At 69.8% G+C, this 57,393-nt stretch carries 47 protein-coding genes and 2 tRNA genes (1 of these 49 cut by a window edge); 32 read left to right on the top strand and 17 right to left on the bottom strand.

The window, feature by feature from the left end; translation table 11 throughout:
- Together ACIBKX_RS05090 and ACIBKX_RS05085 are read left to right on the top strand one after the other, a co-directional pair.
- Positions 1-159 carry the 3' portion of a TIGR03767 family metallophosphoesterase gene (locus ACIBKX_RS05090; RefSeq protein WP_363273284.1) on the top strand. The gene continues 1,632 nt to the left of window position 1, outside the view, so 159 of the gene's 1,791 nt are visible here — the last part of the coding sequence; its start codon lies off the left edge, out of view; it ends in the stop codon at positions 157-159.
- Positions 160-284: 125 nt separating this feature from the next.
- On the top strand, positions 285-1,433 hold the full coding sequence (locus ACIBKX_RS05085) for a serine hydrolase domain-containing protein (RefSeq protein WP_363273285.1): 1,149 nt from the start codon (positions 285-287) through the stop codon (positions 1,431-1,433).
- A gap of 125 nt (positions 1,434-1,558) precedes the next feature.
- Here ACIBKX_RS05085 and ACIBKX_RS05080 read toward each other — a convergent pair whose 3' ends face one another.
- Together ACIBKX_RS05080 and pepN are read right to left on the bottom strand one after the other, a co-directional pair.
- A complete protein-coding gene (locus ACIBKX_RS05080) occupies positions 1,559-2,614 on the bottom strand; it encodes a hypothetical protein (protein ID WP_363273286.1) in 1,056 nt (351 codons plus the stop codon).
- Positions 2,615-2,764: 150 nt separating this feature from the next.
- A complete protein-coding gene (gene pepN, locus ACIBKX_RS05075; protein WP_363273287.1) occupies positions 2,765-5,365 on the bottom strand; it encodes an aminopeptidase N in 2,601 nt (866 codons plus the stop codon).
- 176 nt (positions 5,366-5,541) lie between these two features.
- On the opposite strand from pepN, the gene ACIBKX_RS05070 reads away from it, so the two are divergent.
- The gene (locus ACIBKX_RS05070) at positions 5,542-6,189 is read left to right on the top strand and encodes a DsbA family protein (RefSeq protein WP_363273288.1); all 648 of its coding nucleotides are present in this window, start codon (positions 5,542-5,544) and stop codon (positions 6,187-6,189) included.
- Positions 6,190-6,199: 10 nt separating this feature from the next.
- On the opposite strand, the gene ACIBKX_RS05065 is transcribed toward ACIBKX_RS05070, so the two are convergent.
- The 4 genes from ACIBKX_RS05065 to ACIBKX_RS05050 form a co-directional block, all read right to left on the bottom strand.
- On the bottom strand, positions 6,200-6,391 hold the full coding sequence (locus ACIBKX_RS05065; RefSeq protein ID WP_363273289.1) for a hypothetical protein: 192 nt from the start codon (positions 6,389-6,391) through the stop codon (positions 6,200-6,202).
- A 132-nt stretch (positions 6,392-6,523) separates the two neighbouring features.
- Positions 6,524-7,174, bottom strand: coding sequence for a superoxide dismutase (locus ACIBKX_RS05060; protein WP_363273290.1), 651 nt, complete (start codon positions 7,172-7,174; stop codon positions 6,524-6,526).
- Between the two features lie 187 nt (positions 7,175-7,361).
- Positions 7,362-8,840 carry an amino acid permease gene (locus ACIBKX_RS05055; protein ID WP_363273292.1) on the bottom strand — a complete coding sequence of 493 codons (1,479 nt, stop codon included), beginning with the start codon at positions 8,838-8,840 and terminating at the stop codon, positions 7,362-7,364.
- A 135-nt stretch (positions 8,841-8,975) separates the two neighbouring features.
- Positions 8,976-10,373: an amino acid permease gene (locus ACIBKX_RS05050; protein ID WP_363273293.1), complete on the bottom strand. Its 1,398-nt coding sequence runs from the start codon at positions 10,371-10,373 to the stop codon at positions 8,976-8,978.
- 267 nt (positions 10,374-10,640) lie between these two features.
- On the opposite strand from ACIBKX_RS05050, the gene ACIBKX_RS05045 reads away from it, so the two are divergent.
- A complete protein-coding gene (locus ACIBKX_RS05045) occupies positions 10,641-11,219 on the top strand; it encodes a biotin transporter BioY (RefSeq protein WP_363273295.1) in 579 nt (192 codons plus the stop codon).
- Between the two features lie 65 nt (positions 11,220-11,284).
- Here ACIBKX_RS05045 and ACIBKX_RS05040 read toward each other — a convergent pair whose 3' ends face one another.
- Positions 11,285-12,646 (bottom strand): FAD-binding oxidoreductase, encoded by a 1,362-nt coding sequence (locus tag ACIBKX_RS05040; RefSeq protein WP_399375641.1) that lies wholly within the window; start codon positions 12,644-12,646, stop codon positions 11,285-11,287.
- A 150-nt stretch (positions 12,647-12,796) separates the two neighbouring features.
- Here ACIBKX_RS05040 and ACIBKX_RS05035 point away from each other — a divergent pair, with 150 nt between their 5' ends.
- Positions 12,797-13,861: a serine/threonine-protein kinase gene (locus tag ACIBKX_RS05035; protein WP_399375640.1), complete on the top strand. Its 1,065-nt coding sequence runs from the start codon at positions 12,797-12,799 to the stop codon at positions 13,859-13,861.
- Here the strand turns inward: ACIBKX_RS05035 and ACIBKX_RS05030 are convergent.
- A complete protein-coding gene (locus tag ACIBKX_RS05030) occupies positions 13,858-15,360 on the bottom strand; it encodes an amino acid permease (protein ID WP_363273297.1) in 1,503 nt (500 codons plus the stop codon). The genes ACIBKX_RS05035 and ACIBKX_RS05030 overlap by 4 nt on opposite strands.
- 184 nt (positions 15,361-15,544) lie before the next feature.
- On the opposite strand from ACIBKX_RS05030, the gene ACIBKX_RS05025 reads away from it, so the two are divergent.
- Positions 15,545-16,030 (top strand): ribose-5-phosphate isomerase, encoded by a 486-nt coding sequence (locus tag ACIBKX_RS05025; protein WP_363273298.1) that lies wholly within the window; start codon positions 15,545-15,547, stop codon positions 16,028-16,030.
- 286 nt (positions 16,031-16,316) lie between these two features.
- On the top strand, positions 16,317-17,129 hold the full coding sequence (locus ACIBKX_RS05020; RefSeq protein ID WP_363273299.1) for a DNA-formamidopyrimidine glycosylase family protein: 813 nt from the start codon (positions 16,317-16,319) through the stop codon (positions 17,127-17,129).
- Between the two features lie 10 nt (positions 17,130-17,139).
- Here the strand turns inward: ACIBKX_RS05020 and ACIBKX_RS05015 are convergent, their stop codons facing one another.
- The gene (locus ACIBKX_RS05015; RefSeq protein WP_363273300.1) at positions 17,140-18,369 is read right to left on the bottom strand and encodes a GNAT family N-acetyltransferase; all 1,230 of its coding nucleotides are present in this window, start codon (positions 18,367-18,369) and stop codon (positions 17,140-17,142) included.
- A 129-nt stretch (positions 18,370-18,498) separates the two neighbouring features.
- On the opposite strand from ACIBKX_RS05015, the gene ACIBKX_RS05010 reads away from it, so the two are divergent.
- Complete coding sequence (locus ACIBKX_RS05010; protein ID WP_363273301.1) at positions 18,499-19,659, top strand: PP2C family protein-serine/threonine phosphatase; 1,161 nt, start codon at positions 18,499-18,501, stop codon at positions 19,657-19,659.
- A 14-nt stretch (positions 19,660-19,673) separates the two neighbouring features.
- Here ACIBKX_RS05010 and ACIBKX_RS05005 read toward each other — a convergent pair whose 3' ends face one another.
- Entirely contained in the window at positions 19,674-20,861 is a 1,188-nt protein-coding gene (locus tag ACIBKX_RS05005; protein ID WP_363273302.1) for a cation:proton antiporter, read from the bottom strand.
- Positions 20,862-21,158: 297 nt separating this feature from the next.
- Between ACIBKX_RS05005 and ACIBKX_RS05000 the strand changes: the two genes are divergently transcribed.
- The 3 genes from ACIBKX_RS05000 to ACIBKX_RS04990 are packed head-to-tail and all read left to right on the top strand — an operon-like array spanning position 21,159 to position 24,989.
- Positions 21,159-21,986, top strand: coding sequence for an ABC transporter ATP-binding protein (locus tag ACIBKX_RS05000; RefSeq protein WP_363273443.1), 828 nt, complete (start codon positions 21,159-21,161; stop codon positions 21,984-21,986).
- Between the two features lie 39 nt (positions 21,987-22,025).
- Positions 22,026-24,470, top strand: a complete 2,445-nt coding sequence (locus ACIBKX_RS04995) for an FtsX-like permease family protein (protein ID WP_363273303.1) — start codon at positions 22,026-22,028, stop codon at positions 24,468-24,470.
- 33 nt (positions 24,471-24,503) lie between these two features.
- Complete coding sequence (locus ACIBKX_RS04990) at positions 24,504-24,989, top strand: HD domain-containing protein (protein ID WP_363273444.1); 486 nt, start codon at positions 24,504-24,506, stop codon at positions 24,987-24,989.
- A gap of 38 nt (positions 24,990-25,027) precedes the next feature.
- On the opposite strand, the gene ACIBKX_RS04985 is transcribed toward ACIBKX_RS04990, so the two are convergent.
- The gene (locus ACIBKX_RS04985) at positions 25,028-26,248 is read right to left on the bottom strand and encodes an acyltransferase family protein (RefSeq protein WP_363273304.1); all 1,221 of its coding nucleotides are present in this window, start codon (positions 26,246-26,248) and stop codon (positions 25,028-25,030) included.
- Positions 26,249-26,901: 653 nt separating this feature from the next.
- Here ACIBKX_RS04985 and ACIBKX_RS04980 point away from each other — a divergent pair.
- Complete coding sequence (locus ACIBKX_RS04980; protein WP_055570088.1) at positions 26,902-27,096, top strand: hypothetical protein; 195 nt, start codon at positions 26,902-26,904, stop codon at positions 27,094-27,096.
- A gap of 51 nt (positions 27,097-27,147) precedes the next feature.
- Here ACIBKX_RS04980 and ACIBKX_RS04975 read toward each other — a convergent pair.
- Positions 27,148-27,221 (bottom strand) — tRNA-Gly (locus ACIBKX_RS04975).
- 159 nt (positions 27,222-27,380) lie between these two features.
- Between ACIBKX_RS04975 and ACIBKX_RS04970 the strand changes: the two genes are divergently transcribed.
- From ACIBKX_RS04970 to clpX, 5 genes are all read left to right on the top strand, one after another.
- Positions 27,381-27,457 (top strand) — tRNA-Pro (locus tag ACIBKX_RS04970).
- Between the two features lie 205 nt (positions 27,458-27,662).
- Complete coding sequence (tig, locus tag ACIBKX_RS04965) at positions 27,663-29,054, top strand: trigger factor (RefSeq protein ID WP_363273305.1); 1,392 nt, start codon at positions 27,663-27,665, stop codon at positions 29,052-29,054.
- Between the two features lie 288 nt (positions 29,055-29,342).
- The gene (locus ACIBKX_RS04960; RefSeq protein WP_363273445.1) at positions 29,343-29,948 is read left to right on the top strand and encodes an ATP-dependent Clp protease proteolytic subunit; all 606 of its coding nucleotides are present in this window, start codon (positions 29,343-29,345) and stop codon (positions 29,946-29,948) included.
- 63 nt (positions 29,949-30,011) lie between these two features.
- Positions 30,012-30,692 carry an ATP-dependent Clp protease proteolytic subunit gene (locus ACIBKX_RS04955; RefSeq protein WP_363273306.1) on the top strand — a complete coding sequence of 227 codons (681 nt, stop codon included), beginning with the start codon at positions 30,012-30,014 and terminating at the stop codon, positions 30,690-30,692.
- 178 nt (positions 30,693-30,870) lie between these two features.
- Positions 30,871-32,157, top strand: a complete 1,287-nt coding sequence (clpX, locus tag ACIBKX_RS04950; protein WP_160505024.1) for an ATP-dependent Clp protease ATP-binding subunit ClpX — start codon at positions 30,871-30,873, stop codon at positions 32,155-32,157.
- Between the two features lie 120 nt (positions 32,158-32,277).
- Here the strand turns inward: clpX and ACIBKX_RS04945 are convergent, their stop codons facing one another.
- The 3 genes from ACIBKX_RS04945 to ACIBKX_RS04935 all read right to left on the bottom strand — a co-directional run bounded on the left by ACIBKX_RS04945 (position 32,278) and on the right by ACIBKX_RS04935 (position 35,283).
- Positions 32,278-33,198, bottom strand: coding sequence for a hypothetical protein (locus ACIBKX_RS04945; protein ID WP_363273307.1), 921 nt, complete (start codon positions 33,196-33,198; stop codon positions 32,278-32,280).
- Positions 33,199-33,245: 47 nt separating this feature from the next.
- Positions 33,246-34,247, bottom strand: coding sequence for a hypothetical protein (locus ACIBKX_RS04940; protein WP_363273308.1), 1,002 nt, complete (start codon positions 34,245-34,247; stop codon positions 33,246-33,248).
- 100 nt (positions 34,248-34,347) lie between these two features.
- Positions 34,348-35,283 (bottom strand): hypothetical protein, encoded by a 936-nt coding sequence (locus tag ACIBKX_RS04935; protein ID WP_363273309.1) that lies wholly within the window; start codon positions 35,281-35,283, stop codon positions 34,348-34,350.
- A gap of 136 nt (positions 35,284-35,419) precedes the next feature.
- Between ACIBKX_RS04935 and ACIBKX_RS04930 the strand changes: the two genes are divergently transcribed.
- On the top strand, positions 35,420-38,044 hold the full coding sequence (locus tag ACIBKX_RS04930) for a valine--tRNA ligase (RefSeq protein WP_363273310.1): 2,625 nt from the start codon (positions 35,420-35,422) through the stop codon (positions 38,042-38,044).
- Between the two features lie 64 nt (positions 38,045-38,108).
- Here the strand turns inward: ACIBKX_RS04930 and ACIBKX_RS04925 are convergent, their stop codons facing one another.
- Entirely contained in the window at positions 38,109-38,681 is a 573-nt protein-coding gene (locus ACIBKX_RS04925; RefSeq protein WP_363273311.1) for a hypothetical protein, read from the bottom strand.
- Between the two features lie 133 nt (positions 38,682-38,814).
- Here ACIBKX_RS04925 and ACIBKX_RS04920 point away from each other — a divergent pair, with 133 nt between their 5' ends.
- Positions 38,815-39,990, top strand: a complete 1,176-nt coding sequence (locus ACIBKX_RS04920; RefSeq protein ID WP_363273312.1) for a histidine kinase — start codon at positions 38,815-38,817, stop codon at positions 39,988-39,990.
- 111 nt (positions 39,991-40,101) lie between these two features.
- Here the strand turns inward: ACIBKX_RS04920 and ACIBKX_RS04915 are convergent, their stop codons facing one another.
- Positions 40,102-41,109 carry a rod shape-determining protein gene (locus ACIBKX_RS04915; RefSeq protein ID WP_363273313.1) on the bottom strand — a complete coding sequence of 336 codons (1,008 nt, stop codon included), beginning with the start codon at positions 41,107-41,109 and terminating at the stop codon, positions 40,102-40,104.
- Between the two features lie 121 nt (positions 41,110-41,230).
- On the opposite strand from ACIBKX_RS04915, the gene ACIBKX_RS04910 reads away from it, so the two are divergent.
- From ACIBKX_RS04910 to ACIBKX_RS04850, 13 genes are all read left to right on the top strand, one after another.
- On the top strand, positions 41,231-42,763 hold the full coding sequence (locus ACIBKX_RS04910) for a folylpolyglutamate synthase/dihydrofolate synthase family protein (RefSeq protein WP_363273314.1): 1,533 nt from the start codon (positions 41,231-41,233) through the stop codon (positions 42,761-42,763).
- A gap of 4 nt (positions 42,764-42,767) precedes the next feature.
- Entirely contained in the window at positions 42,768-43,130 is a 363-nt protein-coding gene (locus ACIBKX_RS04905) for a DUF4233 domain-containing protein (RefSeq protein WP_363273315.1), read from the top strand.
- 247 nt (positions 43,131-43,377) lie between these two features.
- Complete coding sequence (ndk, locus tag ACIBKX_RS04900; protein WP_363273316.1) at positions 43,378-43,791, top strand: nucleoside-diphosphate kinase; 414 nt, start codon at positions 43,378-43,380, stop codon at positions 43,789-43,791.
- Between the two features lie 330 nt (positions 43,792-44,121).
- Complete coding sequence (locus ACIBKX_RS04895) at positions 44,122-45,141, top strand: rod shape-determining protein (protein ID WP_030362602.1); 1,020 nt, start codon at positions 44,122-44,124, stop codon at positions 45,139-45,141.
- Positions 45,142-45,379: 238 nt separating this feature from the next.
- Positions 45,380-46,333 (top strand): rod shape-determining protein MreC, encoded by a 954-nt coding sequence (mreC, locus tag ACIBKX_RS04890; protein WP_363273317.1) that lies wholly within the window; start codon positions 45,380-45,382, stop codon positions 46,331-46,333.
- A 13-nt stretch (positions 46,334-46,346) separates the two neighbouring features.
- Positions 46,347-47,021 (top strand): rod shape-determining protein MreD, encoded by a 675-nt coding sequence (gene mreD, locus ACIBKX_RS04885; RefSeq protein WP_363273318.1) that lies wholly within the window; start codon positions 46,347-46,349, stop codon positions 47,019-47,021.
- Positions 47,022-47,082: 61 nt separating this feature from the next.
- Positions 47,083-49,260 (top strand): penicillin-binding protein 2, encoded by a 2,178-nt coding sequence (gene mrdA, locus ACIBKX_RS04880; protein WP_363273319.1) that lies wholly within the window; start codon positions 47,083-47,085, stop codon positions 49,258-49,260.
- A 53-nt stretch (positions 49,261-49,313) separates the two neighbouring features.
- Positions 49,314-50,465, top strand: coding sequence for a rod shape-determining protein RodA (rodA, locus tag ACIBKX_RS04875; RefSeq protein WP_399375670.1), 1,152 nt, complete (start codon positions 49,314-49,316; stop codon positions 50,463-50,465).
- Positions 50,466-50,514: 49 nt separating this feature from the next.
- On the top strand, positions 50,515-52,092 hold the full coding sequence (locus ACIBKX_RS04870; RefSeq protein WP_363273321.1) for a CYTH and CHAD domain-containing protein: 1,578 nt from the start codon (positions 50,515-50,517) through the stop codon (positions 52,090-52,092).
- 52 nt (positions 52,093-52,144) lie between these two features.
- Entirely contained in the window at positions 52,145-54,070 is a 1,926-nt protein-coding gene (locus tag ACIBKX_RS04865; RefSeq protein ID WP_363273322.1) for a TIGR03960 family B12-binding radical SAM protein, read from the top strand.
- Positions 54,071-54,097: 27 nt separating this feature from the next.
- Positions 54,098-54,694 carry a GNAT family N-acetyltransferase gene (locus ACIBKX_RS04860; protein WP_363273324.1) on the top strand — a complete coding sequence of 199 codons (597 nt, stop codon included), beginning with the start codon at positions 54,098-54,100 and terminating at the stop codon, positions 54,692-54,694.
- 15 nt (positions 54,695-54,709) lie between these two features.
- On the top strand, positions 54,710-56,122 hold the full coding sequence (locus ACIBKX_RS04855) for a hypothetical protein (protein WP_363273325.1): 1,413 nt from the start codon (positions 54,710-54,712) through the stop codon (positions 56,120-56,122).
- Positions 56,123-56,170: 48 nt separating this feature from the next.
- The gene (locus tag ACIBKX_RS04850) at positions 56,171-56,974 is read left to right on the top strand and encodes a TIGR03936 family radical SAM-associated protein (protein ID WP_363273327.1); all 804 of its coding nucleotides are present in this window, start codon (positions 56,171-56,173) and stop codon (positions 56,972-56,974) included.
- The last annotated feature ends 419 nt before the right edge of the window (positions 56,975-57,393 follow it).

Here is a 57,393-nt window from a genome sequence, read left to right as displayed (position 1 = left end):
GAGTCCTCGGCCCCGCACCGCACGGATTACGCCGACCTCTCGCAGACCGGCCTCGCGGCGCTCTACCGCGAGCTGTCCTTCAACGCACCGGGCGCGAAGCCCGCGCTGGGCGGGGAGGCGGGGGACCGGAACACGGAGTTGATCCTCAAGAAGGGCTGATTCCCCGGAAGGTCTGATTCTTCAGAAAGGGCTGAAACCCGCTCAACCCGGGGGAGTTGTTCAACCTCCGCCTCCGGCCCGCGAGTCCCCCGAGTCGACAACGTTCGATGACGAAGGGGCAGCGGATGTCGACACGTACGGGGATGGCGGCAGTGGCGGCGGCGATGGCCGTGGCGGTGACGGCGGGCGCGTTCGCGGCGCCCGCGTTCGCCTCTGGGTCCGGGCACGGGGACCGGCACCGGGCGACGCAGAAGGCGATGGAGGCCGCCCTGAACAAGGACGCCCCCGGCGTGACCGTCCAGGCGGTGGACCGGCACGGCCCGTGGAACTCCGCCGCGGGCATCGGCGACCTGGAGAAGAACACCCCGCGCGGCAGCCACGACCACTACCGCGTCGCCAGCGTCACCAAGACGTTCACCGCCACGGTGCTGCTCCAGCTGGCGGCCGAGGGGGAGATCGACCTGGACGACACGGTGGGGCGGTGGCTGCCGGGCGTGGTCGAGGGGCACGGCCACGACGGCGACCGGATCACGGTGCGGCAGCTGCTCAACCACACGAGCGGCGTCTTCGACGTGCTGGCCGATCCGGGCATGCAGGAGAAGTACTTCACCGAGAAGCTCCTGGAGCACCGCTACGACACCTGGACCCCCGAAGAGGAGGTCGCCATCGCCATGCGCCACAAGCCGGACTTCAAGCCCGGCAAGGGCTGGAACTACTCCAACACCAACTACATCCTGGCCGGCATGATCATCAAGAAGGTGACGGGCCATTCGTACGCGGACGAGATCCGCGCCCGCGTCATCGAACCGCTCGGCCTGGAGCACACGTCCCTGCCCGGCACGGACGCCTCGATGCCGCAGCCCAGTTCGCGCGCGTACCTGAAACTGTCCGACGCGCCGGACGCCAAGCTGTACGACCTCACGGAGTTCAACCCGTCCATCGCGAACTCCGCGGGCTCGATGATCTCCGACTCGGCGGACCTCAACCGCTTCTACTCGGCGCTGCTGCGCGGCGAACTCCTGCCGAAGAAGCAGCTCGCCGAGATGAAGACGACCGTCCCTGCGGGCGACGACGGCCGTCGTCGCTACGGCCTCGGCCTCGAACGGGTCAAGACGTCCTGCGGCACGGTCGTCTGGGCGCACGGCGGCGACATCCACGGCTCGCACTCCCTGGCCGGGGCGACGGCCGACGGCAAGCACGCGCTCGCGGTGAACTTCAACGGGCCCGAGGGGGACGGGCGTTCGGTCCTGGACGCGGAGTTCTGCGGGAAGTAGCGGCAGGGCTGTACGGCTGTAGGGCCGTACGCCTGTAGGGCTGTCATGCGTACGCGAGAGGGGGCGGGGTCCGCCGTCCGGACCCCGCCCCCTCTCGCTCCCCTCCTGGCAGCGCCTGCCACGAGCTATCTGGGCAGCACCACCACATACGCCGCCGGGTCGCGGTCGGTCGCCGCCATCAGCGCGGTCCGCACGACCGTCGCCTGCTGTTCGAGGGACTCCCGCAGCTTCTTCGGCGTCAGATGTACGACGGTGATGCCGAGCCGCTCCAGGTGCTCGCGCTTACGGGCGTACTCGGACCACAGGGCGTCGTCGTCCTGCCGGAAGCCGTCGCGCGGCGCCCGCGTGTCCAGTTCGACCGCGACGGACAGATCGGGCCAGTAGGCGTCGACGCCCCCGAGATGCGGCCCGCCGGGCAATCGGAGGTCGACGTTCCAGAGCGGATCGGGCAGCCCGTGCTCGGCGACCATCTGGTAGAGCCGGTCCTCGGCGATGGCCCGCCCCTCGGCGAGCAGCGAGTCCACGGCGTTCACCACATGGGGGCGGCTGAGCAGCCGCGCCTGGTTCAACTCCCGCACGATGGCCGCCGGTTCGCAGTGTCCGCCGCGCACCGCCTCGGTGAGCAGCCGGCGCACCGCACTCGCCTCGGCGAGCCCCGCCACGGCATCGGCGAGCGCCCGCGGCACCGGAGCCACCGGAACTCCCGTGATCTGTACGGCGGTCGGCAGCGCGGATGTCCGCACCAGCCGGGTGAAGGAGGTGGAGCGCAGCCGCCGGGTGCGGGGCACCAGGACATCGATGCGGTCCAGGGAGAGCAGCGGGGGAGCCGAGGAGAAGCGGTGCAGGGCGAGCGCGGCGAGGCCCGTGATCAGCGCGTCGGCGTACGGGGCGTGCGGCTCGCCCGCGCCGGGCTGCGCGGGCACGGTCTTCGCGGCCTTGGCCGGCGGCCGCCCCGCGTACAACAGGGCGCCGTGCAGCCGCTCTTCACTGGTCGGCGGCCCCGGATGCAGCAGATACACCCCCGGGAGCAGCTGCTGCCAGGGACCTTCCGGCCGGCAGTGGGCGGCGACGTCGGCGGCCGAGACGCCGTGCGTGCGCAGCTGAGCGGTGCTCATCACGCGCCGCCTGACGTCGGCGAGCTGGTGCGGGGGGCGGGGGGAAAGCGGGGTGTTGTGGTTCATGACCGGGCCATTCCCGCCCCCACTCGCCCCCCTAACCGCTGTTACACGTCCGTCGACATAACCGGACAACCCCGCACTAAAGTGCAGGCGTTCGACTGCCGAAAAGGTCCGTTTCCAGAGGGTACGTTCGCGTGGCGCGCACGCGTCCCGCTAGACGGCGGCCGAATCGCAGCCCTGCGCCCGCAGCGCCCGCGCCAGGTCGTCGCGGGCCTCGATCACGAGCCGCCGCAGCGCAGGCGCCGCAGCCGCGTGCGAGGAGAGCCACGCGTCGGCCGCGTCCACCGTCTCCTGCCGGTCCTGCGCCATCGGGAACAGTCCCTTCACCACGTCCATCCCGATCTGAATGGACCGCTCCGCCCACACCCGCTCGATCGCGGCGAAGTACTTCTCCGCGTACGGCGCGGTCAGCTCCCGCTGGGAGGCCTGGGAGAACCCGGCGATCGTCGCCCCCACCAACGCGTTGGACAACGCGTCGGACTCCACCACCGCGGCCCACGCCTGCGCCTTCACCGCGGCCGACGGACGCGAGGCCAGGCACCGCACCTGATGCCGCTTCCCCGAAGCCGTGTCGTCCCGCGCCAGCTCCGCACCGATCACCTGCTCGTCGGCGACGCCATGCGCGGCCAGCGGCCCGAGGAAGGCCCACCGCAGCTCCTGGTCGACGTCAAGCCCGTCGATCTTCGCCGTGCCCTCCAGCAGACCCCGCAGCAACTGCAGATCCGCGTCCGACGAGGCCACCGCCGCGAAGAACCGCGCCCACGTCAGCTGATGCTGGCTGCCCGGCTCGGCGACCCGCAGCTCCCGCAGTGCCCCCTCGGCGAGCGCCCGCCCGCCCTCCTCGCGCCAGGCCGGCGCCGCGTAGTGCGTGAGCGCGGAGTCCGCCCAGGCGTGCAGCATCTGCAGCACCCCGATGTCGCTTTCGCGCCCCGCGAACCGCAGCACGAGCCCGATGAAGTCCCGCGCCGGCATCAGCGCGTCCCGCGTCAGGCTCCACAGCGCCGACCAGCACAGCGCGCGGGCCAGCGGATCGGTGATGTCACCGAGGTGCTCCCGCAGCGTCGCGAGGGAGTTCTCGTCGAAGCGGATCTTGCAGTACGTCAGGTCGTCGTCGTTGACCAGGACCAGCTCCGGAGCCTCCGCGCCCGCGAGTTCGCCCACGACCGTGCGCGGCCCGTCGACGTCCACCTCCGCACGCGCGTACCGCTCCAGCGCCCCGTCCGGCGTCCGGCGGTAGAGCCCCACCGCGATGCGGTGCGGCCGCAGTTCCGGGGTGCCCGTCGGCGGAGCCGACTGATGAGCAGAGCCGGCGGCTTCCTGGACGACGGACAGCTCGGTGATCCGGCCCTCCGCGTTCAGGATGACCTGCGGGGTGAGGGAGTTGACGCCCGCCGTCTGCAGCCAGGACCGCGACCAGGACGCCATGTCGCGCCCGGACGTCTCCTCAAGGACCGAGAGCAGATCGCCGAGGCGCGTGTTCCCGTACGCGTGCCGCTTGAAGTAGCGCCGCGCGCCCTCCAGGAACGCGTCCCGCCCGGCGTAGGCGACGAGCTGCTTCAGGACCGAGGCGCCCTTCGCGTACGTGATCCCGTCGAAGTTCAGCTTCGCGTCCTGGAGGTCGCGGATGTCGGCCGTGACAGGGTGCGTGGAGGGGAGCTGGTCGGCGCGGTACGCCCACGCCTTGCGGTTGTTGGCGAAGGTGATCCAGCCGTCGGTGAAGCGCGTCGCCTCGACCATCGAGAAGGTGCCCATGAAGTCGGCGAAGGACTCCTTGAGCCACAGGTCGTCCCACCAGCGCATGGTGACGAGGTCGCCGAACCACATGTGCGCCATCTCGTGCAGGATCACATTGGCCCGGCGCTCGTACGACGCCTGGGTCACCTTGCCGCGGAAGATGAACTCCTCGCGGAAGGTCACACAGCCCGGGTTCTCCATCGCGCCCAGGTTGTACTCCGGCACGAAGGCCTGGTCGTACTTCCCGAAGGGGTACGGGTAGTCGAAGTTGTCGTGGAAGAAGTCGAGGCCCTGCTTCGTCACCAGGAAGACGTCGTCGGCGTCGAAGTGCTTGGCGAGGCCCTTGCGGCAGAGCGCGCCGAGCGGGATGTCGAGCGTCGTGCCGTCCTCGAAGGTGCGGCTGTAGGAGTCCGTCACATAGTGGTAGGGACCGGCGACCACGGCCGTGATGTACGTCGAGATCGGCTTCGTCTCGGCGAACTTCCAGATGCCGTCGGTCAGTTCACCGGTGCCGTTCGACCAAGCGGTCCAGCCCTCCGGAGCCTGCACCTCGAACCGGAAGGGCGCCTTCAGGTCCGGCTGCTCGAAGTTGGCGAAGACCCGGCGGGAGTCGGCGGGCTCGTACTGCGTATAGAGATAGACCTCGCCGTCCTCCGGGTCGACGAAGCGGTGCATGCCCTCGCCGGTCCGGCTGTAGGCGCACTGGGCGTCCACCACCAGTTCGTTCTCCCCGGCCAGGTCCTCCAGGGTGATCCGGGTGCCGTCGAACACCTCGGAGGGGTCGAGGTCCTTGCCGTTGAGGGAGACGGCCGTGACGCTCGGGGCGATCAGATCGGCGAAGCTCGTGGCGCCGGGCTCGGCGGAGCGGAAGCGGATGGTGGTGACGGAGCGGAACGTGCGCGGCTCCTGGTCGCTCTCCCCGATCGCCGAACGCAGGTCGAGAAAGACCTCGTACCCGTCGACGGACAACAGCGCGGCCCGCTCCTGGGCCTCGTCGCGGGACAGATTCTCACCGGGCACGGGCGGCACTCCCTTGTGACTCGCATGCATGAAGCCGTGGATCGCACGACTCGTACGCAGTCTCGTACGAATGTCACGATCCTCGCATGTGCCGTCGGCGCCCGGTATCCGGGAATGCCCTGGTGCGCCACTGACGTTCTCCCCGCCAGATGCGAACGGATTCCCTAGGGAGAGACATGTCCGAGAACGGCAGCAAGACCCCTGTCGACTTCTGGTTCGACCCGCTGTGCCCCTGGGCCTGGATGACCTCCCGCTGGGTCCTGGAGGTCGAGAAGGTCCGCGACATCGAGGTCCGCTGGCATGTGATGAGCCTGGGCGTCCTGAACGAGGACAAGCTGGACGAGCTGCCCGAGCAGTACCGCGAGAACATGAAGCCCGGCGGCAAGTCCTGGGGCCCGGTCCGGGTCGCGATAGCGGCGCGCGAGCTGCACGGCGAGGAGGTTCTCGGCAAGCTGTACACCGCGCTCGGCACGCGCATCCACAACCAGGGCCAGGGCGTGAGCGACGAGAGCATCGCCGGGGCCCTCGCGGACGTCGGCCTGCCGGCCGACCTCATCGAGTACGCCACGAAGGACACGTACGACACGGAGCTGCGCGCCTCCCACAAGGAGGGCATCGATCTGGTCGGCCAGGACGTCGGCACGCCCGTCATCGCCGTCCCCGGCGCCGACGGCGAGCAGATCGCCTTCTTCGGCCCGGTCGTCACCCCCGCCCCCAAGGGCGAGGCCGCGGCGAAGCTGTGGGACGGCACGCTGCTCGTGGCGTCGACGCCGGGCTTCTACGAGATCAAGCGGACGCGGACGCAGGGGCCGATCTTCGACTAGAGGTGTTCGGCTAGAGGTATCCGCCGTCCCCCTTGTCGTTCCACCGCTGGAACCGCAGGCACCCCGGACGGGCGCAACGCCAGTAGTCGTCCACGTACTGCTTGCCCTTGAGGGTGCGTACGAGTTCCTTCTCCAGCTCCGTCAAGGGCCGGAACTCCTGCATCCCGCCACAGCTCGGGCAGTCCTTCGTCTTCGAGGCCATGCGCGCAGGATGAGCCGGAACCCGGCATACCGAAAGGCCCCCGTGAGTCACGTCCTCACGGGGGCCTTTCCTCTATCCGCCTGCCTCAGCGAAGGTTGAGAAGACGATCACGAGGCAGGACGTTTCAGGAGCTCAGGGCGCCAGCAGCAGGCTGTTCACACGCTGCTTCGCGGCCTCGTAACGCTTGGCCACGTCCTGCCAGTTGACGACCTGCCACATGGCCTCGATGAAGTCGACCTTCTGGTTCTTGTACTGGAGATAGAAGGCGTGCTCCCAGGCGTCGAAGACCAGGATCGGCGTCGATCCCTGGCCGACATTGCCCTGGTGGTCGTAGACCTGCTCGACGATGAGGCGGTTGCTGAGCGGCTCGTAGGCGAGCACGCCCCAGCCCGAACCCTGCGTCGTCGCGGAGGCCTTGGTCAGCTGGGCCTTGAACTTGGCGAAGGAGCCGAAGGACTCGGCAATCGCGTCCGCGAGCTCGCCGACGCCGTCCACGGCCAGCGGCTCACCGCCGCCACCGTCCTTCGGGCTGTTCATGTTGTGCCAGTAGATGCTGTGCAGGATGTGGCCGGAGAGGTGGAAGGCCAGGTTCTTCTCCAGGCCGTTGATGGCGCCCCACGTCTCCTTGTCGCGCGCCTCCTCCAGCTGCTCGAGGGTGTCGTTCGCGCCCTTCACGTACGCCGCGTGGTGCTTGTCGTGGTGCAGCTCGATGATCTGCGGGTTGATGACCGGTTCGAGCGCCGCGTAGTCGTACGGAAGTTCTGGAAGCGTGTAAATGGCCATGTCCGAGCCCTCCGACTGCTGCTCTTGCTCTGCTGTAGTTCAACTCTTATTGCAACTCATGTGCAAGTGCAGGCTAGCAGCAGGAGGCTCGGGAAGTTGATCAGCCCTTCGTCCTAGGACCACGCACAGAGCACGACAGCCCGCCCACAAGAAGTGGGCGGGCTGTCGTGCTCTGTAGTGCGTGTGGTCAGACGGAGCCGCCGCCGGAGCCGGGACCCATGGCCCCCGTGCCCGTTCCTCCCGTACCCATACCCGTCGTGCCCTTCTCCGCCAGCTTCTGCCGCACGATTCCGATCACCGCGAGCGCCAGCGTCAGCGCGCCGGTGGCGAGCAGCTGCTTGCGGGTGTCCGGCTGTTCCGTCATCAGGTAGAAGACGTACGCCATCGCGGCCAGCGCCACCCAGGTCAGGAAGGGGAAGAACCACATCTTCACGACGAGCTTCTCCGGCTCGTCGCGCTCCATCCGGCGGCGCAGGATCAGCTGCGAGGCGGCGATGAAGATCCAGACGACCAGGATCATCGCGCCGATCATGTTGAGCAGCCAGGGGAAGACGTCGTCCGGACGCCAGTAGCTGAGCAGCACGCAGACGAAGCCGAAGACCGAGGAGGCGAGCACCGCGAGGCGCGGGACGCCGCCCGAGACCTGGCCGAGCACCTTCGGGCCCATGCCGCGCTGGATCAGGGAGTACGACATACGCGAGGCGCCGTAGATGTTGGCGTTCATCGCGGAGAGCAGGGCGATCAGGACGATGACGTTCATGATCTGCCCGGCGCCGGGGATGCCCAGGTGGTCGAGCGTGGCGACGTACGGGCCCTTCGTCGCGACTTCCTTGTTGTCCCACGGCAGCAGCGTGACGACGACGAGCATCGAGCCGACGTAGAAGAGCGCGATGCGCCACATCGCCGTGCGCACGGCCTTGGCGATGCTCTTGACCGGGTTCTCGGACTCGGCGGCGGCGATGGTGACGGTCTCCAGACCGCCGTACGCGAAGACGGATGCGAGGAGGCCGATGATCAGGCCGTCCGTGCCGTTCGGCATGAATCCGCCCTCACCGGTGAGGTTGTCCATGCCGGGGGCGGACACGTCGGAGCCGGGCAGGATGCCGAGGATCGCGAGGACGCCGATGCCGAGGAAGAGCGCGATCGCGCCGACCTTGAGCGCGGCGAACCAGAACTCGAACTCGCCGAAGTTCTTCACGGCCGTCAGGTTCGCGCCGCAGAACACCAGCATGAAGAGGGCGACCCAGGCCCACTCCGGGCTGTCCGGGAACCAGCCCACCATGATCTTCGCGGCGCCGATGCCCTCCAGGCCGACGGCGACGCAGAGCAGGAACCAGAAGCCCCAGCCCGCGGTGAAGCCCGCCCAGGGGCCGATGGCCCGCTCGGCGTGCACGGAGAAGGAGCCCGACGCCGGGTTGGCGGCCGACATCTCGCCGAGCATGCGCATCACGAGCATGACCAGCGCGCCGGATATCGCATAGGCGAGGACGATCGAGGGTCCGGCCGCGGCGATGCCTGCACCGGAGCCCACGAAGAGGCCGGCTCCGATGACGCCGCCGAGGGCGATCATCGAGAGATGGCGCTGCTTGAGACCGTGGACGAGCGGCGAATCGGCCTTGGGAGGCGCGTCGGTTGCTGCGTCCTGGGGGGTGGACGTCCGAGACATGGGCGTGCCCTGTTCAGTAGCTGAGACGGGGGAGCGAGCGGCCCACAGTCTGAAGTCCGGTACCGCTGACAGGGAACACCTGACCGCTATACGGACACGACGCTTACACGTTGTGAAGAAATAGACACAACTTGTTTACGTCTGCTTCACGCGAGCCGTGTGCCACTCTCGCAGCCCGGCGATCACGAGCACCAGCCCCGTCGCCCCCGCCGACCAGAGCAGCTGCGGCCGCGCCCCGTCGTCGGTCAGCATCAGGCCGAGCACCGCGGCCATCGCCGCGAGCGCCGCCCACGTCAGATAGGGGAAGGCCCACATCCGCAGGACGAGCCGCTCCGGTGCCTCGCGCTCGATGCGCCGCCGCAGGCGCAGCTGCGAGACCGCGATCAGCGCCCACACGAAGAGCAGCACCGCGCCGACCGAGTTGAGCATGTAGAGGAAGACCGAGTCCGGCCACTTCAGATTGAGTACGACGGAGACGAAGCCGAAGGCGACGGACGCGAGGACCGCACGGCGCGGCACCCCGCCGCCGGACACCTTGAGCAGCGCCCTCGGCGCCTCGCCGCGCTCGGCCAGCGAGAAGACCATCCGGGACGAGCCGTACAGGTTCGCGTTCAGCGCCGAGAGCAGCGCCACGAACACCACGATGTTCATGATCGTCCCGGCGGACGGCACCCCGATCGAGTCGAGCACCGTCACATACGGGCTGACGCCGGCCTTCTCCGCCGTCCAGGGCAGCACCGTCACGATGACCAGCATCGAACCGACGTAGAAGAAGAGGATGCGGTAGACGGCGCTGCGCACCGCGCGGGCGACCGAACGCACCGGGTCGTCGGACTCGGCGGCGGCGATGGTCACGACCTCCAGGCCGCCGAACGCGAACACGACGGCGAGCACGCCGGAGATCACGCCCTCCCAGCCGTTGGGCAGGAAGCCGCCCTGCCCGGTGAGGTTGGTGAAGCCCACGGGGTCCGTGTCAGGCAGCACGCCGAAGATCGCGAGCAGGCCGAGGATCAGGAAGGCGACGATCGCGAAGACCTTCAGGGCCGCGAACCAGAACTCGAACTCGCCGAAGTTCTTCACGGCGGCGAGGTTGGCCCCCGTGAACACCAGCATGAAGATCAGCACCCAGGCCCACTGCGGCACGGCGGGCGCCCAGCCGCCCGCGATCTGTGCGGCACCCGTCGCCTCCACGGCGAGCACCACGACCAGCAGGAACCAGTAGAGCCACCCGACGCTGAACCCCGCCCAGCGCCCGAGTGCGCGCTCGGCGTGCACGGAGAAGGAGCCGGAGGCGGGCATGGCGGCGGACATCTCGCCGAGCATCCGCATGACGCACATCGCGAGCGCCCCCGCGATGAGATACGAGACGACGATCCCGGGCCCGGCAACAGCGATCCCGGCCCCGGACCCGACGAACAGCCCGGCCCCGATGACCCCGCCCAGGCCCAGCATGGTGAGGTGCCGCTGCTTCAACCCGCCGCCGAGGGGCTCGGGTTCGGCGTCCAAGCCGGTCGGCGGGGGTGCGTCGTGCATGGTGCTCAGGCTGCTCTCGGGTTCACAAAGACTTAGCGGGAACCTACAGTCTCCCTGGAGTCCCTCCCCGTACGCAAAACGGACCCAAGCAGCCGCCCACCTCAGTGACAAGCATCACGCCCCCCGCAGGGGTACTCCCCGCACTTTGTGCGAAGCCCACCACCGGGTACCCAGTGGCCTTGTCGCCCATCGCCGGTGAAACGCGCCCCCGGCTGGGATAGCGTCGCAGGGTTCCCCCTGCCCGTCCCCCAACCCCGCGGAGCCCCGATGAGCATCGCCGCCGTCTCTTCCCGTCCAGGCCAGGTCCTCGCCGACCTGCTGCCCGCGTCCCGCGCGAAGGACGCGGCACTCGTCGTCGGCGGCGCCGTCCTCACCGGCATCGCGGCCCAGATCGCCGTGCCCGTGCCGGGCTCCCCCGTGCCGGTGACGGGCCAGACCTTCGCCGCACTGCTCGTCGGCACCGCGCTCGGCGCCCGCCGCGGCTTCCTCTCCCTCGCGCTGTACGCCCTCGTCGGCATGGCCGGCATGCCGTGGTTCGCCGAGGCGAACTCCGGCTTCGCCATGCCGTCCTTCGGGTACGTCCTCGGCATGCTGCTCGCCTCCACCGTGGTCGGCGCCCTCGCCCGCCGCGGCGGCGACCGCAACGTATGGCGCACCGCGGGCACGATGGCCGTCGGCTCCGCGATCATCTACGCCGTCGGCGTCCCGTACCTGGCCGCGGCGACCGGCATGTCGCTGACCCAGGCCGTCGCCGCCGGGCTCACGCCCTTCCTGATCGGCGACGCCCTGAAGGCAGCGCTGGCGATGGGCGTACTGCCCACCACGTGGAAGTTCCTCAACCGCTAGATCAACCGCCGGATATCAACCGACGGATATCAACTGCCGGATCAACGGCTGGATCGACCGCTGGATCAACTTCCTGCGCTCACGCTGTAGTTCCGCCTGAAGAGGTTCGCCGGGTCGTACGTGGCCTTCAACTCGGCGAGCCTCTTCCGCGTTCCGGCGTCGTACAGACCCTCGGGCCGGTCCCCGGCGCCGAAGGCGAAGTTGAGCAGCCGCCCCTCGCCCGCGAAGAGCCCGAAGGCCTGCGTCTGCACGGCCCGCGCCGCCTCGACGTCCGTGCCGTCGAGCGGCGAGAGCACCCGCACCAGCCACCCCGCGTCCCGGTACGGAACCGCGTTCCCGGCGGGCTTCGCCAGCGCGCCGCCCAGCTGGTTGATCTGGACGACATGCATCCTGTCGGCGGCGGGACCGGTCAGCGCGAACAGCTCGATCGCCGCCTCGACGTCCAGTTCGCGGACGGCCACGCTGTCCCCGTAGTAGGAGTGCGGGAAGTCGGGGTCACTGTGGATGGTGTGGCTGTCGGTGTACGGCATCTCCCGCATCGAGTCCGACACCGAGGGCCCGATCTCCCGCAGCGGCGCCACGAGCCGCTCACCCGCCGCCTCCGAGCCGGTGTAGGCGACCCGCACCGTGATCAGATAGCGGCCCCGCAGGTGCGGCGGCAGCTGCGGCATGTCCGGGTAGACGAGCGCCGCCACCGAGGAGGTCAGCTCGTCCGGCACGGTCCGCGTCCAGGCCGCGTACGCCTCCAGGACGTCCCCCGGATCGACCTCGTGCCCGTCGAACTCGATCGCCCCGCCGTACACCCGCGCCACCGGCACCAGACCGATCTCCAGGGCCGTCACCACGCCGAGGTTCGCGCCCCCGCCGAGCAGCCCCCAGAACAGCTCGGGCTCGCTCTCCGCAGTGACGTGCCGCAGGGTGCCGTCCGCCGTGACGACGTCGAGCCACCGGACGTGATCGGCCGCGTACCCGAACTCCCGCGCCAGGACGCCGAGTCCACCGCCCAGCGTGTACGAGACGGCGCCCACGCTCGGCGCCGAACCGTTCAGCGGGGCGAGCCCGTGCGCTGCCGCGGCCTCGATGACCTGCCCCCAGCGGACGCCCGCGCCCACGGTGACGGTCCGCGCCCCGGCGTCCACCGACACCGAGTCCATCCGCCGCGTACTGATCAGCACGCCACCCTCGGCGGCGGCCGGAAGTCCGTGCCCGGTGGCCTGCACGCCCACGGGCAGCCCCGCTTCGGCGGCGTACGAGACGGCGGCGACGACGTCATCGGCGTCCGACGCCGCGAACACGATCTCCGGCCGCTGCGCGAAGCCCGTCTGGAACCCGGCGGTCTCCGCGTCGTACCCGTCGTCGCCGGGCCGGAACACGAGTCGCTGTGCGGTGAAGTCCACGGTGATCCTCCAAGAAGCGCTGTCTGACATGACCGAGCTTGCCGGGAAAACTTGACACCTGCCGTCAACATTTCTGACGACCTTCCCACCCTTCCTGCCGCGCCCCGCGCCAGGCCGTCCGCCTCTTCGGGAAGCGGGCCAACTGTGCTGTCATGAAAGGAGGGTTGGGGGTGGACGCCCATGCCGGAGCCTCGGGTGGTCGTGGGCCGCTACCGGCTGCTCGACGTCATCGGCCAGGGCGGCATGGGCCGCGTCTGGCGCGCCGCCGACGAGCTGCTGGACCGCCGTGTCGCCGTGAAGGAGATGCGGATCGGCGGGGCGGCCGACGGCCTGGACCCGGAGGACGCCCGCGTCCGCAGGGAGCGCGCGCTGCGCGAGGCGCGGGCCAGCGCGCGGATCGACCACCCCGGTGTCGTCCGCGTCTATGACGTCGCCGAGGAGGACGGGCGGCTCTGGATCGTCATGGAGCTGGTCGAAGCGCGTTCTCTGGCGCGCTACGTCGACGAAGAGGGGCCGCTGTCGGAGCGCGAGGCGGCGCGGGTGGGCCTCGCGCTGGTGGCGGCGCTGCGCCGGGTGCACGCGGCGGGCGTACTGCACCGCGACATCAAGCCCGAGAACGTACTGCTGGGCCCCGCCGGCCGGGTCGTCCTCACGGATTTCGGCATCGCCGCGCTCCAGGGCGCGGGGCGGCTCACGCAGACGGGGCTCCTTGTGGGATCGCCCGAGTACATGGCGCCCGAGCGGGTCTCGGGGGAGCCGCAGGGGCCGCCGTCGGATCTGTGGTCGCTGGGCGCGACGCTCTGCACGGCGCTGCGGGGCGGTTCGCCGTTCGCCCGTGAGTCGGCGCTGACGACACTGGTGGCGGTCCTGCATGAGGAGCCCGAACTGCCGCCGGTATCAAAGGGGTTGCGCCCGCTGCTCGGTGCGCTGCTCGCCAAGGAGCCGGCGCGGCGGCCGGGGCTGGACGAGACGGAGGCGGCCCTGCGCGCGGTGCTCGCGGCGCCTGCTCCGGGTCCGGCTTCGGGACCTGCTCCGGGACCGGCTTCGGGGGAATCGACGGGCGGCGACTGGCGGCCGCGGGTCCTGACGGCGCTCGTCCTGCTGGTCGCGGCCGCCGTGGCGGCCGTCATGTTCTTCACCGCGCGCGGTCCGGGCGGCGGGGATGATCCACCGCCCGGACCGGGCTCGCGGCCACCGACGGTGGCGGGTACGTCGACCACGCCACCGTCCGGCGGGTCCGGCTAGGCGTCGATGTCGGCGTCGACCTTGGCGTCGGCGTCGGCGTCGGCGTCGGCCTCGACGGCCTCCGCGGCCGTGCGGGGCCGCACCTTCTCGCGTACGAGAGAGAAGACGACCACGAACGCGGCGGCGAGCAGCGAGAGCAGCACCTGCTTGCGGCCTGCCTCGTCGGTCAGCATGTAGACGAGGACGAACGAGATCATCGCGATGGTGACCCACGTCAGATACGGGAAGAGCCACATCTTCACGACGAGCTTCTCGGGCTGCTCGCGCAGGATGATGCCGCGCATCCGCAGCTGCGTGAAGGCGATCATCAGCCAGACGAAGAGGGCCACCGCGCCCGACGAGTTCAGCAGGAAGTCGAAGACGGTGTCCTTCCACTGGTAGTTGAACCAGACGGCGACGAAGCCGAAGACGACCGAACCGAGGATCGCGGCCTGCGGGACACCGCGCGCGTTGGTGCGCGCGAAGGCCTTGGGCGCGTCACCGCGCTGGCCGAGCGAGAAGGCCATGCGGGAAGCGGTGTAGAGCCCCGAGTTGAGGCAGGACAGAACGGCGGTCAGCACGATGACGTTCATGACCTGACCGGCGTGCGGGATGCCGATCGAGTTCAGCGCGGCGACGTATGAACCGTCCTTGACGATCGACTTGTCGTTCCACGGCAGCAGCGTGACGACGACGAAGATCGAACCGAGGTAGAAGACACCGATACGCCAGATGACGCTGTTGGTCGCCTTGGTGACGGCGCGCTGCGGGTCCTCGGACTCACCGGCGGCCAGCGTGACGATCTCGGAGCCCATGAAGGAGAAGACGACCATCAGTACGCCGGTGAGGATGGCGCCCGCGCCCTGCGGCATGAAGCCGCCCGCGTCGGTGAGGTGCGCGAATCCGGCGCCGGGGTTGTCGGAGCCGGGCAGCAGGCCGAAGACGGCGAGCAGGCCGATGACGACGAAGCCGCCGATGGCGACGACCTTGATGCCGGCGAACCAGAACTCGAACTCGCCGTAGGAGCCGACCGAGACCAGGTTGGTCGCGGTGAGCACCACCATCACGATGAGCGCCCAGCCCCACTGCGGTACGGCGGGTATCCAGCCGTTGAGGATGACGGCGCCGGCGGTGGCCTCCACCGCGAGCACCACGACCCAGAAGAACCAGTAGAGCCAGCCGATGGAGAAGCCGGCCCAGCGGCCGAGGGCCTGGTCCGCGTAGGTGGAGAAGGAGCCGGAGGTGGGCCGTGCGGCGGCCATCTCACCCAGCATCCGCATGACGAGGACCACCATCGCGCCGACGAGGGCGTACGAGACGAGGATCGCGGGGCCCGCGGCGGCGATGCCGGAGCTGGAGCCGACGAAGAGGCCGGCGCCGATGACACCACCGATGGCGATCATGGAAAGGTGGCGGTTCTTCAGCCCGGCCTTGAGGCCGTCACCGGTGTCGCCAGACTGCGAATCCCCAGGGTCGACGGGGTTACGGTCTGCCTTCGCAAGGGAGGGTTGCGAGGTCATGGACGAATCCTTAAGTTCTCGGGTCACGAGCCCCCGCATTCAAACTCAGGGGTGTCCGGGACGGAAGGCCTGACTCCGGATCGTTGTATTCCGGTCTTCCGGGCCGGCCCGGAGAGGCCGGGGTCCGGTCGTCGCCCCGCCCCGGTCGCGGTCGCCGGGCCCGCGACGTGCCACACTCGGACCCATGCGCGTGTACCTCGGCTCGGATCATGCCGGCTACGAACTCAAGAACCACCTGGTCGAATGGCTCAAGAGCCACGGCCACGAGCCCGTCGACTGCGGGCCCCACATCTATGACGCCCAGGACGACTACCCGCCCTTCTGCCTCCGCGCCGCGGAGAAGACGGCGGCGGACTCGGAGTCCCTGGGCATCGTGATCGGCGGCTCCGGCAACGGGGAGCAGATCGCGGCGAACAAGGTCAAGGGCGTGCGGGCCGCTCTCGCGTGGAGCGAGCAGACCGCTGCGCTGGGGCGTGAGCACAACAACGCCAACGTGATCTCGATCGGCGGCCGTATGCACACGGAGGAAGAGGCGACGAAGTTCGTCGAGATCTTCCTGGCTACGCCGTACTCGGGCGAGGAGCGTCACACCCGCCGCATCGAGATGCTCTCCGCCTACGAAACGACGGGCGAACTGCCCCCCATCCCGGCGGGCCACCCCCAGCAGTAGGGCGTAGGGGGGCCCGGGGCGGGACCCCGGACCCCCCTACCCCGCGCACCCGCCCGGCAGCGGCCCCGCCCCGCCCGGCGCCTTCGCCGTCGTCGGACGCGGCGCTGTATTCGGCCGCCGCTCCACGGCGGATCTTTCCCACCCACCCGTTGCTCCGCGATTGCCCGCCCACCCTCTTTCAGCCCGTCCGGCGTTCGAGGACCGGGGTCCGGGGCGGGGCCCCAGTTTCGGGAAAGGGCGGGGTCGGGGAAAGAAGACCCGCCTTGACCCGACCCCAGGAGGACCCGTGCCGGAGGGGCACACCATTCACCGGCTCGCGCAGGACCACCGGGAGCGGTTCCAGAACCGCGGCCCCCTCCGCGTCACCAGCCCCCAGGGCAAGTTCTCCGACAGCGCCGCCCTCGTCGACGGCCGCCGGCTGGACACCGCCGAAGCCCACGGCAAACACCTCTTCCTCGGCTTCGCCGACACCGGCTGGATCCACGTCCACCTGGGCCTCTTCGGCAAGTACACCCTCGGCGAGACCCCCGCCCCGCCGCCCACGGACACCGTCCGCCTCCGCCTCCTGAACGACGCGTACCACTCGGACCTCCGCGGTCCCACCACCTGCGCCCTCATCACCGACGAGGAGAAGCGGGCGATACACGACCGCCTCGGCCCGGACCCCCTCCGCGCCGCGGACGACCCCGACAAGGTCTACGCCCGAGTAGCCCGCAGCCGCACCACCATCGCCGCCCTCCTCATGGACCAGAAGGTCATCGCGGGCGTCGGCAACGTCTACCGCGCCGAAGTCCTCTTCCGGCACGGCATCGACCCGTACACGGCGGGCAAGGACATCACCGCCGCCCAGTGGCGGACGATCTGGGACGACCTCGTCGGCCTGATGCGCGAGGGCGTACGGCTCAACCGCATCGACACCGTCAGGCCCGAGCACACCCCGGAGGCGATGGGCCGCCCGCCGCGCGTCGACGACCACGGCGGCGAGGTGTACGTCTACCGCAGGGCCACCATGCCCTGCCACATCTGTGGCGGCGAGATCCGCACCGCCGATCTCGCCGCCCGCAACCTCTTCTGGTGCCCCACCTGCCAGCAGAGCTGAGCAGCCGCTCCTAGAACCCGTGCGGCAGCCACGGCGCGACATCCGAGCCGAAGCCGAGCGCCGCCTCCGCCAGCGCGCCGGGCCGCAGCTCCCGCACCCGCCCGGCCGCCGCCAGCGACGTCAGGGAGTGCCCGCCCAGATAGGCCGAGCCCAACTCCCGTACGGACAGGGCGAGATCGGCGTCGTCCTCCGTGCGCTCGCAGACCGCGCCCTTCAGATCGCCCTTCAGTCGCCAACGCCCTTGATTCCAGGGGCAGAAGGCATCCTCGACGTCCAGCACCAGGTTCACCGGCGCGCGATACGTCCGCGCCTCCAGGGCCGCGCCCACGTCCACCAGACGTACGTAGAGCGAGTCCCGCACCCGGACGTTGCAGCGCCGGATGTCCGTGACGAGCTGCAGCACCGCGTCGTCCATCGGACGGCCCTGCGCCTCGATCTTCGCCATCAGGTCGATGCCGAAGAGGAACCGCCACAGCGCCGCGTACGCCGCCGGATCCTCCGCCTCCAGATCCCGCAGCCGCACCGTCCCCTTGGGACCCGACGTGTCCCAGTCAGGCTTGGTGTGGAAGCGCGCGTACCCCACGAGCTCGCCGTCCCGCTCGGCGACCACGCACTGCAGCGGTGATGCGCCGTGCCGATCGCTCTCCGGGTCGAGCAGCCCAAGACGCTCCCAGCCCGGCTGCCGGGCCAGCATGCCCGGACGCTCGCTCACCCGCCGCGCGTAGAGCTTCTCGCACGCGTCAAGGACCTCGGCGGGCTTCGCGTACCGCAGCCGTACGTCGTCGGTGCCGGGCGGCACAGTGAGCCGTACCCGCGTCGTGTCGATCTCCGCACGCAGCTGCTGGGTCGCCGCGCCGTACCCGAACCGGCCGTAGATGGCGGGCTCGGAGGCGGTCAGCACGGCCAGGGGCTCGCCCTTCGCGCGTACGTCGTCGAGCTGGCGGCGCATCATCGACGTGAGGATCCCGCGCCTGCGATGCGTCGCCGCGACGCTCACCATCGTCACTCCGGCCGTGTCCACCAGCGCCCCGCCCGGCACGGAGAGCCGGAAGCTGAACGCTCCGGTCGTGCCGACGCAGGCCCCCTCGTCCCACGTACCGAAGAAGCGGTCGAACTCGGTCAGCCCGTTCCAGAGCTCGTGTTCCTCCGGTGCCTCGGCGACGCCACCGAAGGCGAGCTCCAGCGTCCCGTAGTACTCGTCCCAGTCCTCAGGCTTCAACTCCCGCAATTCCGTCGTCATATGCCATGCCTACCAGGGCGAAGCGGACGGAGCGACCGGATTTACCCGCGCCGACCGCGTGCCCCTGACGGGGGACAACCGGCACCTCCCGTGCGAAGTGTCTTGCCCGGTAGATAAGGTCCGGGAGCAATGGCAGGCGAGCGAGCGGAAGCCGAGACCTCTACAGCCCGGATGAAGAAGCGGCTGCACCGGGCTCGGATAGGGCTGCGCAAATCCGGGGTCGACTACTTCCGCGGCGACGGCTCGGACTGGATCGCCCTGGCCGGACTGCTGCTCACCATCCCCGTGATCACCGTCTGCACGATCATCAACAACGTCTGGTGCTCACCGGCCGCCCTGGTCCTTCCGATCGTGGCCGGCGGACTGCTGCTTCGCCCCTCCAGCCTGCTCGGCCTGTACGCGGCGTCGGCCGCCGCCCTGATCGTGGAGTCCGTCCAGCTCGGCCCGTACCAGGAAGGCCCCTCGCGGGTCACGCCCGGCGTGGTCCTCGTGGTCGCGGCCTGCGGCTTCTTCGGGCTGCTGATCGCGCAGTTCCGCACCCGCGTCGGGGTGCCGTGGCGCGGCGGCGGCACGATGCTCTTCGACCTGCGCGAACGCATCCGCGTCCAGAGCAAGCTGCCGAAGCTGCCCCGCGGCTGGCACCGCGAGATGGCGCTGCGCCCGGCCGGCGGCCAGTCCTTCTCCGGTGACTTCGTCGTCGCGGCCCGCACGAACGGCGGCCGCACCCTGGAGGCCGTCCTCACGGACGTATCGGGCAAGGGCATGGACGCGGGCTCGCGCGCCCTGCTCCTCTCCGGCGCCTTCGGCGGACTGCTCGGCTCGCTGCCCCCGCACGCCTTCCTCCCGGCGGCCAACGGCTACCTCCTGCGCCAGGACTGGGACGAGGGCTTCGCGACCTCCATCCACCTGGTCCTCGACCTGGAGACCGGCGACTACGAACTCTTCTCGGCGGGCCACCCGCCGGGCCTCCAGCTCAGCGCGGGCAACGGCCGCTGGGAGGAGAAGGCCGCGGAGGGCCCGCTCCTCGGGGTGTACGACGGGGCGCAGTTCGACCCGGTGAAGGGCACCCTGCGCCCCGGTGACGTACTGATGCTGTTCACCGACGGCATCGTCGAGGCCTCCGACCGCGACATCAGCGAGGGCATCGACCGCCTCACCGGGGAAGCCGACCGCTATGTCGCGGGCGGCTTCCACGGCGCCGCCTGGCATCTGATCGAGGCGGTCGCCAAGGACGTCAACGACGACCGGGCGCTGCTGCTGATCTGCCGGGAGGCGTCGGCGACCGCGTGATCCGTCGCGAGGCGTCAGCGGGCGCCTGACAGTTCGGGTACGTCCTGCTCCGCGCCCTCGCCCTTGCCCTTGCCCGGCAGGATCCGGGCCAGCCACTGCGACCGGCCCGCCGCGAGCGGTCCCAGCACCGCGAGCACCAGCACATACCCCGCGATGAAGGGGGAGAGGCGTTCGTCGAGGCCCGCGGTGGCCGCCATCGTGGCGAGGATCAGGGCGAACTCGCCGCGGGCGAGCAGTGTGGTGGAGATGTTCGCCGCGGGGCCCGCCCCGAAGCCGTACACACGCGCCGCACCGAGGCCCGCGAGGACGTTCATGAGCAGCGTCAGCGCCACGGCGGCGAGCACCGGCCAGACCACGACGGGCAGGTCACCCGGGTCGATCGACAGACCGAACGCGAAGAAGAAGATCGCCCCGAACGCGTCCCGCAGCGGATGGACGAGCCCCCGGATGCGGTCGCCGGACGCGGTGCTGCCCAGCATCAGGCCCACCATGAACGCGCCGATCGCGTCCGCGACCCCGAACCACTCGGAGACCCCGGCGACGAAGACGGCGGCCCCGAGGAAGGAGATGACGAGCAGTTCGTCGTCGCGGGTGTCCATGAGCCGCCCGACGACCTTCGTGCCGAAGCGGGCCGCGAGTGCGAGGAGCAGCAGGAAGCCGAATGCCTTGCCGCCGTCCATGACGGCCGCCGCGAGGCTGTCGGCGCCGGACAGGATGGGCTGCAGGGCGGCGAGGTAGAGGGCGAGGAAGATGTCTTCCACGACGATGATGCCGAGGATGGGCTTGGTCTCGGGGTTGCCGAGCCGCCCGGTGTCGACGAGCACCTTGGTGACGATCGCCGAGGACGAGATGCCGAGCACTCCGGCGAGGACCAGCGCCTCGGAGGTGCCCCAGCCGAGGGCGAATCCGAAGCCCAGGCCCGCGCCGACGTTCAGCGCGAGATACGTCCCGCCGGCGAGGGCCATCTTGCGGCCGCCCGACTTGAGGTCGTCCATGTGGAACTCGAGGCCCAGGTAGAAGAGCAGCAGCACCAGGCCGAGCGCCGAGAGCATCTCCAGGTCGTGGGGGTCGGAGACCAGGACCACGCCGGGGGTGTGCGGGCCGAGGAGGATCCCGGCCAGGATGAAGAGGGGGATGGTGGGGAGTCCGATGCGGCCGCCCACGCGGGCGAGCACGGCGGCGGCGAGAAAGGCGCCGCCCATGGCTATCAGGGTGTCTGCGTGTCCGATGGGCCCGTTCCTCCTGGTAGTCAGCGACGCTCCCACCACACACGAATGGCAAAGAGAACGTCAAGAACGCGTCAATAGTTAGCTTACCAAATGATTTAGACGGCAAGTATCTGGTGACACCGGCCGCCCCCTGGTGGGGTTCTCCCCACCCCCGATCCGCCGGGGGACCTCATGGTCCCCACCACCCCCGAATCCGTACGTTCGAGACATCGGCCAGGACGGTCGAGCAGGACGATCTCAGACGCGTACGGACGGAAGGTGGACGGAGCCATGGGGCTGCGGCGCAAGAAGCGGACCGATAAGGGCAGTTCCGCGGTACCGCCCGTGCCGGGCTTCGCACCCGGCCCCGACTGGGCCGTCGAACTGCGCGGCGTACGCCGTCAGTACGGCCGCGGCTCCTCCGCCGTACACGCACTCGGCGGTATCGACCTCGCCCTCGAACGCGGCAGTTTCACCGCCGTCATGGGCCCCTCCGGCTCCGGCAAGTCCACCTTCCTGCAGTGCGCCGCCGGGCTCGACCGGCCGAACGCGGGCACGGTCCGCCTCGGCGGCACCGAGATCACCGGCATGAGCGAGAACAAGCTGACCGAACTGCGCAGGGCCCGCCTCGGTTTCGTCTTCCAGGCCTTCAACCTGCTGCCCTCGCTGACCGTCGAGCAGAACGTGGTGCTGCCCATGCGGCTCGCCGGACGCCGCCCCGACCGCCGCGCGGCCGCGGAGATGCTGGCCCGCGTGGGCCTCGGCGACGACAAGCGGCGCCGCCGCCCCGGCGAGCTCTCCGGCGGCCAGCAGCAGCGCGTGGCGATCGCCCGCGCGCTGGTCACCGCGCCGGACGTGATCTTCGCCGATGAGCCCACGGGGGCGCTGGACACGACTACGGCCGCGGAGATCCTGGGGCTGCTGCGGGCTGCCGTGGACGGGATGGGGGCGACGGTGGTGATGGTCACGCATGATCCGGCGGCCGCGGCCTATGCGGACCGGGTTCTCTTCCTGGCGGACGGCTCGATCGTGGACCGCCTGGAGCGCGCGTCGGCCGACCGGATCGCCGCCCGCATGACATCCCTGACGGCCCCCGCCTTCGCCGCGGCCGCGGCGTAACCACCGGCGCACCCGCGTACCCCTTCCCAGGAGTCTTCCGTGAAGTTCCGCCCCAACGGCCTCGCCCGCGCAGCGGTCCGTTTCAAGCCTGCCGCGTTCGTCGGTACGTTCGTCGCGCTGATGATGGCCGCGATGATCGTGTCCGCCTGCGGCATCCTCCTGGAGACGGGGGTGCGCGCCTCCGTGCCACCCGAGCGGTACGCGGGCGCGCCCGTGCTGGTCGCCGCCGATCAGCAGGCGCATCTGGTCACCGGCAGCGGAGAGGACAAGTCCAGCAGCAGTACGCCGTTGCCCGACCGGGCGCGGATCGACGACTCCCTGGTGGCGAAGGCCGGTTCGGTGCCCGGCGCGCGTACGGCCGTCGCCGACGTCACCTTCCCCGTGCGGTCCGGCGGCAAGGAGCTGACCGCGCACGGCTGGGGCTCGACCGCCTTCACCGGGGAGAAGCTGACGGCGGGGCGAGCGCCGGGACCCGGCGAGGTCGTCCTCGCCGCAGCCGGCGGCTCGGTAGGCGAGCGCGTCACGCTGGCCACGGCCGACGGCTCCCGCGACTACCGGGTCTCCGGCACCGTCGAGGCCGCGTCCCCGGCAGCGTGGTTCGCCGACTCCGATGCCGTACGCGTCTCAGGGCACCCCGGGCGCGTCGACGCGGTCGCCGTACTGCCGAAGCAGGGCGTCTCCGTGGCGGCCCTCAAGTCCCAGGTGGCACAGGCCGTCGGCGGCAAGGCCGACGTCCACACCGGCGACGACCGCGGCGCCGTCGAGGACAACTCCCTCGCATACGCCAAGGAGATGCTCACCGGACTCGGCGGCTCGTTCGGCGGCGTGGCCACCATGGTGGCGGTGTTCACCGCGGCGGGCACGGTCGCACTCTCCGTCGGCCAGCGGGCCCGCGAGTACGCGCTGCTGCGGGCGATCGGCACGACCCCGCGGCAGATCCGGCGCACCATCGCCACGGAGGCGCTGCTGGTCGCGCCGTTGGCCGGGGCGGTGGGCGTACTGCCGGGCATCGCGCTGGCCAGGTGGTGGTTCGGGCAGCTGCGGGAGAAGGGGGCGGTGCCGCAGGCCGTGGACCTGACGGTGTCGTTCGTTCCGCTCGTCTCGGCGATCGGCATCGCCGTCGTCACGGCGCTGTTCGCCGGTTACATGGCGGCCCGCCGTCCGTCCCGCATCAAGCCGGGCCGGGCGCTGGGCGAGGCCTCGGTGGAGCGGCTGCCGATCGGTTGGATCCGTACGCCGCTGGGTGTCGCCGCCCTGGTCGGCGGGCTCTTCTTCGCGGGGTTCGCGGCGAAGGCCACGGGCGAGGACGCGGCGAACGCGGCGCTGGGCGTGGTCATGCTGTTCATGCTCGCGGTGGCGTTGCTGGGCCCCCTGGTGGCGCGGGCCTGCGCGGCACTCTTCGGCCTTCCGCTGCGGGGCGCGGGCGCGCCGGCCTCGCTCGCGGCCGCCAACTCCCGGGCGAACGCGCGGAGGTTGGCCTCGGCGATCACGCCGATCGTGCTGGCCATGGCGTTCTCGTCCGTCCTCGTCTTCATGCACACGAGCGAGGACAGGGTTGCCGCGGACCAGCAGCGCAAGGGAATCACGGCTGACCACATCATCACGTCGGACACGGGTCTGCCGCCGGGGACGACGGCGAAGGCGGCGAGGACGGACGGGGTGGCCGCGTCCGTCGGACTGCTCAAGACATCCGTACTGGTGCAGAAGGGCTCGGGCGGCGACCGCTGGCTGGAGTCGGCGTCGACGCAGGCGGTGACGGGCTCGGCGGCGGATCTGGCGGCGGTGCAGGACCTGAAGGTCGAGACGGGGGCGCTGCGGCTGGGCAAGGGGGACATCGCTCTCGACGCGAACCTCGCACAGTCCGCGCATGTCCGCACGGGCGACCGCATGGACATCCTTCTGCCGGACGGTACGAAGGCGTCGCCGAAGGTGGTGGCCACGTACGGCAGGGGGCTCGGCCTCTCGGAGGTGACGCTGCCGGCGTCGGCGGTGAAGCAGCACGTCACATCCCCCTTCGACACGGAGATCTGGACGAAGGGCGGCTCGGCGAAGGCACTCTCCCCGCTGGGCACCCTTCAGGACAGTTCCGAGTACGCCACCGCCCGGTCCCTGGACCGCAAGCTGAACGCGTGGGCGAACACGACGATGGCGGCGGTGCTGGGCGGGTTCGCGGCGGTGGCCGCGGTGAACACGCTGGTGATGACGGTCCTCGACCGCCGCCGCGAACTGGGCACGCTGCGACTGATCGGCTCGACGCGGGTCCAGGTGCTGCGGATGGTGCGCTGGGAGGCGCTGCTGGTCTCCTGCGCGGGCATAGTCATCGGCTCGGCGATAGCCCTGGCGACCCTGATCCCGATGATGAACGGCCTGACGGGCGAGTCCCCTTACATCCCCCCGTTCCTGTACGCCTCGTTCGTGGCAGCAGTCCTGACGCTGGGCCTGACGGCAGCCCTCCTCCCGGCAAGGGCGGCACTGCGCCCCTGACCCGGTTGGGGGAAGAATCGCCGTATGGACCTCATGCCCCTCCCCGAAATGCCCCTCCCCGAAATGCCCCTCCCCGAAATGCCCCTCCCCGAAGTGGAAGCCATCGCCCGCGCCGCCCATTCCAGCCAGAAGGACAAGGCCGGGCGGCCCTACGTCGAGCATCTGCAAGCCGTGGCTGACGGGACCCGGGAGAGGGGCGGCACCGGTGAGCAGATCGCCGCCGCCTGGCTGCATGACGCCATCGAGGACGGTGCCCTCACCGAGGAGTGGTTGAGGGGCGCGGCGCTCAGTCGGCGCACCAAAGAGATCGTGCTCGCCCTCACCAAGAGGGAGGGGGAGTCCCCCGAGGACTACGCCGCCCGCATCCTCGCCACCCCCGGTGCCCGGCTCGTCAAGGAAGCAGATCTGGCCCATAACGCGAACCCGGCCCGTCTAGCAGCGCTAGACGGGCCGACCCGCACCCGCCTCACGGCGAAGTACGCAAACATGCGCGCCCTGTTGGGCGTCGCTGTCAGCTGACAGATATCAGCTGACAGATAACAACTGACAGATAACAGTCAGCCGCCTGCCTTGGCTCGCTCCCGAGCCAAAGCCGCCGCATCCCGCTTGAACGCCCACTCCATCTTCGGCTCCATGGCGAAGCGGAACATCCGCTGCACAGGCGCCGTACAGAGCAGTGTCACCACCGCGGCGGCGACAAGCGAGACGACCACCTCACCGGCCGGCTTGTGCATCCACTCGTAGTCCTCGAACCAGCCCCAGAAGCGCGAGCCCTTGGCGAGGAATCCGTGCAGCAGATAGCCGTACAGCGTGCCCGCGCCAAGCACGGTGAACCACATCTTGCGACGCGGCACCCAGGCGAAGAAGCACGCGGTGAGCACCGCGGAGCAGCCGAACAGCGCCAGCGTCATCACGACACCGGCCCACCACGGCGCACCCAGCTCCTGCGCACTGTCCCGGCGGTAGAACCACGCGGACGTCATACGCGGAGCGGCCCAGTACGCCATGAGCAGGGCGCTCGCGAAGATCGGCACGGACAGGATCCGCACCTCACGCCGCCGCACCAGCTGGAAGTACTCGGGCTTCATGAACAGGCCGAGCACGAAGAACGGCATGAACTGCAGCACACGCTGCAGATCGAGGTCGTCGCCGATGTCCGGCGAGATCGTGGCGAGTACGGCGATGGCGATCGCGAGCGGCACCGGCCAGCGCACGATCTTCCACAGCGGAGTCGTCAGACGCCAGACGAAGAGCGCGACCAGGAACCAGGTGAGGTACCAGGGGTCGAGGAGGCTGATCGGCTGGGTCGGGTCGTCGTCCGCGTAGCGCTTGAAGAAGGTGTACGCCACCTCGAAGATGACGTACGGCACCGCGACACCGGTGACCAGCCGCTTGAGCCGGTCGGCCCGCATGTCGAAGCTGCGCGAGAAGTAGCCGGAGATCAGGATGAACGCCGGCATGTGGAAGGTGTAGACGGTCATGTACAGCGCTTCGGCCGTACGACTGTGATCCGTCAGCGGCTCCCAGGCGTGAGCCATGGCCACCAGGACGATCGCCAGATATTTGGCGTTGTCGAAGAAGGCGTCGCGCTGCTTGGCGGGCTGCTGAGCCGTCGAACCCTGCGTGCCGGTTCGGGGGGTGTGACCGGCCGCTGCGGGGGAAGGGGTCGCGGCCGTGGGGTACTGGGGGGCGCGGGGAGTAGGCACTCCGTCCGCCGGCGTCTGGGCCGGGGGGAGTGGCGCCCGGTGGCGGCCGTGCGGTTGAACCGAATTCGTCACAGGCCCTCCCACCATGAGCTCGGTGAGACGATCCGGGACCGCACTGCGCTTGCGGGGATGGTGGCAGCGTGGAACATCTGAGGCACCCTAGCGCCGCTCGAGTGTTTTCGTAAAACCCTCAACTCAGCTGTCATCTCAATCACAGACGGTTCATGGCTAATACGGTCGGATGCGGTCCGAGTACCCCTGGAATCACTGAAGTCGACATGGCGATTCAGCTCCTTGAGCCCCTTCCGAAGTCCTGTCGATGGCCGTCCGTATGTCCCGAACGTCACAACTCATCCCGCTTAAACGGCGCATAACGCCCGCAGGCGACTCTGGTGAAATGTCCGATTGATTGGGGCGTCATGGCGCCACATGTGTGGGCCCGGCGACAATTCGAATTTCCCGCGAACAACTTGTGTGGCGATGGAAACGATCAAGCCTAAATAGCGGACACGCGCGGGGCTCGAATTGCCGTGTGGGGGAGCCCTGTTCATGCGCCCCATGGGCGCCCCCCGGCCGCCGGTGCCGCGCCGGGCACGTGTGGCGTTGGCCGACGATGTGTCACCGGCCGCATACGGAAGGCGCGTTGGTGGCACGATGGTTCTGGCGGGGGTGTGCGGGGTCGTACCCCCCGGGCCGGGGAGAGACCGACCTAGGGTGTGATCAGTGTGGCCATTTCGCTGTCAGTGGTGTTGCTGTTGGCGATCATCCTTGTGGTGCTGATCCGCGGAGGATCGCTCAAGGCGGGGCCCGCGATCGTCGCGGTGCTCTTCGGGTTCTTCCTCGCCTCAACCGGAATGGCGCCGTCCATAAACCGCTTCCTGAACGAAGTGGCGGAGACGATCAACTCGATCAGCTTCTGAGGCCCGTACAGACGACTCAGGCCCGGTTCGGGTGAACCGGGCCTGAGGGTGTGGAGCGGGTGACGGGAATCGAACCCGCGTAGCTAGTTTGGAAGACTAGGGCTCTACCATTGAGCTACACCCGCACAGCTCGCGCCGCGGGAATCGCTGGTCAGCGACCGCGGCACGGCAAGCATCGTAGCGGGTCGGAGGACCTTCCCGCACACCCCGTACGGACTCGCGTGTGCTCGCGGCCGAGCGGGGGCCGCACTGCCTGCGGGCATGTACCCTACGTGTCGCACCGACGGGGTGTGGCGCAGCTTGGTAGCGCGTCCGCTTTGGGAGCGGAAGGCCGTGGGTTCAAATCCCGCCACCCCGACCACCAGGTCCCACCAGGTCCGACCAGCAGGATCGCGCCGGATCCGCCTGGTGACCGTCCGTCGCCGCCCCGGTGATCAGCCGCATGATCGGCCTCTCAAGATCGCATTGTGGGTCGGCTCCCGCTTGCCGTTACTATGCAAGCTGTGTGCCCGTGTGTCTCTGAGCCGGGCAGAATCCCAAGAAGTCAGCCCCAAGGAGACCGAACCGTGAAGAGCGCCGTGGAGACCCTGAACCCGACTCGGGTTCGGCTCACTGTTGAGGTGCCCTTCGAGGAGCTCAAGGACAGCCTCGACGCGGCGTACAAGAAGATCAACCAGCAGGTCACGGTGAAGGGCTTCCGCAAGGGCAAGATCCCGGCCCGCGTCATCGACCAGCGGTTCGGCCGCGGCGCCGTCCTCGAAGAGGCCGTCAACGACGCGCTCCCGAAGTTCTACACCGAAGCGGTCAACGAGGCCGAGCTCAACGTCCTGGGCCAGCCCGAGGTGGACATCACCGAGCTGAAGGACAACGAGACCCTCAACTTCACCGCTGAGGTCGACATCCGTCCGGCCATCGAGATCCCGGACTACTCCGGCATCGAGGTCGAGGTCGACGCGGTCGAGGTCAGCGACGAGGACGTCGAGAAGGCCGTCGAGGAGCTCCGTGAGCGCTTCGCGTCCACCTCGCCGGTCGAGCGTGCCGCCGAGGACGGCGACGTCGTGACGATCGACCTGGAGGCCAAGGTCGAGGGCGAGGTCCTGGAGGACGGCGTCGCGTCCGGCGTCTCCTACACGATCGGCTCCGGCGAGCTCCTCGAGGGCATCGACGACGCCGTGAAGGGCCTGGAGGCCGGTGGCGAGGCCACCTTCACCTCCGAGCTCAAGGGCGGCTCGGCGGCCGGCAAGGAGTCCGAGGTCACCGTCAAGGTCACCCAGGTCGCCAAGCGTGAACTGCCGTCCCTGGACGACGACTTCGCGCAGCTCGCCTCCGAGTTCGACACGCTGGACGAGCTCAAGGCGGACAGCCGCAAGCGCCTCGAGAACATGAAGCAGTACGACCAGGCCACGCAGGCCCAGGAGCGCGTCCTGGAGAAGCTGCTCGAGCTGGTCGAGGTCCCGGTCCCCGAGAAGCTCCTCGCGGACGAGATCGAGACCCGCAAGCACAACCTGGTGAACCACCAGCTCGGCCAGATGGGCCTCGACCTCGCGAAGTACCTGGAGATCCAGGGCAAGACCGAGGAAGAGTTCGACGCCGAGACCAAGGAGCAGGCCGAGAAGGGCATCAAGACGCAGTTCGTCCTCGACGAGCTCGTCAACAAGGAGAAGCTGAACGTGAACCAGGAGGAGCTCACCGAGCACCTCATGCGTCGCGCGCAGTCCTCCGGCATGTCCCCCGACCAGTTCGCCCAGGCCGTCGTCGAGGGCGGCCAGGTCCCGATGCTGGTCGGCGAGGTCGCCCGCGGCAAGGCCCTCGCGGTCGTCGTCGAGGCGGCGACGGTCAAGGACACCAACGGCGAGGTCGTGGACCTCGACGACGAGGACGAGACGGAGGCTGCCGCGGAGGTCGCCGCCGACGCCACCGAGTCCGAGGCCCCGGCCGAGGAGAAGACCGAGGCGTGACCGCTGCGCTCGGCTGAAGCATGAAGGGCCCCCGGGAGGAATTCCTCCCGGGGGCCCTTTGCGCCCCTTACGGGGCGGCGCCCAGACCCTGCGCTCACAGCGAACAGCTACGGATGCGGGATTCCCCGGACGGGGCTGAGCGTTAGGGTCCATGAATACGAGGGCAGGGGAGTCTCCGCGAGCCGCCGGGCACGGCACAGGCTGTACCGGGGGCCCCAGGCCTACGCAGAAGACGTGAGACGGCCCGGCGCCGTCGTAAGACGAGCAGGTGGATACGTGACGAATCTGATGCCCTCCGCCGCCGGCGAGCCTTCCATCGGTGGCGGCCTCGGCGACCAGGTCTACAACCGGCTGCTTGGCGAGCGGATCATCTTCCTCGGCCAGCCGGTCGACGACGACATTGCCAACAAGATCACCGCACAGTTGCTGCTCCTTGCCGCAGAGCCGGACAAGGACATCTTCCTGTACATCAACAGCCCTGGTGGATCCATCACGGCCGGCATGGCGATCTACGACACCATGCAGTACATCCAGAACGACGTGGTGACGATCGCGATGGGCATGGCGGCCTCCATGGGCCAGTTCCTGCTCAGCGCCGGCACGCCCGGCAAGCGCTTCGCGCTGCCGAACGCCGAGATCCTGATCCACCAGCCCTCCGCCGGCCTCGCGGGTTCCGCCTCGGACATCAAGATCCACGCCGAGCGGCTGCTTCTCACGAAGAAGAAGATGGCCGAGCTCACCGCGTTCCACACGGGTCAGACCGTCGAGCAGATCACGCACGACTCGGACCGTGACCGCTGGTTCGACCCCGAAGAGGCCAAGGCGTACGGCCTCATCGACGACATCATGCCCACCGCGGCCGGTATGCCGGGCGGTGGCGGCACCGGAGCCTGAGCCACCCGCTCAGCGCCCCGCAGCAGCCGACCACAGCCCACGCTCCTCAGGAGACCTACAGAGATGAACAACTTCCCCGGCAGCGGCCTCTACGAGCGCACCAAGGCCGAGTACACGGGCCCGAGCGCCGAGTCCCGCTACGTCATCCCGCGCTTCGTCGAGCGCACCTCGCAGGGCGTGCGCGAGTACGACCCGTACGCGAAGCTCTTCGAGGAGCGCGTCATCTTCCTCGGCGTGCAGATCGACGACGCCTCCGCCAACGACGTCATGGCGCAGCTCCTGTGCCTGGAGTCGATGGACCCGGACCGCGACATCTCGGTCTACATCAACAGCCCGGGTGGTTCCTTCACCGCCCTCACGGCCATCTACGACACGATGCAGTTCGTGAAGCCCGACGTGCAGACCGTCTGCATGGGCCAGGCCGCGTCCGCCGCCGCCGTGCTCCTCGCGGCCGGTACGCCGGGCAAGCGCATGGCGCTCCCGAACGCCCGCGTCCTGATCCACCAGCCGTACAGCGAGACCGGCCGCGGCCAGGTCTCCGACCTGGAGATCGCCGCCAACGAGATCCTCCGGATGCGTGCGCAGCTGGAGGAGATGCTGGCCAAGCACTCCACGACGCCGATCGAGAAGATCCGCGACGACATCGAGCGCGACAAGATCCTCACTGCCGAGGACGCGCTGTCGTACGGCCTGATCGACCAGATCATCTCCACCCGGAAGATGAACAACTCCTCGGTCGTCTGACGCAGAGCTGTAGCATCTGCCGCTCCTTGGCATGGTTCGCGAACCGATCCCGATCGGTTCACGTCAAAGCGAACCGTGCCAAGGGGGGCCCGAACGGGGGGCCCGGCAAGGTACCGTCGGATATGAGGCACCAGGAGCCGCTGAACGTGGCGTCTCCCAGGCGAAGGGGAAGCACCTCGTGGCACGCATCGGTGACGGCGGCGATCTGCTCAAGTGCTCGTTCTGCGGGAAGAGTCAGAAGCAGGTCAAGAAGCTCATCGCAGGCCCCGGTGTGTACATCTGCGATGAGTGCATCGACCTCTGTAACGAGATCATCGAGGAAGAGCTCGCGGAGACGAGCGAGGTGCGGTGGGAGGAACTCCCCAAGCCTCGCGAGATCTACGAATTCCTCGAGGGGTACGTCGTGGGCCAGGAGCCCGCGAAGAAGGCCCTCTCGGTAGCGGTGTACAACCACTACAAGCGGGTCCAGGCCGGCGAGACCGGCGGGGCGCAGGGACGGGACGACGCGATCGAACTCGCCAAGTCCAACATCCTGTTGCTCGGTCCGACCGGCTCCGGAAAGACGCTCCTCGCGCAGACGCTCGCGCGCATGCTGAACGTTCCGTTCGCCATCGCCGACGCGACGGCGCTGACGGAGGCGGGCTATGTCGGCGAGGACGTCGAGAACATCCTGCTGAAGCTGATCCAGGCCGCTGACTACGACGTCAAGAAGGCCGAGACCGGCATCATCTACATCGACGAGATCGACAAGGTCGCCCGCAAGAGCGAGAACCCGTCGATCACGCGCGATGTCAGCGGTGAGGGCGTCCAGCAGGCCCTCCTGAAGATCCTGGAAGGGACGACGGCCTCGGTTCCCCCGCAGGGCGGCCGCAAGCACCCGCACCAGGAGTTCATCCAGATCGACACGACGAACGTGCTCTTCATCGTGGGCGGCGCCTTCGCCGGCCTCGAGAAGATCATCGAGTCTCGGGCGGGCGCGAAGGGCATCGGCTTCGGCGCCACGATCCACTCCAAGCGCGAGCTCCAGGAGAAGGACCGGTTCGAGGACATCATGCCGGAGGACCTGGTGAAGTTCGGGATGATCCCCGAGTTCATCGGCCGCCTCCCCGTGATCACCTCGGTCCACAACCTGGACCGCGAGGCCCTGCTCCAGATTCTCGTCGAGCCGCGCAACGCGCTGGTGAAGCAGTACCAGCGGCTGTTCGAACTCGACGGCGTGGAGCTGGACTTCGAGCGTGAGGCGCTGGAGGCCATCGCCGATCAGGCGATCCTGCGGCAGACCGGCGCGCGTGGTCTGCGCGCCATCATGGAGGAGGTCCTCCAGTCGGTGATGTACGAGGTGCCGTCCCGCAAGGACGTGGCCCGCGTCGTCATCACGGCGGACGTCGTCCACTCGAACGTGAACCCGACGCTGGTGCCGCGCGACGCGCGGGGCCCGGGCGCGGGCGAGCAGAAGTCCGCGTAGCGGATCACTGTTACGTACGAGCTGTTACGTACCAGCTGTTACGTACGCGGAAGGGGCGCCCGGCGATCGAATCGCCGGGCGCCCCTTCCGCTTGAGCGGTGAACGCCCTTGCCGTGTCGGCTACTTGACCTCGACGCGGACGTCGGAGCGGAGCTTGGCGGCCAGGTCGGCGACGTCCTCCAGCGGGATGCCGGTGCCCTTGGCGGTCGCCGCGGTGTCCGAGTGGACGACGTACACGACCGTGCTGTGGTCACCCCAGATGCAGATGGGCGTCTTGAAGCTGTTGGGGACGCCCATGTCGTCCTCGCCGGTCTCGCCCATCTTGAACTCGGCTTCCTGGCACTTCATCACGCCGTTCTCGAAGCCGTCGGGCGTGAACTCCTCGGGGCTGCCGACGAGTTTGGTGCTGCCGGTCTCCCCGGCGCTGTCGTCGGCCTTCTTCTTCATCTTGGCGAACATGTGGTCGACGACCGCCTCCGGGTCGTCGATCTCGCCGTACACGCCCGAGTAGTTGACGCTCTTCATGGTGGCGCCCTCGCCGGCGTTGTACGCGGCGTGGGCGTCCTTGGCGTTCTTGACGCCCTGCTTCTCCAGGTCCTTCAGCTCGGTCGACGACATGCCGCCGGCGCTGCCGCCCGAGTCGTCCTTCTTGTACTCGCCGCCGATGACCGTCGCGGGCGTCGTCAGCTCGTACGTCTTCCCGTCGTCGGCGACGTCACCGCTGCCGCCGCCCGCGGTGAACCACCACACGCCGCCGCCTATCGCGACCAGCGCGACCACGGCACCGATGATGAGGCCCGTCTTCTTGCCGCCACCGCCGCCCTGCGGAGGCGGCGGCACCTGCCCGTACGGCGGCTGCTGGCCGTAAGGGGCCTGCGGCTGCTGCCCGTAGGGCCCCGGCTGCTGAGGCTGGCCGTAGCCGGCCTGCTGCGGGGCCTGCTGCGGGTATCCGTACCCCGGCTGCGGCGCCTGCGGCTGCTGCCCGTAGGGACCGGGCTGCTGCGGCTGCTGGCCGTACGGACCAGGCTGGTTGTAACTCATGCGTGGGTTCCCCTCCACGTATTCGATGTGACCCCGAAGGAGTGCCGTCAGAGCTTGACGCGGACTTCCCCGCGGAACTTGGCCGTCGTGCCGGCGGCCGCGTCGAGGTCGGCGGCCTTGCCGCCCATCGCGCTCGCCATGTCCGTGGTGATCACGATGCCGAGCGTGCTGTTGTCGCCCCAGATGCAGGTCGCCATCGACATGTTGCTCGGACCCGCGCTGCTCCCGCCCGAGGACGAGCCGCCGAGGTCCAGCTTCATCTCCTGGCACTTCAGGACCGCGCCGTCGAGACCGGCGGGGCTGTACGACTTGGGGGTGCCGACCAGCGTCATCGACTCGCCGGTGCTGCCGCTGCCGCCCTCGTTGGCGTTCTTCTCCGCCTCGGCGAACATCGCGTCGACGACCTTCTCCGGGTCGGCGATGTCGCCGTACACGCCGTTGAACTGAAGGATCTTCTGCGCCAGCGGGTTGTCCTCGCTGCCCGACTGGTACTGGGCCGCGACGTCCTTGGCGTTCTTCACGCCGTTCTTCTCGGCCTCTTGGATGTCGCTGGAGGACATGCCGTCTTCGGTGGCGCCCTCCTTCTTCTTGTACTCCGTGAGGACGGTCGCCGGCGTGATCAGCTTGTGCGGGCCGTCGTCCTTGACGCCGCCGCCGTTGCCGCCGTCGGCCACGGACGAGCCGCCGCCCTTCTTGCCGCCGTCCTTGTCGTCGCCGCCGGCGAAGACGAAGTAGCCGCCGACCGCCGCGGCTATGACCACGGCCACCGCGCCGATGATGAGGCCGGTCTTCTTGCCGCCGCCCTGCGGGGGCGGGGGCGGCGGGACCTGGCCGTAAGGGGGCTGCGGCTGCTGCTGGCCGTACGGGCCCGGCTGCTGCGGCTGGCTGTAGCCGCCCTGCTGGGGGGCCTGCTGGGGGTAGCCGTAGCCGGGCTGGGGGGCCGGGGGCTGCTGGCCGTAGGGACCCGGCTGCTGGGGCTGCCCGCCGCCGTACGGTCCGGGCTGCTGGGGCTGCTGGCCGCCGTACGGACCCGGCTGGTTGTAGCTCATTCTTGATTCCCTCCGTGCTTATGCGTACCCGACATCCTGACGGAAGCAGCCCCGGCCTTGGCGACCGGGGCTGCTGAGCGCTGGACGGCTGTGCCGGGCGTCAGGACTTGACGCGGACTTCCTTGCGCAACTTGGTCGTCGTGTCGGCGGCGTCGTCGAGCGAGGGGCTCTTGCCGGTGATGGCGGTCGCCATCTCGACCGGGATCACGATGCCGATGGTGCTCTTGTCGCCCCAGATGCAGACCGGCATCCGGATCTCCTTGGGACCGGAGGCCGCGTCACCCGTCGAGGAGTCGTTCTTGATGACCGTCTCCTGGCACTTGACGACCGCGCCGTCCGCGTCGAAGCTCTTCGGGCTGCCGGTCAGTTCACCCATCTCGTTGTCGTCCTCGGACGACTTCTCCTTCATCTTGGCGAACATCCCGTCGACGACCTTCGAGGGGTCCTCGATCTCTCCGTAGACGCCCATGAACTTGAGCATCTTCCCGGAGAGCGGGTTGCTCTCGTCGCCCGACTGGTACTCGGCGTCCACCGGGGTGCCGTTCTTGACGCCGTCCTTCTCCGCGTCCTTCATGTCCTCGTCGGTGAAGCCCTCGTCGGTCGACGCCTTCTTCTTGTACTCGGACAGCACCGTCTCCGGAGTGACCAGCTTGTGCGCGCCGTCGTCGGCGACCGCCGAGTTGCCGCCCGAGGAGTCCTTGCCCGCCGTGAACCACCACACGCCGCCGCCGATCGCCACCAGCGCCACGATCGCGCCGACGATGAGACCGGTCTTCTTGCCGCCGCCACCCGCGGGCGGCGGCGGAGGCGGAACCTGCCCGTAGGGGGCCTGCGGCTGCTGCCCGTACGGCCCCGGCTGCTGCGGCTGGCTGTAGCCGCCCTGCTGCGGGGGGACACCCTGCGGGGCCTGCTGGGGGTAGCCGTAGCCGGGCTGCGGGTTCTGCGGCTGCTGGCCGTAGGGACCCGGCTGCTGGCCGTACGGTCCGGGCTGCTGGGGCTGCTGCCCGCCGTACGGGCCCGGCTGGTTGTAGCTCATTGCGTGGGTTCCCCTCGAACGCTTATGTGTTCCCGACATCCTCTACCGGGACGCAGGCCTCGTGGGTCATCGGACCGCAACCGTTACTGAAGAATCCGGTTTCGGGACGGGCCCGTGACACCCCTAAACTGAGCCCGTGACCGATAACGCTCAGCAGCAGCATCCAGCGCCCACCACCGAACTGCCGACCCAGTACGCGCCGGCCGAGGTAGAGGGGACGCTGTACGAGCGCTGGGTAGAACGGGGTTACTTCGCGGCGGACGAGAAGAGCGAGAAGCCGCCGTACACCGTCGTCATCCCCCCGCCGAACGTCACGGGCGCGCTGCACCTGGGCCACGCCTTCGAGCACACGCTGATCGACGCCCTCACCCGCCGCAAGCGCATGCAGGGCCACGAGACGCTCTGGCAGCCCGGCATGGACCACGCGGGCATCGCCACGCAGAACGTGGTCGAGCGCGAGCTGGCCAAGGAGGGCAAGTCCCGCCACGACCTGGGCCGCGAGGCGTTCATCGAGCGCGTCTGGCAGTGGAAGGGCGAGTCCGGCGGCCAGATCTCCGGCCAGATGCGCCGCCTCGGCGACGGCGTCGACTGGGACCGTGAGCGCTTCACCATGGACGAGGGCCTCTCGCAGGCCGTCCAGACGATCTTCAAGAAGCTGTACGACGACGAGCTGATCTACCGCGCCGAGCGCATCATCAACTGGTGCCCGCGCTGTCTGACGGCCATCTCGGACATCGAGGTCGAGTACCAGGACGACGACGGCGAGCTGGTCTCGCTGAAGTACGGCGACGGGGACGAGACCGTCGTGGTCGCCACGACCCGCGCCGAGACGATGCTCGGCGACACCGCCATCGCCGTCCACCCGGACGACGAGCGGTACAAGCACCTCGTCGGCAAGCTCATCAAGCTGCCGCTGACCGACCGCTCCATCCCGGTCGTCGCGGACGAGCACGTCGACCCCGAGTTCGGCACGGGCTGCGTCAAGGTCACCCCGGCGCACGACCCGAACGACTTCGAGATCGGCCAGCGCCACAACCTGCCGAACATCGCGGTCATGGACGAGCACGCCGTGATCATCACCCCCGGTCCCTTCCAGGGCCTGGACCGCCTGGAGGCCCGCTCCGCGATCGTCGGCGCGCTGCGCGCCGAGGGCCGCATCGTCGCCGAGAAGCGCCCGTACTCCCACTCGGTCGGCCACTGCTCGCGCTGCAAGACCACCATCGAGCCGCGCCTCTCCATGCAGTGGTGGGTCAAGGTCGGCCCGCTCGCCAAGGCCGCCGGTGACGCGGTCCGCGACGGCCGGGTCAAGATCCACCCGCAGGAGATGGAGAAGCGCTACTTCGACTGGGTCGACAACCTCCACGACTGGTGCATCTCGCGCCAGCTGTGGTGGGGCCACCGCATCCCGGTCTGGTACGGGCCGAACGGCGAGGTCGTCTGCGTCGGTCCCGACGACGAGGCCCCCACCGGCGAGGGCTGGACGCAGGACAACGACGTGCTCGACACGTGGTTCTCCTCCGGCCTGTGGCCGTTCTCCACGATGGGCTGGCCCGAGCAGACCGAGAGCCTCGAGAAGTTCTATCCGAACTCGGTCCTGGTCACCGGCTACGACATCCTCTTCTTCTGGGTCGCCCGGATGATGATGTTCGGCCTGTACGCGATGGACGGCACCCCGCCGTTCCACACGATCGTGCTGCACGGCATGGTCCGCGACCAGTTCGGCAAGAAGATGTCGAAGTCCTTCGGCAACGCGGTCAACCCGCTGGACTGGATGGACAAGTACGGCTCGGACGCCCTGCGCTTCACGCTGGCCCGCGGCGCCAACCCCGGTACGGACGTGCCGATCGGCGAGGACTGGGTCCAGGGTTCGCGGAACTTCGCGAACAAGATCTGGAACGCCACGCGGTTCGCGATGATGAACGGCGCGACGATCGAGGGCGAGCTGCCCCCGGCCGAGCAGCTGTCCGCCACCGACCGCTGGGTCCTGTCCCGGCTGAACGCGACGGTCGCCGAAGTCGACGCGCTCTACGACGACTTCCAGTTCGCCAAGCTGTCGGACGCCCTGTTCCACTTCGCGTGGGACGAGGTCTTCGACTGGTACGTCGAGCTGTCCAAGACCACGTTCATGGGCGGCGGCGAGGCGGCCAAGGTCTCGGCGCGCGTCCTGGGCGAGGTCCTCGACGTCACGCTGCGCCTGCTCCACCCGATCGTCCCGTTCGTCACGGAGACGCTCTGGACGGCGCTCACCGGCCGCGAGTCGGTCGTCATCGCCGAGTGGCCGGCCGACAGCGGCTTCCGCGACGCCGTCGCCGAGCGGGAGATCGAGACGCTCCAGCAGGTCATCACGGAGGTCCGCCGCTTCCGCGCCGACCAGGGCCTGCAGCCGGGCCAGAAGGTCCCGGCCCGGCTCACCCTGGACGGCACGGCGCTCGCCCCGCACGAGGCCGCCATCCGCCAGCTGCTGCGCCTCCAGCCGGAGGGCGACGCCTTCACGGCGACGGCGACGCTGCCGGTCTCGGGCGCCACGGTCGCCCTCGACCTGTCCGGCACGATCGACGTGGCCGCCGAACGCAAGCGCCTGGCCAAGGACTTGGCCGCCGCCGAGAAGGAGAAGGCGCAGGCCACGGCGAAGCTCGGCAACGAGGCGTTCCTCGCGAAGGCGCCGGACAACGTGGTCGACAAGATCCGCGGCCGCCTCTCCAAGGCGGACGCCGACATCGCCCGACTGCAGGCACAGCTGGACGGTCTGCCGCAGGCGTGACGCGCTGACCTGACGGCGAAGGCCCCCGGAACCCTGTGGTTCCGGGGGCCTTCGCCGTCAGGTCCTACGCCGTACGCAGTCCGAGCCGCACCAGCTCCGCCTCCGCGAGCGCGTCGAGGATCTCGGGGTCGCCGTCGCGCCAGCCCTCGGCGAGGCTGCCCGCGCTGGCCTCGTCGAGCTCGGCCGCGGTGCGTGCGACCTCGTCGAGGGGGCGCAGCAGGGCGCGCAGGGCGAGCAGTTCGCGGCCGTCGTCGGAGGCGGCCAGCTCGCGGGCGGCGGCGGCCTGCCGCATCCAGCGCAGGCGCCGGGGGAGCCAGCTGTTCAGTACGAGTCCGACGGGTACGAGGAAGACGGCGACGGCGCCCGCGATCACCGCGGCGCGGACGATCACCGGGTCCCCGGTGTCGGCGGCGTCCGCCACGCCGCGCAGCGCGGAGTCGACGCGGTGGCCGACCAGGGGCAGCCGGGACGGGGCGCCGAGGGGCGGGGCGGGGGCCTCCTGCGCGGGGCGGGTCAGCAGGGAGGCCAGCCGGTACGCGAGGACGGCGGCGCCGGTCCACAGCGCGGTCCAGAGCAGGATCGCGCCGTCGCCGAGGAGCTGACGGGTCCGCCGGCCGGGATTCTGGGCATACCACATGGTCCGATTTGACCCCCGGTGCGCGGAACGCGGGGGCTGCCGCGCCGGATCATGGACTCCGCGTGCGCCAAATCACCTAATTCATGACTTAAGTCCGATGATTCGGACCGAAGGGCCTTGGATGATGGAGAGCATGCACGACCTGCCCGCCGTCCCGGCGATTCGCCAGGCGGCGGCCGCGGGCCGTCGCCTCGCCGGGCGCTGGGCGCGGGCGCCCCGCGTCCAGGACGTGCTGACCGCGCTGAGCTGTCTGGCCCTGATGAGCCTGGACATCCCCGGCCTCGCGGAGGCGGACAACTCCCTGAACGGCGCCTCGGCCGCCCTCGTCCTCACGCTCGGCGCGGCCTCGCTGCTGCTGCGCCGGTCGGCGCCCTGGGTGACGTACGCGGTCGCGCTCGCCCTCATCGGCTGGCTGCACGAGCTGACGCTTGCGCAGTTCGCGCTGTACTCCCTGGGGCGGTACCGGGGGCGGCTCGCGGGGACGCTCGGTGTCATCGGCTATGTGGCCTTCTCGTACGCCATGTTCAGCATGCCCGGCTGGCCGGTGCACCGGGGGGACACGGTCAGCTCCTTCCTGAGCCTTGTCGTGCCGATCGGGGTGCTGGCGGCGGGGGTCGGGGTCGCGGCCAACCGGCAGGACCTGGTGCGGGAGCTGCAGGCGCAGCGGGCGGAGACGGACACGTTGCACGCCGTGCAGCGGGAGCGGACCCGGATCGCGCGTGACGTGCACGATTTCGTGGGGCGTGAGCTGACGCTGCTGAGCGTGCGGTCGCAGGTGCTCGCGCGGCGGGCCTCCGGCGGTGGGCACTCGGAGGGGTTCTTCGAGGAGGGCTTCGAGGAGCTTTCGGAGACTGCCCGGTCGGCGCATCGGATGCTGAACGAGATCATCGTGCGGCGGGGTGTGGACGGTGCGCCCACTCCCGGGCTGGACGCGTTGGCCGAGCTCGCGGCGCGCAGTGAGCTGGCCGGGAGCCCGGTCGATCTGCTGATCGACGGGGCGGCGTACCGGCTTTCGCCGATTCGGCAGGCGGCTGTGCACCGGGTGGTGCAGGAGTGTCTGACCAACGCGGCGAAGCATGCGCCGGGGGAGCGGGTGGACGTCCGGGTGCAGCTGGCGGAGGGGGAGCTGCGGGTCCGGGTCCGCAACGCGCTGGCGGCGGTCCCCCCGGGCACCCCGCCGGTCTCGTCGGGCACGGGCACGGCCGGGATGGCCGAGCGGGTCCACACGGTGGGCGGCAGTTTCGCGGCGGGGCCGCGGGATTCCGCTTACGAGGTCCTGGCCACCCTCCCGGCGGGTGACCTGGCTTAGCTCTGTCCGGTCCTCTCCCTGCCCTGGGGCCTGCCCTATCGCTTGCCCGGCGGTGGGGCTGTGCCCACCCGTTCCGCCCTGCGGAACGCCTGCCCACAGCGAAGCCGGCAATTACGCCGCCGACATCACCCTCTCCAGCGCGTCGAAGTCCTCCACGCACCTCCCGCAGCCCAGTGCCACGCTGTCCAGGGGGTTCTCCGCGGCGAAGACCGGGATGCCGGTGGCCGAGGCCAGACGGAGGTCGAGGCCGGGGAGGAGGGCGCCGCCGCCGGTCAGGACGATGCCGTGTTCCATGATGTCGCCGGACAGCTCCGGCGGGCACTCCTCCAGGGTCGCGCGGACCGCGGAGATGATCGCCTCCACCGGCTCGTCGAGCGCCGCCCGCACCTCCCGCACCGTCAGCTCCACCGTCTTGGGGAGGCCGCCCACCTTCTCCCGGCCCCGCACCGTGAAGGTCCGGGACTCGATGTCGTCCTCGCCCGGCACCGGCCACGCCGAGCCGATCGCGACCTTGATGTCCTCGGCGGTCCGCTCGCCGATCAGCAGGGCGTGCTCCTTGCGTACGTAGTCCGTGACGGCGGCGTCGAGCCGGTCGCCCCCGACCCGCAGCGACTGCGCCGTGACGATCCCGCCCAGGGAGATGACGGCCACCTCCGACGTGCCGCCGCCGATGTCGACCACCATCGAACCCCGCGGCTCGGCGACCGGAAGCCCCGCCCCGATCGCCGCGGCCATCGGCTCCTCCACCAGATGCACGGCCCGTGCCCCCGCCCGATGCGACGCCTGCACGATCGCCCGCCGCTCGACCGGAGTGACCCCGCTCGGCACGCACACCACCATCCGGGTACGGGGCCGGCGCCCCGGCACCGCCTTGCGCACGAAGTGCCGGATCATCTCCTCGGCGGCCTCGTAGTCGCTGATCACCCCGTCACGGAGCGGGCGGATGGCGGTGATGGACCCCGGCGTACGACCGATCGTCTCCTTGGCCTCCGTGCCGACCGCGAGGGCCGCCCGCGCCCCCTCCTTCACGGCGACCACGGAGGGTTCGTTGAGCACGATGCCCTGACCGCGCACGTAGAGGAGGGTGTTCGCTGTGCCGAGGTCGATGCCTATGTCCATGATCGCCAAGTTTGCCCGCCGATTCCCCGGATGGGCGGGACCTTGGTCCTGAATCGGTAAGGACCAAAGTCCCGACAGGTCCCGACGGCGGCTGTCGGTGCCGCTCCGTAGACTGAGGTACGTGAGTGACCTCCCCCAGCACGACGGCCCGCACGACAACGACGACCACCCCGGCAGCGGCGACGGTTTCGACGAGATCGTCGAGGCCGAGACCGACCGCGACCCCGACCTCGCCGTGATCGAGGCCGGCAGCCGCACCCTGCGCACCCAGGCAGGCCCGCCGCAGGGCGACGTCCCGGCCCGCCCCACCGACCCGGAGGTGGACAAGGCGCTGCGCGAGGTCGAGACGGAGCTCGCGGGCCGCTGGGGCGAGACGAAGCTGGAGCCGTCCGTCAGCCGCATCGCCGCGCTGATGGACGTCCTGGGCGAACCCCAGCGGGCGTACCCGTCGATCCACATCACGGGGACGAACGGCAAGACGTCCACGGCCCGCATGATCGAGGCCCTGTTCTCGGCCTTCGAGCTGCGCACCGGGCGTTACACCTCGCCCCACGTCCAGTCGATCACCGAGCGGATCAGCCTGGACGGCGCCCCCATCGAGGCCGAGCGCTTCGTGGAGACGTACAACGACATCAAGCCGTACGTCGAGATGGTCGACACCCAGCAGGAGTACCGGCTCTCGTTCTTCGAGGTGCTGACCGGCATGGCGTACGCCGCCTTCGCCGACGCGCCCGTGGACGTCGCCGTCGTCGAGGTCGGCATGGGCGGCAGCTGGGACGCGACGAACGTGATCGACGGCTCGGTCGCCGTCATCACCCCCATCGACCTGGACCACACGGACCGCCTGGGCTCCACGCCCGGCGAGATCGCCAAGGAGAAGGCCGGCATCATCAAGCCGGACGCGACGGTGATCATGGCCCAGCAGCCGGTGGACGCCGCGCAGGTGCTCCTGAAGAAGGCCGTCGAGGTCGACGCGACGGTCGCCCGCGAGGGCCTGGAGTTCGGCGTGGTCTCCCGTCAGGTCGCGGTCGGCGGCCAGCTCCTGACCTTGCGCGGTCTCGGCGGGGAGTACGAGGAAGTGTTCCTGCCGCTGCACGGCGAGCACCAGGCGCACAACGCGGCGGTGGCGCTCGCCGCCGTCGAGGCGTTCTTCGGCATCGGCTCCCAGCACGCCCGGCCGCTGGACGTCGACACGATCCGCAAGGCCTTCGCCACGGTCTCGTCACCGGGACGCCTGGAGGTCGTGCGCCGCTCGCCCACGGTCGTCCTGGACGCCGCGCACAACCCGGCGGGTGCCCGCGCCACCGCCGCCGCGATCAGCGAGGTCTTCGACTTCAGCAATCTCATCGGCGTGGTCGGCGCGAGCGACGGCAAGGACATGAAGGGGCTGCTCGAAGCCTTCGAGCCGATCTTCGCCGAGGTCGTCGTCACGCAGAACTCCAGCCATCGCTCGATGGACGCGGACGCCCTTGCCGCGATCGCCGTGGAGGTCTTCGGCGACGACCGCGTCCAGGTCGAGCCGCGCCTTCCGGACGCGCTGGAAGCCGCGATCACCCTCGCCGAGGAAGAGGGGGAGTACGCGGGCGGCGGTGTCCTCGTCACCGGCTCCGTCATCACCGTCGGCGAGGCCCGACTGCTCCTGGGGAGGGGCTGACTCCGTGCGTACGCTCTGTGCTTCGACGCTGATCGGCGAGTTCTTCGTCATCGGCTTCGCCGGTCTGGTCGCGATGAAGGACCCGGACCTGTCCATGGGCACGGTCTGGACGGTCAGCGGCATCGCGATGCTGCTGAGCGTGCTGCTGTGCGGAATGATCACCCGCCCCGGCGGCGTGCAGCTCGGCTGGGCGCTGCAGATCGCGCTGATCGCCAGCGGCTTCATCGTGCCGACGATGTTCTTCCTGGGCGCGGTCTTCGCCGCCCTGTGGTGGGCGTCGATCCACTTCGGCCGGAAGATCGACGAGGCGAAGGCCCGCTTCGCGGCGATGGCGGAGGCGGGGCCCGAGGCGGAGGCCGGGGCCTAGGGCCTGTCCGGCGGATCTTGCCCGGGACGCGGCGGCCTGGCACGCGCATCTGCCGCGTCGCGGCACCCGGTCCGTGCTCCCCGCCTCTGCGGGGATGGTCCCGGCCTTCCCTTTTGGTCGCCTTGGTGCGGATCCTGCTCCCGCGCATGCGGGGCTGCCAGGTCGGTCCGGGTGCCGCCCAGGCGGCCGCACCCGATAGCCTCGGGCTCATCACGCACGTTTCCTGGTCTGCAAGGAGCCGCACCACATGACCCAGCGCACCCTCGTCCTCCTCAAGCCGGACGCTGTCCGCCGCTCACTGGTCGGCGAGGTCGTCGGCCGTATCGAGCGCAAGGCCGACTGGAAGATCACGGCGCTGGAGCTGCGCACGCTGGACCGGGCCACTCTGGAGCAGCACTACGCCGAGCACGTCGGCCGCCCGTTCTACGAGCCGCTCGTCGAGTTCATGCTCTCCGGCCCGGTCGTCGCGCTCGTCGTCGAGGGTGAGCGGGTCATCGAGGGCGTGCGCGCGCTCGCCGGTCCGACCGACCCGATCGCCGCCGCGCCCGGTTCCATCCGCGGCGACTTCGGCACCATCGTCCGGGAGAACCTGATCCACGCCTCGGACTCCGAGGAGTCGGCCGAGCGCGAGCTGAAGATCTTCTTCCCGGGTGTCGCCTAGTTCGATCGCGTACGCGGGTTCGTAAAGAATCGCGTAAAGACTTCTGACGCTCAGTCAGCAGGGCCCGCGCCCTGACCAGGGGTGGCCGAGGAAAAATCGGCCGCCCCTTGGCATATGCACCCCCATTGGGGGAACCCGTGCCTCCGATGGCACGTCTCCAGAAGCGGGACGGCTCATCATCTGCTGACAATGGCGAAGACCCTAGCGCCGTGTTCGTGCAGGCGAGACTACGATGTAAGCCTCCACGCCACACAGCACCCACCTCGCCTACCTAAAAAGCCATCACACGCTTCACCTGGGAAGGCCAGACGCATCCTCATGGGGAACAACATGTCGTTCATCGGCCGTGACATGGCTGTCGACCTCGGGACCGCCAACACGCTGGTGTACGTCAGGGGTCGGGGGATCGTACTCAACGAGCCGTCCGTCGTCGCGATCAACACCAACACCGGTGGCATCCTCGCCGTCGGAGCCGAAGCCAAGAAGATGATCGGTCGCACGCCCGGCAACATCGTGGCCGTGCGTCCGCTGAAGGACGGCGTCATCGCCGACTTCGAGATCACCGAGCGGATGCTCCGCTACTTCATCCTGAAGATCCACAAGCGGCGCTATCTCGCCCGCCCGCGGGTCGTCGTCTGTGTGCCCTCCGGCATCACCGGAGTCGAGCGCCGCGCCGTCATCGAGGCCTCCTCGCAGGCCGGTGCGCGCCAGGTGCACATCATCGAGGAGCCCATGGCCGCGGCCATCGGCTCCGGCCTGCCGGTCCACGAGGCCACGGGCAATATGGTCGTCGACATCGGCGGCGGCACCACCGAAGTCGCCGTCATCTCGCTCGGCGGAATCGTCACGGCACAGTCGATCCGCGTCGCGGGCGACGAGCTGGACAACGCGATCATCCAGCACATCAAGAAGGAGTACTCCCTCCTCCTCGGCGAGCGCACGGCCGAGCAGATCAAGATCACCATCGGTTCGGCGTACGACATGGACGCCGACGAGCACACCGAGATCCGCGGCCGGGACCTGGTCTCCGGGCTGCCCAAGACGGTCGTCATCTCCGCCGCCGAGGTCCGCAAGGCCATCGAGGAGCCGGTCAACGCGATCGTCGACGCGGTCAAGACGACCCTCGACAAGTGCCCGCCCGAGCTGTCGGGTGACGTCATGGACCGCGGCATCGTTCTCACCGGAGGCGGCGCCCTGCTGCGCGGCCTCGACGAGCGGCTGCGCCGCGAGACGGGCATGCCGATCCACATCGCCGAGGACCCGCTGGACAGCGTGGCGCTCGGCTCCGGCAAGTGCGTCGAGGAGTTCGAGGCGTTGCAGCAGGTGCTTGACGCCCAGCCGCGCAGATGATCTGACGCGAAAAGGTCCGCCGTACGAGTGCCTGCCACTTCGTACGGCGGATCGTTGATATAGAGGCAAGACCGGACAGACGAGACAGACAAGAAAAGGCATAACAATTCCGCGGCGACCGCAGACGCCGCGGAATCCGATTGCATACCTTTGCTCTGAGTTACCCAGATGCCCAGAGCCACGCAGACTTGCTCACAATTCAACGGATTTCCAACTGAGGAAGGCACGGCCGCCGCACGTGAGGGACACACGAGAGAGCCGGCTGCTCCTGGTGCTGCTGATCGCCATCGCGTTCGCTTTGATCACGGTGGACATCCGAGGCGGCGAGGACTCGCCGGTCGACGGTGCCCGACAGGCCGCCGCCACGGTCTTCGGCCCGGTCGAGGACGGCGTATCGTCCGCCGTCGACCCGATCGGCAATGCCATCGGCGCGGTCCGGGACTCCGGTGACCGGCATGACCGGATCGCCGAACTCGAGCGTCAGAACGCCGCGTTGAAGGCGAAGCTCGGCAGCGACGACCGCAACCGCAGCCGGGTCAGACAGCTGGACAGCATGCTGAAGAAGGCCGGCGCGGGACAGTACGGCATCAAGGGCGCCGAGGTCATCGGCATAGGAGCGGCCCAGGGCTTCTCCTGGACCGTGACGATCGACGCGGGCGCCAATGACGGGCTCAAGCGCGACATGACCGTACTGAACGGCGACGGACTGGTCGGCCGCGTCACCACCGTCGGCCCCAGCACCGCGACCGTGCTGCTCGCCAACGACCCCGACTTCACCGTCGGCACCCGCATGGAGAAGACCGACGAGCTCGGCTTCGCCACCGGACAGGGCGACCGCCCGCTCTCGGTGCAGATGCTCAACGGCAAGGCCAAGGTGAAGAAGGGCGACCGGCTCGTCACCTTCGGCTCGCAGGCCGACAAGCCGTTCGTGCCGGGCGTCCCGGTCGGCGAGGTCGTCCGCGTCGACCCCTCCGGCGGCGACCTGACGCGCAACATCTACATCAAGCCGTACGTCGGCTTCACCAAGCTGGACATCGTCGGCGTCGTCGTCGAGGCGCCTCGCGAGGACCCGCGCGACACGGTCCTGCCGAAGAAGCCCGAGAAGCCGAAGCCGACCCCCACGGTGACCGTCACGGCCACCCCCTCGGGGCAGCCCCCGGCCGACGGCGTCGACAACGGCAACGAGCAGTAGGAGATCCGGACCCATGCGCTTCAACCGAATCCTGCTCTCCACCACCCTGGTCGTCGTGGCCCTGGTCATCCAGGTCAGCGTCCTCGCCCGGCTGCAACTGCCCGGCGCGGTCCCGGACTTGGTGCTGCTCACCGTGCTCGGCCTCGCGCTGGTCTACGGCCATGTGGGCGGCGCCCTCATCGGCTTCGGCGCCGGACTGCTCTGTGACCTCGCCCCGCCGGCCGACCACGCCGCCGGGCGGTACGCCCTGGTGCTCTGCGTCATCGGCTATCTCGCGGGCCTCGCCAAGCCGGAGACCGGGCGGCTCAGGTCCGCGTCCGGCCCGCTCGTCGTGGTCGTCGGCGCCGCCATCGGCTCGACACTGCTGTACGCCGGTGTGGGCGCCCTCGTCGGGGACACCGCCGCCCGCCATGTGGGCCTGGGCGGGCTGCTCTTCACCGCCGCCCTCTACGACCTGCTGCTCGCGCCGTTCACCGTGCCGCTGATCATCGCGCTCGCCCGGCGTGCCGAGAACGACCCGCTGGGCGAGAGCTCCTCGGGCGGCAAGGCCACCGACGTATCGGCCGGCTGGCTCTCCTCGGGCACCGGCCTGCGCATCGGCAGCCAGCGCGGCGGCGGACTGCGGATGAAGGCCGCCAAGGCCCGCGTCGCGCGCGCCGGACGCATCAAGGGGGTCAAGCGCCTGTGAGGGCACGGCACTTGAGGGCACGGCACCGCACGCCAGGTTTCAGCCCCAGGGGAGGGGAGAAGTGACCAACATCCCGGAAACCGGACGGACCCCACGGGTCCAGATCCGCCTCGTCGTCATCCAGATCCTCGTACTCTCCCTGCTCCTCACCCTCGGCGGCCGCCTCTGGTACCTCCAGGTCCGCAACGGCGAGGAGTACGCCAAGGAAGCCTCCGGCAACCACGTCCAGCAGGTCGTCCAGCCCGCCGTACGCGGCTCGATCCTCGACGCCCGCGGCGTCCCGATCGCCGACAACCAGACCCGTCTGGTGGTCTCCGCGTCCCGCACCGACCTGATGAAGATGGAGGACGACGGCAAGGCGGTCCTCGCCAAGCTCGCCGACGTCCTCGGCATGAGCGCGAAGGACGTCGCCGAGAAGGTCCGCCTCTGCGACTCCAAGACCCCGCAGCCCTGCTGGAACGGCTCGCCCTACCAGCCGATCCCGATCACCGACGAGGCCACGCCCAAGCAGGCCCTGCAGATCCGCGAGCGCTCGGAGGACTTCCCCGGCATCACCGCCGAGCCCACCGCCGTGCGCCGCTACGCCGCACCCGGCAAGTCCAACACCGCGCAGGTGCTCGGCTATCTCTCGCCGGTCACCGACGAGGAGATCACCAAGGCCGAGCACACCGACTCGCCGTTCCTCCGCTCCGACCAGGTCGGCCGGTCAGGACTTGAGCGGACCTACGACGCCCAGCTGCGCGGCAAGGCCGGCGTCACCCGCTACGAGGTCGACAAGCTCGGCCGCGTCCTCGGCAAGGCCAAGGCCGACCCGGCCGAGCCCGGCGCGAACGTCGTCACCAGCATCGACGCGCGCGTCCAGGCGCTGTCCGAGTACTGGCTCAACGACGCGATGAAGAAGGCCCGCCAGGAGTTCGACAAGAACACCAACGAGAACTACAAGGCCGACGCGGGCGCCGTCGTCGTCATGGAGAACAAGACCGGCCGCATCGTCTCCATGGCCTCCAACCCGACGTACGACCCGAACGCCTGGGTCGGCGGCATCTCCGGCAAGGACTACGCGAAGCTCACGGGCAAGAAGTCCAACTACCCGCTCCTGAACCGCGCCATCCAGGGCCAGGCGGCCCCCGGCTCGATCTTCAAGGTCATCCCGACCACCGCCGCCGTCAACGCGGGCTACGACTTCAACGGGCGCTACCCGTGCCCCAGCTCATACTCCATCGGCGGCCAGACCTTCAAGAACTTCGAGTCCAAGGGCCACGGCTCCATCACCCTCGGCCAGGCCCTAGAGGTCTCCTGCGACACCGTCTACTACAAGCTCTCGCACGACCAGTGGGCCAAGGACGGCGGCAACAAGCCGAAGAAGGACGCCAAGGACTGGTTCTACAAGACCGCCCACCAGTTCGGCCTCGGCAAGGAGACCGGCGTCGACCTGCCCAACGAGGTCAGCGGCCGCGTCCCGGACCGCCAGTGGAAGAAGGACTACTGGAAGGCCAACAAGGACGGCTGGTGCAAGCAGGGCAAGAAGGACGGCGACTACGTCCAGAAGATCGCGTACGAGAACTGCCTCGAAGGCATGAAGATGCGCGCCGGTGACTCCGTCAACTACTCCATCGGCCAGGGCGACACCCTCGTCACGCCGATCCAGATGGCGACGATCTACTCCGCGATCGCCAACGGCGGCACCCTCTACGACCCCACCGTCGGCAAGGCGATCATCAGCGCCGACGGAAAGCAGGTCCAGGAGCTCAAGCCGAAGTCGCACGGCAAGCTGCCGATGGACCAGAAGACGCGCAAGGACATAGACGGTGCGCTCGCCGACGTCGCGACCCAGGGCACCGCGGCCTGGCGGTTCGGCGGCTGGCCGCAGGACAAGATCCCGATGCACGCCAAGACGGGTACGGCGGAGGTCTACGGCAAGCAGACCACCTCGTGGTTCGCGACGTACACCAAGGACTATTCGATCGTGATGACGATCTCCCAGGGCGGTACGGGTTCCGGAGCCTCGGGACCCGCCGTCCGCAAGATCTACGACGGCATCTACGGCCTGGACGAGAACGGCAAGCAGGACCTCAAGAAGGCCCTGCTGCCCCAGCCGCAGAAGAACCTGCCGAAGATCGAGACCGACGGTTCGATCGACTCCCCGAAGATCAAGCCGTACAAGCCCGAGGCACCCAAGCCGCCGCAGGAGCAGCAGGAACTGGCGGCGGGCACGCCCGAGAACTGGAGGCGTGACTAGTGGCCGGCAACAGTGGCTTCTCCGTCTCCGGATACGGCCCCGAGCGCTCGAAGATGTCGATGTCGCGGCTGCTCGCCCGCGACTCCCTGGTCCGCAGGCTCGACTGGCCGATACTGCTGTCGGCGCTCGCGCTCTCCGCGATCGGCTCCGCGCTCGTCTACTCGGCCACCCGCAACCGCACCGAGCTCGTCGGCGACGACCCGTACGCCTTCGTGCTCAAGCACCTCCTGAACATCGGCATCGGGATCGCCCTGATGGCCGGCACGATCTGGCTCGGCCACCGCACCCTGCGCACGGCCGTGCCGATCCTCTACGGCATCTCGGTCTTCCTGGTCCTCCTCGTCCTCACCCCGCTCGGCGCGACCATCAACGGCGCGCACGCGTGGATCGTGATCGGCGGCGGCTTCTCGCTCCAGCCGTCCGAGTTCGTGAAGATCACGATCATCCTGGGCATGGCGATGCTGCTCGCGGCGCGCGTCGACGCGGGCGACCGGGTCCACCCCGATCACCGCACGGTCGTCCAGGCCCTCGGTCTCGCCGTCGTACCGATACTGATCGTGCTCCTCATGCCCGACCTCGGGTCGGTCATGGTGATGGCGATGATCGTGCTCGGCGTCCTGCTCGCCTCCGGTGCCTCCAACCGCTGGGTCTTCGGACTCCTCGGCACGGGCGCGGCGGGCGCGGTCGCCGTCTGGCAGCTGGGCGTCCTCGACGACTACCAGATCGCCCGCTTCGCGGCCTTCGCCAACCCCGCGCTCGACCCGGCGGGCGTCGGCTACAACACCAACCAGGCGCGCATCGCCATCGGCTCCGGCGGCCTGACCGGAACCGGCCTGTTCAAGGGCTCGCAGACCACCGGACAGTTCGTCCCCGAGCAGCAGACGGACTTCGTCTTCACCGTCGCGGGCGAGGAGCTGGGCTTCGCGGGCGCGGGACTGATCCTGGTCCTGCTCGGCGTCCTGCTCTGGCGGGCCTGCCGCATCGCGCGCGAGACGACGGAGCTGTACGGCACGATCGTCGCCGCCGGGATCATCGCCTGGTTCGCGTTCCAGTCCTTCGAGAACATCGGGATGACCCTCGGCATCATGCCGGTGGCCGGCCTTCCGCTGCCGTTCGTCTCGTACGGAGGATCATCGATGTTCGCGGTGTGGGTGGCGGTCGGCCTGCTCCAGTCGATCAAGGTGCAACGGCCATTGTCGGCCTAGCGCTGCAGCGGGGCTGCCCAGGGTTCCGTTTCGCGTCTAGATTCGGTTCATGGGGCAGACGAAGCGGGAGATCGAGCGGAAGTACGACGTCGGGGCGCCGAACCTGGCGCTGCCCGACCTGACCGGCGTCGCCGGGATCGCACAGGTCCTCGACAAGGGCGTCGTCGACCTGGACGCCGTCTACTACGACACGGCCGACCAGGCCCTGCTCGCCTCCTCGATCACGCTGCGCCGCCGCACCGGCGGCGACGACGCGGGCTGGCACCTGAAACTGCCGGTGTCGCTCGCGGAGGGCGTGCGCGACGAGGTGCACGCCCCGCTGTCGGACGCGGTGCCGCGCGCGCTGTCCGGGCTCGTGCGCTCCCGGGTGCGGGACGCCGAACTGGCGCCCGTCGTCCGCCTGCTGTCCGCGCGGGACCTGAGCCATCTCGTCGACGACAAGGGCACGCTGCTCGCCGAGCTGAGCGTCGACCGGGTGCGGGCCGAGCGGCTCGGCGAGGGCGGCGGCACCGCGGAGTGGGCCGAGATCGAGGTGGAGCTGGCGGACGAGGCGGATCCCGCGCTCCTGGACAAGGTCGAGAAGCGGCTGCGCAAGGCGGGCGTGGAGCGGTCGACGTCCGCATCGAAGCTGGGCAGGGCATTCGCGGAGACGGCACCGAAGGAACGTAAGAAGAACAAGTCCAAGGGCGGCAAGAAGGCGGCCAAGGCCCCGGAAGCGGCCGCCGCGGAATCCACGCCCGTCACAGCCGCCGACCACGTCCTCGCCTACCTCCGCACCCAGCGCGACGCCCTGGTCGCCCTCGACCCCGACGTCCGCCGCGACCTCCCCGACTCCGTGCACCAGATGCGGGTCGCCACGCGCCGCATGCGCAGCGCCTTCCGGTCGTACGGGAAGCTCCTCGACCGCGCCGTCACCGACCCCATCGGCGAGGAGCTGAAGTGGCTCGCGGGGGAGCTGGGTGTCGACCGGGACCAGGAGGTCCTGACCGAGCGGCTCACCGCCCGCATCGCCGCCCTGCCCCGGACCCTCCTGCTCGGCCCGGTCCGCGGCCGCCTGCGCATCTGGACCGTCGCGCGCCGCAGCGGCTCGCGGCGCAGGACGGTCGCCGTGCTCGACGGGAAGCGGTACCTGGCGCTCCTGGAGTCCCTGGACGCGCTGCTCGCCGACCCCCCGCTGCTGCGGAAGGCCGCCGCCGCGCCCGCAGCCGACGCCCTCCCCAAGGCCGTACTGAAGGACTACGACCGTCTCGCGGGCCGCGTCGAGCACGCCCTCGCGCTGCCGCCCGGCGGCGAGCGGGACCTGGCGATGCACGAGGCCCGCAAGGCGGCCAAGCGCGCCCGGTACGCGGGCGAGGCGGCGACGCCGGCGCTCGGCAGACCCGCCAAGCGGTTCGCCAAGCGGATGAAGGCCGTCCAGACCGTGCTCGGCGACCACCAGGACAGCGTGGTGGCCCGCGACGCACTGCGGAACCTGGCGATCCAGGCCCACACGGCGGGCGAGACGGCGTTCACCTGGGGCCTCCTGTACGGCCAGGAGGAGTCGGCCGCCGCGGACCGGGAGCGGGAGCTGCCGGAGGTGTGGGCCCAGGCGTCGCAAGGGAAACTGCGGGCGGCGCTGGAGGGCTGAGCGCCGGGGTACGCTTGATGGTCACCCCTGCCAGCTCATGAGAGACGCCGAGATGCCTGTCGAGTCCGTCTTCCCACGCCTGGAAGCGCTTCTCCCGCACGTCCAGAAGCCCATCCAGTACGTCGGCGGAGAGCTCAACTCCACCGTCAAGGACTGGGACGCCTGCGACGTCCGCTGGGCGCTCATGTACCCGGACGCGTACGAGGTGGGTCTGCCCAATCAGGGCGTCATGATCCTCTACGAGGTACTGAACGAGCGCGAGGGTGTCCTCGCCGAGCGCACCTACAGCGTGTGGCCCGACCTCGAGGAGCTGATGCGGGAGCACAAGGTCCCGCAGTTCACCGTGGACAGCCACCGCCCCGTCGGTGCCTTCGACGTGTTCGGGCTCAGCTTCTCCACCGAGCTGGGCTACACGAACATGCTCACGGCGCTCGACCTGGCCGGGATTCCCCTGGAGTCCAAGGACCGCACGATCGACGACCCGATCGTCCTCGCCGGAGGCCACGCCGCCTTCAACCCCGAGCCGATCGCCGACTTCATCGACGCCGCGATCATCGGTGACGGCGAGCAGGCCGTGCTCGACATGACCGAGATCATCCGGACGTGGAAGGCCGAGGGCCGCCCCGGCGGCCGTGAAGAGGTCCTCTTCCGGCTCGCGCGGACCGGTTCGGTCTACGTCCCCGGGTTCTACGACGTCGAGTACCTCCCGGACGGGCGGATCGGCCGCGTCGTACCGAACAAGTCGGGTGTCCCGTGGCGCGTGTCCAAGCACACCGTCATGGACCTGGACGAGTGGCCCTACCCGAAGCAGCCGCTCGTGCCGCTCGCGGAGACGGTCCACGAGCGGATGTCCGTCGAGATCTTCCGCGGCTGCACCCGCGGCTGCCGTTTCTGCCAGGCCGGCATGATCACGCGCCCCGTGCGGGAGCGAAGCATCACCGGCATCGGCGACATGGTGGAGAAGGGTCTCAAGGCGACCGGCTTCGAAGAGGTCGGCCTGCTCTCGCTCTCCTCCGCGGACCACACCGAGATCGCCGACGTCGCCAAGGGCCTCGCCGACCGGTACGAGGAGGACAAGATCGGTCTGTCCCTCCCCTCGACCCGCGTCGACGCCTTCAACATCGACCTGGCCAATGAGCTCACGCGCAACGGCCGCCGCTCCGGTCTCACCTTCGCCCCCGAAGGCGGCTCCGAGCGCATCCGCAAGGTCATCAACAAGATGGTCTCCGAGGACGACCTCATCCGGACCGTCTCCACCGCGTACGGCAACGGCTGGCGTCAGGTGAAGCTGTACTTCATGTGCGGCCTGCCGACCGAGACCGACGACGACGTGCTGCAGATCGCCGACATGGCGACCCGCGTGATCGCCGAGGGCCGCAAGGTCTCCGGCCAGAACGACATCCGCTGCACGGTCTCCATCGGCGGTTTCGTGCCCAAGCCGCACACGCCGTTCCAGTGGGCCCCGCAGCTGTCGGCCGAGGAGACGGACGCCCGGCTCACCAAGCTGCGCGACAAGATCCGCGGCGACAAGAAGTACGGCCGCTCGATCGGCTTCCGCTACCACGACGGCAAGCCCGGCATCGTCGAGGGCCTGCTCTCGCGCGGCGACCGCCGCATCGGCTCGGTCATCCGTGCCGTGTACGAGGACGGCGGCCGCTTCGACGGCTGGCGCGAGCACTTCTCGTACGACCGCTGGATGCAGTGCGCCGAGAAGACGCTGCCCGACTTCGGTGTGGACGTCGACTGGTACACGACGCGTGAGCGCACGTACGAGGAGGTCCTGCCCTGGGACCACCTGGACTCCGGTCTCGACAAGGACTGGCTCTGGGACGACTGGCAGGACTCGCTCGACGAGACCGAGGTCGAGGACTGCCGCTGGACCCCGTGCTTCGACTGTGGCGTGTGCCCGCAGATGCAGACCGAGATCCAGATCGGCCCGACCGGCAAGAAGCTGCTGCCGCTGACGGTCGTGAAGTAGAAGTAGAAGCAGAAGCAGAAGAAGCAGATGGCGCAGCCGGAGCCGGTGGGCGGAGCGGGTCCTCGACTCGTTCTGCCCACCGGCTCCGTGCATCGCTCCTTCGTCGCCGCGATGGAGGAGTTCCGCGCCGAGGGGCGTGGCGGCCCGGACGACGACACGACGCTCGGCAGCACCCTGCGCGACTACGGCGACAAATGGCACGACCCGGTGGTCTTCGAGCGCTACGTCACCGAGGTCCGCGCCGCGGCCCACCCCGCCGAGCCGCTCTCCGTACCCGTCACGACCCTCTGGTACGCGGACGGCGCGGAGTATCTCGGCCGCCTCGCCATCCGTCATCACGTCGGCACGCGCTTCCTGCGTGAGTACGGCGGCCACATCGGCTACGACGTCCGCCCCACCGCCCGCCGCCGCGGCCACGCCACGGCGATGCTGATCGGCTCTCTGCCGTACGCCCGTGAACTGGGCCTGGAATCCGTCCTGGTGACCTGCGACACCGACAACACCGGTTCGCGCAAGGTGATCGAGGGCGCGGGCGGCGTCTTCGAGGACCAGCGGGGCGGCAAGCTCCGCTACTGGGTTGCGACCGTCCCGACCGGCGCGTTGCCGAACCAGCACCCGAACTGACGCGTCTAGGACGGCATGGACCTGGAAAAGCGGCCTCCGCGGCAGCCGGAAGAGGCCGAACGAGCCGAAGGCTGCCTCGCGGTCGCCATCCGCCTTCCCGTGCGGATCGTCGTGCTCGTACTCGTCGTCCCCGTCCGCCTGTTGTGGGACGCGCTCGCCGCGTGCGGCCGTTTCGTCCACCTCCGCGGGCTGCGCCCCGTGGGCCGCGCCGTGGCCTGGCTGGGCCGGACCCTGATCGTGACGCCGCTGGACTGGCTGAACGAGTACGTCTTCACACCGGTCGGCCGGGGTCTTGGCGTCGGTGCGGTGTGGCTGTTCAAGGCGTTGTTCGTGTGGCCGTGGGTGGGGCTGTGGCGGTATGTGGTCGTGCCGGTGGGGCGCGGGCTCGGCTGGCTGGGGCGGGTGCTGGTCGTCGTTCCCGCCGTGTGGTTGTACGAGGCGGTCCTCACGCCTCTCGGGCACGGCATCGTGTGGTGCGTGCGCGGTACGGGCGCCGCGCTGGTGTGGCTGGGGCGGACCCTCTTCGTGATCCCGGCGGTCTGGCTCTACCGGTCGGCGCTGACGCCAATCGGGCACGGCATCACCTGGCTGGCGCGGGCGATCGGCGTCGGGATCGCGGCCACGGGGCGCGGGCTCGGCGTCGGTGCGGTGTGGCTGCTGAAGGCGTTGTTCGTGTGGCCGTGGGTGGGGCTGTGGCGGTATGTGGTCGTGCCGGTGGGGCGCGGGCTCGGGTGGCTCGGGCGGGTGCTGGTCGTCGTTCCGGCTGTCTGGTTGTACGAGGTCGTCCTTACGCCGATCGGGCAAGGCATCGCGTGGCTGGGGCGGGGGATCTGGGCCGGCGTTGCGTGGGCCGGCCGGGGGATCGGCCGGCTCGCGGTGGGCATCGGGGCCGGCGTCTGGTGGCTGCTGCGCGGGATCGGGACCGTACTGCGCTGGATCTTCGTCGTGCCCGCCGTCGCCGTGTGGCGCTGGGTGTTCGTACCCGTCGGGCGGGCCATCGGTGTCGTCGTACGCGAGATCGGTGACGCGCTCGGGCACGCGTGGCGCGTCGCCGGGCATGTGTCGCGGGCCTTCTGGCGGTTCCTCGGCAGGCTCCTGCGGTGGCTGTTCGTCGATCCGGTGCGCTGGGTCTACCGGTCCCTCCTCACGCCCGTCGGGCACGCCGTGCGCGACACGGTCTGGCGGCCCGCCGTCCAGGCCGCGAAGGAGGCCGGACGCGCCACCCGCCAGGCCCTCGCATCGGCGCGCCGCAGTGTGCGCGAGGCACGGGCGGATGTGCGGCGGATGCTGTTCGGGGCGCCGAAGGAGCGGGTGCCGGTGGCGGTCGCGCCGCACGGCCGGGAGCCCGTGCCCCAGGCCCGGCGGGAACCACATCCCGCCGAGGCACGTACTCTAGGTAGCAGTACGACCGCACTCACGAAGGACTGAACGACACTGGGCAAGCGACAGCCCGTAGGCCCGCCGCCCGCTCCCGCGGTGCAGCGCATCCGCCTGCGCTACACCAAGCGCGGCCGCCTCCGGTTCACCAGCCACCGTGACTTCCAGCGCGCCTTCGAGCGGGCGCTGCGCCGCGCCGAGGTGCCCATGGCGTACTCGGCGGGCTTCACCCCGCACCCGAAGGTGTCGTACGCCAATGCCGCACCCACCGGCACGGGCAGTGAGGCCGAGTATCTGGAGATCGCGCTCACCGAGCCGCGTGACCCCGACAAGCTGCGCGAGCTGCTCGACGAGTCGATGCCGGTCGGACTCGACATCGTGGACGCCGTCGAGTCGCACACCTCCGGTCTCGCCGACCGGCTCACCGCGTCCATCTGGGAGCTGCGCCTCGACGGCGTGGAGCCGGCGGACGCCGAGCGGGCCGCCGAGGCCTTCCGGGCCGCGGAGACCGTCGAGGTCCAGCGCCGCACGAAGAACGGCATCCGGACGTTCGACGCCCGCGAGGCCGTCGTGAGCCTGGCGGCCGTCAAGGCTGACGAAGCGCTTGCTCACGACACTGATAGGCCGACCGACCAGCCCTGTGCGATACTGCGGCTGGTTGTTCGGCACGTGACACCTGCCGTACGACCCGACGACGTCCTGTCCGGCCTCCGAGCTGTGGCCGACCTGGCGCCGCCGGTCCCCGCAGCGGTGACCAGGCTGGCGCAGGGGCTCCTTGACGAGGAGACCGGCACGGTGACCGACCCGCTCGCGCCCGACCGCGAGGCAGCCACGGCCCCACTTCAGAACGAAGGGGCAGCCGCTGCCGCCGCGAAGGCGTCGGCGCCGGAAGGTCCCGCGTAGGGAAGTCAGTCGAGAGCAACAGCAGCGCCGCCCTTGTACTCGGGAGCCACCTGGGTCGGGCAGCGCACTGACCGAGACTTTCGCCAGGCCGTCCGCATTTGGGCGTACGGAACCGGCGAGACAGACACATAGAGCTCCCGTGCGGCGCCCACGCCCCCGGATGGCGGCCCCGCGCAAGCGAAGCGAGGGCCGCGGACATCACCGGACCAGGCGCGGCGCCCGGGGGCCTGACGGGAGAACCGCCCGCATGCTTGAGCCGAACGAACCCACTGAGGGCTCGGAGAACAACACCCCCAGCGACACCCTGCCGCCGCGCCGCAGGCGCCGTGCGGCGTCGCGCCCCGCGGGCCCGCCCGGGGGCGCCGCCGAGGCCGCGGCTCCGGCCATACCGGCCACCCCCGCCGCCGCTGACACCGCCG

It is taken from the genome of Streptomyces sp. NPDC050658 (assembly GCF_044457025.1).
GTDB lineage: Bacteria > Actinomycetota > Actinomycetes > Streptomycetales > Streptomycetaceae > Streptomyces.
The sequence above is the reverse complement of the archived record's forward strand: the minus strand, read 5'-3'. Positions and strand labels throughout refer to the sequence as shown.

Bases quoted from the DNA above. Each gene is read 5' to 3' on its own strand.
- ACIBKX_RS05070 (WP_363273288.1), top strand. From the start codon at position 5,542: ATGTCCGAGAACGGCAGCAAGACCCCTGTCGACTTCTGGTTCGACCCG.
- ACIBKX_RS04915 (WP_363273313.1), bottom strand. From the start codon at position 41,109: ATGGACATAGGCATCGACCTCGGCACAGCGAACACCCTCCTCTACGTG.
- ACIBKX_RS04940 (WP_363273308.1), bottom strand. From the start codon at position 34,247: ATGAGCTACAACCAGCCGGGTCCGTACGGCGGCCAGCAGCCCCAGCAG.
- ACIBKX_RS05015 (WP_363273300.1), bottom strand. From the start codon at position 18,369: ATGACGACGGAATTGCGGGAGTTGAAGCCTGAGGACTGGGACGAGTAC.
- ndk (WP_363273316.1), top strand. From the start codon at position 43,378: ATGACCCAGCGCACCCTCGTCCTCCTCAAGCCGGACGCTGTCCGCCGC.
- ACIBKX_RS04925 (WP_363273311.1), bottom strand. From the start codon at position 38,681: ATGTGGTATGCCCAGAATCCCGGCCGGCGGACCCGTCAGCTCCTCGGC.
- ACIBKX_RS04895 (WP_030362602.1), top strand. From the start codon at position 44,122: ATGTCGTTCATCGGCCGTGACATGGCTGTCGACCTCGGGACCGCCAAC.
- ACIBKX_RS04955 (WP_363273306.1), top strand. From the start codon at position 30,012: ATGAACAACTTCCCCGGCAGCGGCCTCTACGAGCGCACCAAGGCCGAG.
- ACIBKX_RS04960 (WP_363273445.1), top strand. From the start codon at position 29,343: ATGCCCTCCGCCGCCGGCGAGCCTTCCATCGGTGGCGGCCTCGGCGAC.
- ACIBKX_RS04865 (WP_363273322.1), top strand. From the start codon at position 52,145: ATGCCTGTCGAGTCCGTCTTCCCACGCCTGGAAGCGCTTCTCCCGCAC.
- ACIBKX_RS04855 (WP_363273325.1), top strand. From the start codon at position 54,710: ATGGACCTGGAAAAGCGGCCTCCGCGGCAGCCGGAAGAGGCCGAACGA.
- ACIBKX_RS04920 (WP_363273312.1), top strand. From the start codon at position 38,815: ATGCACGACCTGCCCGCCGTCCCGGCGATTCGCCAGGCGGCGGCCGCG.
- ACIBKX_RS05055 (WP_363273292.1), bottom strand. From the start codon at position 8,840: ATGTCTCGGACGTCCACCCCCCAGGACGCAGCAACCGACGCGCCTCCC.
- ACIBKX_RS05040 (WP_399375641.1), bottom strand. From the start codon at position 12,646: ATGTCAGACAGCGCTTCTTGGAGGATCACCGTGGACTTCACCGCACAG.
- ACIBKX_RS05010 (WP_363273301.1), top strand. From the start codon at position 18,499: ATGGCAGGCGAGCGAGCGGAAGCCGAGACCTCTACAGCCCGGATGAAG.
- ACIBKX_RS05065 (WP_363273289.1), bottom strand. From the start codon at position 6,391: ATGGCCTCGAAGACGAAGGACTGCCCGAGCTGTGGCGGGATGCAGGAG.
- ACIBKX_RS05035 (WP_399375640.1), top strand. From the start codon at position 12,797: ATGCCGGAGCCTCGGGTGGTCGTGGGCCGCTACCGGCTGCTCGACGTC.
- ACIBKX_RS05030 (WP_363273297.1), bottom strand. From the start codon at position 15,360: ATGACCTCGCAACCCTCCCTTGCGAAGGCAGACCGTAACCCCGTCGAC.
- ACIBKX_RS04860 (WP_363273324.1), top strand. From the start codon at position 54,098: ATGGCGCAGCCGGAGCCGGTGGGCGGAGCGGGTCCTCGACTCGTTCTG.
- mreD (WP_363273318.1), top strand. From the start codon at position 46,347: ATGCGCTTCAACCGAATCCTGCTCTCCACCACCCTGGTCGTCGTGGCC.
- ACIBKX_RS04945 (WP_363273307.1), bottom strand. From the start codon at position 33,198: ATGAGTTACAACCAGCCTGGTCCGTACGGCCAGCAGCCGCAGCAGCCC.
- ACIBKX_RS04990 (WP_363273444.1), top strand. From the start codon at position 24,504: ATGCCCCTCCCCGAAATGCCCCTCCCCGAAATGCCCCTCCCCGAAATG.
- ACIBKX_RS05025 (WP_363273298.1), top strand. From the start codon at position 15,545: ATGCGCGTGTACCTCGGCTCGGATCATGCCGGCTACGAACTCAAGAAC.
- ACIBKX_RS05000 (WP_363273443.1), top strand. From the start codon at position 21,159: ATGGGGCTGCGGCGCAAGAAGCGGACCGATAAGGGCAGTTCCGCGGTA.
- ACIBKX_RS05080 (WP_363273286.1), bottom strand. From the start codon at position 2,614: ATGAACCACAACACCCCGCTTTCCCCCCGCCCCCCGCACCAGCTCGCC.
- ACIBKX_RS05060 (WP_363273290.1), bottom strand. From the start codon at position 7,174: ATGGCCATTTACACGCTTCCAGAACTTCCGTACGACTACGCGGCGCTC.
- ACIBKX_RS04870 (WP_363273321.1), top strand. From the start codon at position 50,515: ATGGGGCAGACGAAGCGGGAGATCGAGCGGAAGTACGACGTCGGGGCG.
- ACIBKX_RS05050 (WP_363273293.1), bottom strand. From the start codon at position 10,373: ATGCACGACGCACCCCCGCCGACCGGCTTGGACGCCGAACCCGAGCCC.
- rodA (WP_399375670.1), top strand. From the start codon at position 49,314: ATGTCGATGTCGCGGCTGCTCGCCCGCGACTCCCTGGTCCGCAGGCTC.
- ACIBKX_RS04935 (WP_363273309.1), bottom strand. From the start codon at position 35,283: ATGAGCTACAACCAGCCGGGCCCGTACGGCGGGCAGCAGCCCCAGCAG.
- ACIBKX_RS05045 (WP_363273295.1), top strand. From the start codon at position 10,641: ATGAGCATCGCCGCCGTCTCTTCCCGTCCAGGCCAGGTCCTCGCCGAC.
- ACIBKX_RS05085 (WP_363273285.1), top strand. From the start codon at position 285: ATGTCGACACGTACGGGGATGGCGGCAGTGGCGGCGGCGATGGCCGTG.
- ACIBKX_RS05005 (WP_363273302.1), bottom strand. From the start codon at position 20,861: ATGGGCGGCGCCTTTCTCGCCGCCGCCGTGCTCGCCCGCGTGGGCGGC.